Genomic DNA, 57671 nt, shown 5'->3' with positions numbered 1-57671 from the left:
AAGACATTTCCATTTCGTCGTGGTGGGCGCCGATAGCGTTCACGATGGCGGGGTGTTCGCCGTATTTCTCAGCGAGTTTGGCGCCGAGGAGGGCGTGGCTCAGTTCGGATTCTTCATCGGGAACTTTACCGATATCATGGAGGAGACCGGCGCGTTTGGCGAGTTTGGGGTTGAGGCCCAGTTCGGCTGCCATCACGGCGCAGAGGTTAGCGGTTTCCTTGGAGTGCATGAGGAGGTTCTGGCCGTAGGAAGAGCGGAAACGCATTTTACCTACCATGCGAACGAGTTCTTTGTGAAGGCCGTGGACACCCAGTTCGATCACGGTGCGCTCGCCGATTTCCATTACCTGTTCTTCCAGCTGGCGCTTGGTTTTTTCCACCACTTCCTCGATGCGGGCGGGGTGGATACGGCCATCCTGCACGAGGCGCTGGAGGCTGAGGCGGGCGATTTCGCGGCGGAGCGGGTCGAAGGAGGAGAGTACGATGGCCTCGGGGGTATCGTCCACAATCAGGTCTACACCGGTAGCTGCTTCAATGGCGCGGATGTTACGGCCTTCACGACCGATGATCTGCCCTTTGATTTCGTCGCTTTCCAGGTTGAACACGGTAATGGCGTTCTCGATGGTTTGCTCGGCGGCGGTACGCTGGATCGACTGGATAATGATTTTCTTGGCTTCTTTATTGGCTTTCGTCTTCGCGTCTTCGATGATTTCCTGGATGTGGCTCAGGGCTTGTGTGCGGGCTTCTTCTTTCAGAGATTCCACCAGCTGGTTGCGGGCTTCTTCCGCGGTGAGGCCGGCTACTTTCTCGAGACGGCGGATATGTTCTTCCTGGTGTTTCTCCAGCTCTGAGCGTTTAATGTTAACCAATTCGATCTGGCGGGCGAGATTTTCCTTGATAGCTTCGTTTTCGGTCACCTGCTTCTGCATCTGCTCATTCTTCTGGTTCAGGCTCTGCTCTTTCTGTTTGATGCGGTTTTCGGATTCGGAGATTTTCTGGTTGCGTTGCATGACTTCTTTCTCATGCTCCGACTTCATTTGCAGGTATTTTTCCTTGGCTTCGAGTAATTTGTCTTTCTTGATGTTCTCGGCAGTCAGTTTTCCTTCTTCTACGATTCGGTTGGCTTTCTCTTCTGCTTCCTGGATCTTTATGTGGGTGTTTTTTGCGAAAATCAGTTTTCCTAGTATTATTCCAATAGCCAGAGCGACAACGCCGACTACTATCACCATTATGGATTCCATATTCTGTTTTGTTTAATAAAAGTATTGTTTAGGCATATTAAAATACGGTTAAGGCCCGTTATTTCCAAACGGCCCCACCCGACCCGCGAAAATAAGTAAAAATTGTCAGGAAAGCATCATCGGGCGTGATAATGAATAATTTGCGCCTGCGCCGTGGTGGCGGTTCTTATTTCAGCTGTTCATCCAGCAGATTGTCAAGATGTTGCAGTTTCTCTCGTAAAAAGGGAGTGATATTGGCCTGGGCTTTCCCGCCGGTAGTGGCCGGATGGGTGGCATACATAATGAGCGCCATGGCGATATAGTCCTGGATGTCTTTCCCGGCGTAGGCCGCCTTGAACTCCACGATCTTCTCGTTTACTTCCTTCATGACCCTTCTCACATCCTCTTCCTCGTCTTTCCGGATTTTAATGCGATAGGTGCGGTCGGCTACTACTATATTGACAGGTATCAGTTGCGGTTCCATGGTTCGTGTTTCGACAAAAATAGCAAAAGCGGGGAGACCGCACCCATTTTGAGAATTTCCGTTTCAATATTACGCCTGAAAATCCGCCCGAATAATTTTCCGTATCCCGTGAATGATTATTATGAGTGAAAATATTCATAATTGGTTCACGGGAATATCATATTGATATCAATGTTTTCAGTTTGACGCATTCATTTTCAATATTTTGTCCCTGAGTGAATTAATTCAGTTGTAAAGTATTTTATCAACATTTTTCACTTATCTTCGAATGGACAATACACCAGAAAAGCGTCGGCGCGGCAGGCCGCGGAAAACGGAAAGGCCGGAAGGCGCGGCGCATGAAGTGGAATTGCAGCTGATGACGTATGAGGACGTGCTGGAGTTGCGGTCAGTGCTTTTTACGAAGAAGATCGACCTGGGAAAGCATGGGATTACGAAAGAGCAGCTGACGCGGCTGAAAGAGGTTTTTGAGCTCGACTACGATACGTTAAGCGCTATGTTGGCGGTAACCAACCGGGCGCTGCACCTGAAAAAAGGGCGGGATTTGCTGAACCGGGGTATCAGTGAGCGGTTGATCGCGATTGCGGACGTATTTAGCCTGGGTTATCATATTTTCCGTGAACGGGAAGCGTTCCACGCCTGGCTGCGCGCACCCCGGCGAAGCCTGGGCGGCCTCGTGCCGCTGCAATTGATGGAATCGCTGGCCGGCGTGGAATCCGTAAAGCTGGAGTTGCTTCGGCTGGACAATTTCATGATATAAAATATTACGAAGTATGTGGTTGTACACATTGAGCCGGTCCCCCGGCTCCAGGAAACTTTTGCAATCAACCGGCATCTCCGCCCGGTGGAACCAGGGAGAAGTTCCCTGCCGCTACCTGGCCGCCCACCCGGGCATGCTCGTCGCGGAATCCGGCGTTCTGGCCGATCCTCCGGGCCTGCCGGATCATTATTACGTGGTGCCACTGGAAGTGCCCGACGACAGCATCCGCTATTTCGAAGATCACGAGCTCCCGGAACTATGGACCCAGTTTCCCATCCCGGTTGCTACACAAGACTTCGGTTCGGCGCACCTTAAAGTGGCGGATAAACTGGTGCTGGCGTACCCCAGCCTCGCGGTGAACCTGGAATGGATCTACGTGCTGAATCTCGCACATCCATTGCTGAAAGCCGTAAAATTCGGGAGAAGTTACCCGCTGCGCAGGCCGGGCGGCCGCTTCAGCGATCCGATTATGAATTGAGGAGGGCGATGCAACGGTCGATCTCACGGATGTAATCGTTGATCTTCCCGCGGACCTCCCGGCGGAAGGCGTCCTCATCTTCGGACAAGCCATTGCCCTGCGTGGCGGTGGCGATTTTGGACAGCTTGAGCTTTTCGTCCAGGGCGGTAATGGTGGACTGCTGCTGCAGCAGCTCTTCCTGCTGTGCCTGCAGCTGCTCCCGGAGCGTGGCATTATCTGCCTGCGCCAGTTGCAGTTTGCGGAACAGCTGCTGCAGCTTGTCCTCAATGCTTTGTATGTACTGTTCGATCTCCATGCTTTATTTGCGGATTTCCGCCTGTAACTGGGTTTCGAAGGCTTTTACGAGTTTGTTCACGATGGCGTCCGTTTCCTGGTCGGTCAGGGTTTTCTGCTTGTCCTGGAAGGTGAAGCTCACGGCGTAGGATTTTTTGCCGGCGCCGAGTTTGTCACTTTCAAAAACGTCGAACAGGTTGATTTGTTGCAACAGGTTCGTTTTCACCGATTTCGCAGTGGTTTCCACGGCGGAGAAAGGCACGCCTTTATCGAGTACCAGCGCCAGGTCGCGGCGCACGGCGGGGAATCGGGGGATCTCTTCGTAGAAGGCGTCTTTGGTCGGCAACAATTGCAGGATTATATCCCAGTTGAAGTCGGCATACCAAACGGGTTGTTTGATGTCGAAAGCTTTCAGCTGTGCGGGCGCCACGCTGCCGGCCACGGCGATCACTTTGCCGGCGGAGCTGATCTCGAACGCGGGCTGGAGGCCGTGAGCGGTGGCAACCGTCATCTGCGGGGCCTGGAGGCCGAGCATATGCAGGATATTGCCGATGTAGCCTTTCAGATCGTAGAAATCCACCGGTTTTTCCTTGTGCATCCAGTTCTCGGGGAGCTTCCGGCCGGTGAGGTACAGGCTGAGGTGGGCTTTTTCGTCGTATTGGCCTACGGCTTCCTGGCGGTATGTTTTGCCGAATTCGAAAAACAGGAGGTCTTCGTTCCGGCGGTTCAGGTTAAAGGCGATGCGCTCCAGGCCGGTTTCCAGCATGGAAGGGCGCAGCACGTCGAGGTCGGCGCTGAGGCTGTTGAGCATGGTCACCAGCGTGTCCGTATCGAGGTGCTTGTAATATTGGCTGTTGGTGATGGAATTGGTGAAAATCTCCGAAAATCCGTTCCCCGCCAGGTAATCGGCGATCCTTTCCTTCACGCGCTCCTTGTCGGGCTGCGCCTGAACGGAAGGGGTCATGCTCACGAGGGCCGGGATGGGAATATTGTCGAGGCCGTCGATCCGCATTACTTCTTCCACAATATCTGCCGGGATGGTGATATCAGGTTTGTGCAGTGGGGCCGACACGCGCAGGCGGTTGCCGCTTTCTTCATGGATCGTGAAGCCGAGGCTGCAGAGAATGTTCTTGATCTGCGCTTCAGGGTATTGATGGCCGCTGAGCGTGCGGATATAGTCATATGTCACATCAATCTGCCAGGGCTGCTTCGGAGAAGGGTACACGTCGGTAACCGCGGATGCGGGCGCTCCGTGCGCCAGCTCGCTGATGAGCGCCACGGCTCTTTCCAGGGCGAAGGGAGCCAGGGAGATGTCGAGCCCTTTTTCGAAACGAACGGCCGCGTCGGTACGAAGACCATGGCGTACCGAAGTTTTACGGATGCTGGTGGCGTCGAAGTAAGCGCTTTCCAGGAAGATGTTGGTGGTGTCGTCTTTTACGCCCGACTCCAGCCCGCCGAATACCCCGGCGATGCAAAGGCCGTTGTCTTCCCCGTCGCAGATCATGAGGTCGCCGGCGTCGAGCTTGCGTTCTTTACCGTCGAGCGAGATGAAAGGTGTGCCGGCCGGGAGGTTTTCCACGACGATCTTGCCGCCCCTGATGCGGGAAGCGTCGAACGCGTGCAGCGGCTGCCCGGTTTCGTGGAGCACGTAGTTGGTGATGTCCACGATATTATTGATGGGCCTTACGCCGATGGCCAGCAGTCGGTGCTGCATCCAGGCGGGCGAGGGCCCCACTTTTACGCCGGTGATGCTCTGTCCGCAGTAACGGGGGCAGGATTCGGTGTTTTTTACTTCCACGGCGATGGGAAGCGGTTTGTCGGCATGCGTGGCTGCGTGGATGCCGGGCTTTTTCACCTGGTACACCTGCGTGTTTTCGCGGTTGTTCAGGTAGGCGCACACGTCGCGGGCCACGCCCATATGGCTCATGGCGTCCATGTGGTTGGGGGTGAGGCCGATTTCGTATACCCAATCCTGGTACGGCTGGAACACGTCCCTGGCCGGTGTGCCGGGAGTGAGGGAGGCGTCGAGCACGAGGATGCCGTCGTGGCCGGAGCCGAGGCCTATTTCATCTTCCGCGCAGATCATGCCGAAACTGTCTTCTCCGCGGATTTTGGCTTTTTTCATGGTGAGGGGCTCGCCAGTGGCGGGATAGATGGTGGTGCCCACGGGTGCTACAACCACTTTCTGGCCGGCGGCCACATTGGGAGCGCCGCACACGATGGCGAGGGGCTCGCCGTTGCCGGTGTTCACGGTCGTAAGGCGGAGCTTGTCAGCATTGGGGTGCTTTTCAACGGTCAGCACTTCCCCGATCACCAGTCCTTCGAGACTGCCCTTTACGCTTTCAAAACGTTCCAGGCTTTCTACTTCCAGGCCGATGGCGGTTAAAATAACGGAAAGTTCCTCCGGTGCGGGTTTTACCGGCAAATAATCACATAACCAGTTGTACGAAATTGTCATTGGATGCTCCTTGTATTATGCTGTCCGATATACGTCGGATCGATTTAATATTGTGTGTATCAATAATTTGCAGGACATTTGCCTCCCCGCCGGAGGCAATGCCGCGCCGCGTAAAGTTAACAACTTCTGCTGTACGTGACAGTGGAATTTTGCGCAAGGAAAATGTGGAAAATCTTTTTGCACAATAATTGTGAATAATCGGACATTTGTCGTGTGTTATTTGCTGGATTTGTGGATAAAGTATTTCAAAACGGTGGATAACTGCCTGGAGGATGTGCCTGAACAGGTGGAATTGTGTCGGATAAATATAATTCTGCCGTGCGGGATGGAAATGGATAAAGTCCGTTACCTTAGGTCTTCCGGCCAATAAAAAATTTTACAATTTGTTAAAGATGGGTGAATGGAAACCGGCAGGAATTGTAAGACAAAGCTATGCCCGGACCCGTTCGGTAACCATATTTTTAACTTTCATAACGTATTGCACTTATAATGGATCTCACGAAGAAAGACGTTAAGGCACGCCGTAAGCCCGGCGTGGACCTGTCGACGATGGTGTATGGAAAGGTGCCCCCCAGGCCAAGGAGCTTGAAGAAGCGGTTCTGGGCGCACTGATGCTGGAAAAAGGAGCTTTCGATACCGTAATTGAGATCCTGAAACCCGAGTGTTTTTACGTGGACGCCCACCAGAAACTCTTTTCCGCCATGCAGCGGCTCGCCGGTAAATCCATGCCGGTAGATATTCTCACCGTAGTAGAGGAGCTTAAATCCGGCGGCGATCTCGAAGCTGTTGGCGGCCCCTTTTTTGTTTCGCGGCTCACCAACATGGTGGTTTCTTCCGCCAACATCGAAGCCCACGCCCGTATCGTTCTCCAGAAATTCATCCAGCGCGAGCTGATCCGCATCTCCGGAGAAATCATTTCTGAAGCCTACGAAGACACGGCCGACGTGTTCGACCTCCTCGACGCCGCCGAATCCAAACTCTTCGAGGTTACCAACAACCACCTCCGCAAAAACTACGATTCCATCGACAGGATCCTCGTTAATACCATCAAACGTATCGAGGATCTGCGTAATAAAGGGGACGAAATCACCGGGGTGCCCTCCGGCTTCCCGTCCCTCGACCAGATCACGTACGGCTGGCAACCTTCCGACCTGATCATCCTGGCTGCCCGTCCTGCCGTGGGTAAAACGGCCTTCGCGCTCAACCTCGCGCGTAACGCTGCCCTCCACCCGAAATTCGCCAGGGGCGCAGCGGTGTTCAGCCTTGAGATGTCGAGCGGGCAGATCGTTCAGCGTATCCTTTCAGCCGAGTCCGAAATCCGGCTGGAGAAGATCACCCGTGGTAAGCTGGAAGAGCACGAAATGCGCAAACTGATGACCCACGGTATCGAGCGGCTCGCAAAAGCGCCGATCTTCATCGACGATACTCCCGGTCTCAACATCTTCGAGCTTCGCGCCAAATGCCGCCGCCTGGTGCACAACCACGGCGTGGGCATCATCATCATCGACTACCTCCAGCTGATGTCTGGCCCGAACGACGGCCGCAATACCAACCGTGAACAGGAGATTTCCAAGATCTCCCGCGACCTGAAGGGGCTTGCAAAAGAACTGCATGTGCCGGTACTGGCGCTCTCCCAGCTCTCCCGAGACGTGGAAAAACGGAAAGACGGTAATAAAATGCCCCAGCTGTCCGACCTTCGTGAATCCGGTGCGATCGAGCAGGATGCAGACATGGTAATGTTCATTTACCGTCCGGAATACTACGATATCACCACCAATGAAATGGGCGAATCCAACAAAGGGGAAACGCACGTACGTATCGCGAAACACCGTAACGGTCAGCTCGATACCGTAAAACTCCGCGCGATCCTGGAGTTCCAGCGTTTTGAAGACGACGGTTTCGTGGACGGCCCGCCCGCACCTGTGGGCGGCGGACCGGGCTTCCCCGGAAAACCAGGCGGCCCCGGCGGTTTCGACGAAGCGAAAGTGTTCATCCAGAAGGGATCGAAGATGAACGACATGGATTTTGACGACGACGCATTCGGTGATGCTCCGTTCTAAAAACGAAGCATCGTAACATATCGGGAGCCGGTTCGTTCAAATAAACGGACCGGCTTTTTTAATGAAAGACAATGAAGCGGATTTACAAAAAGTACCAACATCATTACAAGGATAATTTCCACCTCGCCTATCCCGTCGTGATTTCACAACTGGGGCATACCCTCGTGGGGTTGAGCGACAGTATCATCATTGGTCATACGGGCAAGGTGCCCCTGGCGGCGGTATCGCTGGGCGTGAGCCTGTTCACGATTTTCATGGTCACGGGCATCGGCATTTCTTACGGGCTGACGCCGCTCATCGCGCAGGAAAACGGGCGTGGGAACCGGCCGTATTGCGGGCGGTTGCTGGCGCACAGTCTCATCATCAACATGATCACGGGACTGGTGATGTTCGGGTTGATCATCCTTGTGGGCTTTAACCTGCACCGCATGGGCCAGCCGCCCGAAGTGGCGGAAGAAGCGCGGGTGTTCCTGGGGTACCTGGCGTTTTCATACCTGCCGCTCATGGTGTTTCTTACTTTCAAGCAGTTCGCGGAAGGATTGGGGTTCACGCGACAGGCGATGAACATCAGCATCATCGGGAATATTCTCAATATCGTGCTCGGTGTTACGCTCGTGTATGGGTTTTTAGGGTTTCCGAAGATGGGGATCGCGGGTGTGGGGATCGCCACATTTACCGACCGGTTGCTGATGGGCATTACCATGGCGTGGTACGTGCTGAAGGCGCCGCGGTTTAGAGAATATCTGCAGGATTTTCATTTCAGGGATATTTCGGCCGTTGTGCTGAAGAAGATTTCCGGGCTGGGCGCGCCGGTGGCGTTGCAATATATTTTTGAAGTGAGCGCTTTCAGCGGAGCGGTGATCATGGCGGGATGGCTGGGTTCGGAAGAACAGGCCGCGCACCAGATCGCCATATCCCTCGCAGCGATGACGTACATGATGGCCAGTGGTATTTCCGCGGCTGCGGGCATTCGCAGCGGCAATAATTTTGGGGCGGGCAACTGGGCGGACCTTCGCCGGTCGGCCATCGCCAGTTATCACATGGTGCTCGTGATGATGGGGATCGCGGCGTTGGTATTCGTATTGGGAAGCAGCCTGCTGCCCGCGTTGTACATCAGCGATCCGGCAGTGATCGCCATGGCGTCAGGGCTTTTGCTCATTGCGGCGTTCTTCCAGCTGTTCGATGGTACGCAGGTGGTGGGACTGGGCGTATTGCGCGGACTGGGCGATGTGAAAATCCCCACGATCATCACGATGATCGCTTATTGGGTGATCGGCCTCCCCGTCGGGTATCTCCTCGGCTTCCCGCTGGGGCTCGGGATACAGGGGATCTGGTGGGGATTGTCGCTGGGATTGTTCGTGGCATCGGGCCTGTTATTTTTCAGATTTCAGAACATTACCCGTTACCTGGAACGGAAAGCGGGAAATAGCTAATTTTGCCGGATGGAACTGCCCGTTTTTTATGCCGGTGATATGATATCCGGCGCCGCCGCCTACACGATGGATGAGCCTACTTCCAAGTATTGCGTCACCGTATTGCGCAAAGCGAAAGGCGATAAGATACTGCTGGCCGACGGCCGCGGTGGCAAATACACCGCCGAAATCACGGACGACCATCGCAAGAAGTGTGTGTCGGCCATCCTGGAAACGGAGCGCGTTCCTGCGCCTGCACCGCGCCTGCGCATAGGGATTGCCTTCACCAAGAACGCTTCCCGCATGGAGTGGTTCCTTGAAAAGGCCACGGAAATCGGCATGTCGGAAATCATTCCCCTCATCACCCGCCGCACCGAAAAAGAAAACCTCAAAATGGAACGGCTGGAAAGCATCCTCGTGTCGGCGATGCTCCAATCCCGGCAGTGGCATCTTCCCAAACTGCACACGCCCCAGCCTTTCGAATCGCTGATGGCCGCGGAAGGACAGCGGTTCATCGCGCATTGTCTTCCCGGAGAAAAAAATCCCTTTTACAGATCGCCCGCCCGGGAGAAGATGCGCTATTGCTGATTGGTCCTGAAGGCGATTTCACTTCAGAAGAGGTGGAGCTGGCGCTGCAATACGGCTATCACGCTGTTACGCTGGGCAACACCCGTCTGCGCACGGAAACGGCGGGCCTGGTGGGCTGTACGCTGCTGGCGGCGGTGAATAACGGTATGTGAGTTTATGCTGTCTGTAGTTCGGCGGACTGCACCCTGATAATAACATTGCTTCATAAAAAAGGAGCTGAACCATATGCCGGTCAGCTCCTTTTTTTGTTTTATACAGGAAGAATTATTTCTTCCCTTCGATATCGGTTTCTTTCGGGCCACGCAGTTCCACGGGTTTGGCGGGTTTCTGCTTGCGTACGCGCATGTTCAGCAACTCCACCGCGAAAGAGAACGCCATGGCGAAATACACGTAGTTCTTCAGGTGAAGGTCGTGCACGGCTTCGGGGTTCCAGCCTTCGATGATGAGGATGCCGCCCACCATGATGAGGAACGACAGCGCCAGCATTTTCAGCGTGGGGTGCTTGTGGATGAACGCGCTGATGCGCGGCGCGAACGAGAACATGATGAACATGGCGATAATCACCGCGATGATCATGATCTCCACATGCTTGGCCAGGCCTACGGCCGTGATGATGCTGTCGAACGAGAACACCATGTCGATGAGGATGATCTGCCCTACGACGTTGGCGAGGGTTGCGCCTGCTTTTCCGCCGCCGGCATGCGTTTCTTCTTCCTCGCCTTCCAGTTTGTGGTGGATTTCCAGCGTGGTTTTGATGAGCAGGAAGAGGCCGCCGGCCAGCATGATGAGGTCGCGCAGGCTGATGGCGTTGCCGAAAATGGTGAACAGCGGTTGCGTGGCGCGGATGATGTAGCCGATGCATAGCAGCAGTGCGATACGCACGGCGATGCCGGTGAACATCCAGAGGCGCCGCGCCTTCAGCCGTTTTTCTTCCGGCAGCCGGTTCATGACGATGGAAACGAAGATCACGTTGTCGATCCCCAGCACCACTTCCATGAGGGTGAGGGTGAGCAGACTGATAAGGGAATCAACGGTTAGTAATTCTTGAAGTGCTAACATTTGCTATGGTTGAGTAGATAATCCCTGACAGATTTTCTTCACGATGGTAGGCCCTTCGTATATGAATCCGGTGTACACCTGCACGAGGCTGGCGCCGGCGTCGAGTTTTTCCTGGGCGTCGGCGGCGGTGAAGATACCGCCCACGGCGATAATGGGAATGGTGCCGCCGGATTTTTGCGAGATGTAACGGATGACTTCCGTGGCGCGCTCCCGCATGGGGCGCCCGCTCAGCCCGCCCATGCCGATCCGGTCCAGTTCGCTTTGCGGGGTCGTTAATCCTTCGCGGCTGATAGTGGTATTGGTGGCTACCAATCCTGCCAGCTCCGTTTCCCGGACGATCTCGATGATATCGTCGAGTTGTTCGGTGGTGAGGTCTGGTGCTATTTTCAGGAGGATGGGCTTGGGTTTTGATTGCTGGTTATTCAGCATCTGCAAATGGTGCAGCAGCTGTTTGAGGGGCTCCTTTTCCTGGAGGGCGCGGAGGCCGGGTGTATTGGGGGAGCTGACGTTCACCACGAAATAATCCACCACGTCGAACAGCGCATGGAAGCATTTTTCGTAATCGCTCACGGCTTCTTCGTTGGGCGTCAGTTTGTTTTTACCGATGTTACCGCCAACGATGATATTGGATTTGCGTTTTTGCAGCCTTTTCGCCGCGGCGCGCACGCCTTCGTTATTGAAACCCATGCGGTTGATCAGGGCTTCGTCCTGCGGGAGGCGGAACAGCCGGGGCTGGTCGTTGCCGGGTTGGGGCAGGGGTGTTACGGTGCCGATTTCCACGAAACCGAACCCGAGATGGGCCAGTTCGTCGATGAACCTGGCGTCTTTATCGAAACCGGCGGCGAGGCCCACGGGATTGGCGAAAGTGAGGCCCCAGAGCTTGCGTTCCAGGCCGTTATTTTTCGGACGGCAGATGCCATCGAGCACATTTTTGCCGAAAGGCAGCGCATTCACGACTTTCAGCCCGTGCATCACACCGTAGTGTATGCGCTCAGGGGGAAGCCGAAGAGTATTTTTTTGATAAAACCGTACATGTCGCGCAAAGATATAAAATTGCCCAGACCAACACCTATTTGGTTTATGTATCCCGGCCGCCTAATTTTGCCGCAACGATCATGTTGGACCTCGCTGCATTTGAAAGGCTCTTCCGGGAGCATCACAGCCACTGTCTTGCCTTTGCCGTGCACTACACCGGCGACCCCTGGGAGGCGGAGGAAGTGGTGCAGCTCGTCTTCTCCCAGTTATGGGAAAAGCGGGAGCAGATCCGTATTTCCGGGTCGGAACGGTCGTATCTGTTCACTTCCATCCGGAATATGGCCATCAGCCAATGGCGGAAGCAGCAGGTGCGGACCGAAAAAGAGACTTCCTTCGGGAGGATGCAGGAGGATTCGGTTCAGCTGTCCGTCCAGGCGCGGGAGCTGGAAGGCCGCCTGGAGCAGGCCCTGGGGAAGCTGCCCGAGCGCTGCCGGGAGGTGTTTGTCCTGAGCCGGAAGGAGCAATTGAAATATGCCGAGATCGCCACCGTGATGAATATTTCCGTTAAAACTGTTGAGAACCAGATGGGAAAGGCCCTGAAGATCCTCCATGAGGAGCTGCGGGATTACCTGCACCTGTTTTTTTGATATGGGATGGGGGATGGGCGCTTTGGCGCGCGTCATCTATCCGTCTAGTTAATTTTACAACTGTTCATGAGCCATCTGCAGCCCGATGAGGCATTATATTCCCTGTTGTGCAAGTACCTGCTGAACGAGGCGGAAGCCCCGGAACGCGCATGGGTGGATGCATGGCGGAAGGAAGGGCCGGCCAACGAGGCCGCGCTTGCCGCCATCCAACGGCTGCTGGAGGCCCCCGCCCCGGCGATTCGTGATTTCGGCATCAGTACCGGCAGCAGTTGGGACCGCCTCCGCGCCACCGTTACCGCTCAGCCGGCAACGGCAGCCCCGGAAGCGGATATCGTGCCCCTCCGCCGGAAAAACACCTGGTGGATAGCCGCGGCAACAGTTGCCGTGCTGCTGATGGCGGGCTTCTGGGGACTGAAGCGCCTCGGTGCAGGCGAACAATCGTTCTCCGGCGGCCAAACCGCCGCCCTGAACGACGGCAGCCGCGTCCAGCTCGCCGGCAACAGCACGCTGACGGTGGATGATGACTTCGGGGAAGCGGAACGCCGTGTTCGCATGTCGGGCAAAGCCGATTTCGATATCGCCCCCGCCGCCGGGAAGCCGTTCATCGTGGAAGCGGGCGGTACAGAAATCAAAGTACTGGGCACCCGGTTCTCCGTATCTTTCGACACCACCCTGTTCATCCAGGTGGAAAGCGGTAAAATACAGGTGACGGACCCCTCGCTCGGCGAACCCGTGGTGATGACACAGGGCATGAGCCTCAGAAGAAACGGTGCGGATGGCGGATTCGAAGTGTCGTCGGGCCAGTCAGATCACCCGATGGTGTTCAGGGACGTTCCTTTCGGCCTTGTCCTGGAAACAGTGGAAAAGAGGTATCATGTCAACATCTCCGTCGCCGACCCCGCGATGCTGGAAAAACGGATCACCGTCCACTTTTCCGGAGAGTCAGTTGAAGAAGTGATAGACGCCCTGGCATATATGGTATCCGCATCCGTGGAATCACCGACGCCGGGAAGCTATATGCTGCAACCTTTGTAACCGTTATTTGTCATAGTTAATTGCTTGCAAAATGAAGAAAGTCCTGCCGGGATTATTGCTGCTGGCAATGCTCCCCCTGCAGGTGTTCGCATGGAACTGGCGCACCCGGATCTCGGTCTCCCTTGAAGATCAGCCCCTTTACGTGTATTGTGACCATCTGGAAAAAACATACGGTATTCCATTCAGCTACAGCCGCGACGTGGTAAACCTCAACCGCCGCGTGACGCTTAGCGTCCGTGATATGCCCCTGTGGCAGGTGCTCGACCAGCTCTTCGGCGACAACGGCATCCAATACCGCCGCATCGGCGGGCAACTGGTGCTCGCCGCGCAGTCTTCGTTCCAACGGACCATCAGCGGATATGTGGAAGACGCATCCACCGGCGAAAAACTCATCGGGGCCACCGTCTACGCCCCGCATCTCAAAGCCGGCACCGTCACCAACGCATACGGATTCTACAGTTTCACTTCCCTCCGCGACACGCTGTCGCTCTTCGTTTCCTACACAGGATACAATGCCATGCAGATGCCCGTTCCGGGGCGCGACAACCGGCAGCTGAACTTCAAACTCAGCCCTTCCAACACCCTGAAAGAAGTGGAAGTGACCGAAGCGCTCCCCCGGCTGCAGGACCAAACGCAGATGAGCAAGGTCAACATCAACATGGCGCAGACCAAAACCATGCCCCGCGTTCTCGGCGAAGCCGATGTGCTCAAATCCATCCAGGCCATGCCCGGCGTGAGCGGGGGGATGGAAGGCACGAGCGGGATTCACGTCAGGGGCGGAAGCCCGGACCAGAATCTCATCCTGCTCGATGGCACGCCTGTTTACAATTCCAGCCATCTGTTCGGGGTTTTTTCCGTCTTCAACCCGGATGTAATTAAAAATGTAGACCTCTACAAAGGCGCTTTCCCGGCGCGTTACGGCGGGCGTTTATCTTCGGTGGTGGATATTTCGATGAAGGATGGCGATATGTACAATGATCATTACGAAATCACTCTCGGGCTGCTTGCGTCGCGCGTGGCGGTGGAAGGCCCGATCGTCAAGGGGAAAACATCTTACATGTTCACCGGCCGTCGTACTTATGCCGATCTGATTATGCAGGAAATCGCCAATAAGGAATTGAAGCTAGGGGAAGAAGGCGAATTCTGGGCCTATTTCTACGACGCAAATTTCAAGATCAATCATATCTTTTCGCCAAAGGATCGCATCTACCTCAGCGGGTACGGCGGGAAAGATAATCTCACCATGCATCGCAACGAAACTTTCGATTCGATGCAGGGATCGGCGAAGAAATATCATGAGGAAATGCGCTTCCGGATGGGCTGGGGCAACCAGGCGTATGCCATCCGCTGGAACCACATCTTCAATCCCCGCCTGTTTTCCAACGTAACGGTCAATTACTCGCAGTTTTACTTCAATACGGATTACCGCTACAAATACATGGCGCTCGATACGCCGCAGGTCCGGGAAAACGACAACGCTTTCGGCCGGTATTATTCCAAGGTCGACAACCTGGGCGCCAAGATCGATTTCGACTACCGCCCCAACCCGCAACATGTGATCCGCTTCGGCGGGCAGGGCACCTGGCATGTGTTCAGGCCAGGCATTGCGGCGTTCAATAACGTATCTGACGACATGCAACTGACAGACACTACCTACAACGATCAGACGCATGGCGGCGTGGAATTGTCTTTGTATTTCGAAAACGACTGGAAAATCCGAGACTCCATGCACCTGAACCTCGGTGTGCACGGGTCGGCTTTCCTGGTCGAGGGAAGGGCGTATACCTCCATCCAGCCGCGCCTCGGCTTCCGCTATATGCTGCCGCGGCGGTGGGCGCTGAAAATGTCTTACACGGTCATGACCCAATACATTCACCTGCTCACCAACCACGCGGCTACTTTTTTACCGACCGACCTCTGGGTGGCGGCTACAAACAAAGTGCCGCCCATGCATTCGCAGCAACTGGCGCTGGGACTGGCCAAAACCACGAACGGCAACCGATACGAGATGTCGGTGGAAGGGTATTACAAGCGGATGGAAAATGTGATCCAGTACCAGGAGCAGACGGCGGATTTCAGTGCGGCCACCAAAAGCTGGGAAGACCTGGTGGTGGTAGGCCGCGGCTGGAGTTATGGCATGGAAGCGCTTATTCAGAAAAAGCAGGATCGCTTCAAAGGCTGGATCGGTTACACGCTGGCATGGAGCCGCCGCTCGTTCCCGAACATCAACCAGGGCCGCGTTTTTCCATACAAATACGATCGCCGCCACGAGCTGGAAGTAATGCTGTCGCAGCAGATTGGGAAACGATGGGAGGTGTCGGCGCAATGGCAATTTGCGAGCGGCCTGCCGCTGACTTTGCCGGTGTCGAGCTACGAAATGATCACAGAGCCTTCGCCGAACGCACCGCTGCCGCCGGATGTTTTGGACCCGGTGGACGTCTATCGGGATCAATACACCGTTCGCATGCAGGACGTGCACCGCCTGGATCTGAACGCAACGTACGTAAAGCAACGGAAGGTGGCGCGGTACACGCTGACGTTCGGATTATACAACATCTATAACCAGAAGAACCCGTTTTTGTATTACTATAAGCACAACCCGGAACTGCAGCGGCGCCAGCTAACGATGATGAGCATCCTGCCGGTGCTGCCGAGCGTATCGTGGTCGGTAAAATTCTGATATGAAAAAGATATTTCTATTCATCGCCATAGCCGCACTGGCTGCTTGTGAGAGGTCGGCAGATATATCGGTGGAATACGAAGGCGACCGCATCGTGGTGAACAGCCTGATGCAGGAAGATAGCGTGGTGTATTTGCGCCTGACCCGTTCGCAGCCGCCTGGGGCCACTACTTTCCCGGAAATCAGGAATGCAGCCATCAGGTTGATGGCCGGTGATGCGCCAATGGATTTGCAATACCAGGAGATCGGTGGGAAAGGGTATTATGTGTCTGCAACGAAAGTGGCGGCGGGCGTAAAGTACCAGCTGGAAGTAAGTGCTGCCGGGTTGCCTGCTGTGACGGCGGAAGATACGCTGCCGCGGCGGCCGTTGCTGCGCGAGCCTTTTGCCCAGGAGGGCGGCAACCGCGTGAAGGTGTATTTGTCGGACATGCCGGGGCCCGACCGCTACAGGATTCGCCTGTACAAGGCGAAAAAGCTCGGCGACGGCCGCTATGTGCCCGCAGAACGCAGGGGTTACCGTTTCGATCCTTCCTACAACAACAGTTTTACCGACATGATCACCGAAACGTACCACGAATCCAGCCTTATCCCCGATGAGCGGTTCGACGGGCGGGAAATCCTTGTGGTATTCCAGACGCGGCAGGTGTTGGTAAAAGACGAAGTGCTGCTGCTGGAGGTGACCGGCCTCACGTCCGCCAGCTGGCAATACCTGAAATCGCTGGAGCTCCAGGAAACCGTCAATGGCAACTTCCTCGGGGAGCCGGCAAGCGTCTACACCAATGTGGGTAAGGGTTACGGCATATTTGCCGGCGTTTCCGTGACATACCTGGAGATACCGGTCAAATAAGGCTGGAATTCCTTAAATTTGGAGAATACCAAACAAAAGGAGATAACCATGCAAGACGCATATATCGTAGCAGGATACAGAACGGCGGTGACGAAATCGAAGAAAGGCGGGTTCAGGTTTTACCGGCCCGACGATCTGGCTGTAGACGTGATCAAAGGGTTGCTGGGCGCCGTTCCGCAGCTCGATCCCAACCGGGTTGATGATCTGATTGTAGGTAATGCGGTGCCGGAAGCCGAACAGGGCCTCCAGATCGGCCGGATGATCAGCGTGCGCGCGCTGGGGATCGATGTGCCGGGTATGACCGTCAACCGGTATTGCGCTTCCGGCCTCGAAACCATCGCCATCGCCACCGCGAAGATCCGCAGCGGACAGGCCGATTGCATCATCGCCGGAGGGACCGAAAGCATGAGCCTCGTACCCACCGCCGGCTGGAAGACCGTTCCCGCCTACAGCGTGGCTACCACCACCCCCGATTATTACCTCAGCATGGGCCTCACCGCGGAAGCGGTGGCCAAAGAATATAACGTCAGCCGCGAAGAACAGGATCAATTCAGCCTGCAGTCGCACCTGAAAGCCATCAACGCCATCAAGAGCGGCTTTTTCAAACCCGGCATCCTGCCCATTACGGTGGAGGATGTGTTCGTGAACGAAAAAGGCAAGAAACAGTCGAAATCCTGGGTGGTAGATACGGATGAAGGTCCGCGCGGCGATACTTCCATCGATGCGCTCGGCAAGCTGAAACCGGTGTTTGCCGCCGGTGGTTCGGTGACGGCGGGCAACTCTTCCCAAACGAGCGACGGCGCGGCCTTCGTGATCGTCATGGGTGAGAAAATGGTGAAAGAACTGAACCTCCAACCCATCGGCCGGCTGGTAGCCTGCGCTTCGGCGGGCGTTCATCCACGGATCATGGGCATAGGCCCGGTGGCCGCGGTGCCCAAAGTGCTGCGCCAGGCGGGTAAATCGCTCGGCGACATCGAGCTGATCGAACTGAACGAGGCGTTCGCTTCGCAGTCGATCGCCGTGATCCGTGAGCTGGGCCTCGATCCGGAGATCGTGAACATCAACGGGGGCGCCATTGCGCTGGGGCATCCGCTCGGCTGCACCGGTACCAAGCTCACCATCCAGCTGCTCAACGATATGCAGCGCCTCAAGAAAAAATACGGCATCGTAACCGCCTGCGTAGGCGGCGGCCAGGGAATCGCGGGCATTATCGAAAACCTCGCCTGATCCCGCCGGAATGATTTTTTAATATCCAGCTTGTCATCAACTAACAGCCGCCGTTGTGTCACTCACTTCGGCGGCTTTTTCATTTTTCATCTTCGGCTTCCGGCAGGTTAACCGCTTTTTTGCCGTCAGATTCATATAAAATAATACAATTGAATTAAAGTTTTTACTAATTTGGATGCAGAATTGGCTGCTGTGGTTGTTTTTCCGGCAGTTTCATATGCAACATTTGACCGCTTTTTAACCGTATCCCCGATGGACCGCAGATCGTTTCTGACACTCAACTCCTCCCGCAAAGCCGCTCCTGTCAAAGCTGCCCGGACTTTCACCGGCATATCGCCTTATACGGGCACCTGGGGCACCGCGCAGGTCGTTCACCTGCTGAAGCGCGCCATGTTCGGCGCAGCGCCGGCAGACGTGAGCCATTTCGCAGGCATGAGCATGAACCAGGCGGTAGACGCCCTTCTCGTTCCCATTGCCGCCACACCCGCACCGCCCGTCAACAGCTACCAGACCGGCGGCTATGTAGACCCCACCGGCGTTGTGCCGGGCGCTACCTGGGTTACGGCCCCCGAAGGAGACGAAGACCTTAACGACCATCGCAGGTACAGCTACAAAGCCTGGTGGACGGGCCTCATGCTCAATCAAAGCCGCTCCATCCACGAAAAGATGGTGCTTTTCTGGCATAACCATTTCGCCACCGAAACCAATATCGTACAAGATGCCCGCTTCATGTACGCGCACAATGCCATGTTGCGGTCGCATGCACTGGGCAATTTCAAAGCCCTCACCAAAGCGGTGACCATCGACCCGGCCATGCTCGTCTACCTCAACGGTTATCTCAACGAGAAAACCGCCGCCGACGAAAACTACGCCCGCGAACTACTCGAACTTTTCACCTGCGGCAAAGGCCCCGATTCACTTTACCAGGAAGAAGACGTTCGCGCCGCGGCGCATGTGCTCACTGGGTACAAAGTGGACAAGGTCAACATCAGCAGCTATTTCGATCCCACCAAACACGACGTAGAAAACAAACAGTTCTCCAACTGGTTCTCCAATAAAGTCATCACCGGCAAAACCGGTATGGCGGGTACCACCGAGCTGGACGATATGCTCAATATCATCTTCGCGCAACAGGAAGTCGCGAAGTTCATCTGCCGCAAACTGTACCAGTTCTTCATTTATTACGAAGTGGATTCCACCGCGGAAGCCGACGTGATCACGCCGCTGGCGGATATTTTCAGGCAGGCGAATTATGATATCCGCCCCGTGTTATCCGCGCTTTTCAAAAGCGAGCATTTTTACGATCCCGCGAATATGTCGTGCCTGATTAAAAGTCCCGTCGATTATACGGTGGGCATGTGCCGGGAGTTCGGCGTGAAGTTCGCGCCGGCAACGGATTACATGAATGCATACGCGCAGTGGCGTTCCCTGCAATCCGCCGCAGGCAGCCAGCAGCAAAATATCGGCGATCCGCCGGGCGTTTCCGGGTGGGATGCGTACTACCTCGCGCCCCAGTTCCACGAACTTTGGATCAATACCGACACGCTGCCGAAAAGGAATTTCCTGGCCGACCAGATGATCACCACGGGTTACAATTCCATGGGCCAGCGCCTGCAGATCGACCCGCTGGTGTTCACCCAGCAACTTCCGGACCCCGGCAACCCCGTGCACCTTATCAACGACGCACTGGCCATCCTCTACCGGATGGATCTGTCCGGCGCCATGAAAACATATCTGAAAGATAAAATCCTGCTCAAGGACCAGGAACAGGATTACTACTGGACGCAAGCCTGGGATCAATACATTTCCAACCCGGGCGATACGATGCAAAAGGCGCTCGTAACAGACATGCTAAAAGCGCTTTACAAAACCATCATGAACCTGTCGGAATACCACCTGGCCTGATCACGTTGAAAACCTAATTATGAAACGCAGAGATTTCCTCAGATATACCGCCCCGGCATCTATCCTGCCTACCTTTATCAACGGCTTTTCCATCAAAGCTTTTGCCGCTTCACCTTTCCTCGCCGCGCTTGAAAAAACCGCGCTCGACAACGATCATGTGCTGGTAATGATCCAGCTGAACGGCGGCAACGACGGGCTGAACATGGTGATCCCGCTCGACCAGTACAGCAAGTATGAAACGGCGCGCAGGAATATCGCGATCCCGGAAGGGCGTGTGCTGCGGCTGGCAGGCAATACCAAAACGGGCATCCACCCGGCGATGACCGGCATTAAGCAAATGTACGACGAAGGGCATGTGTCCATCGTTCAGTCGGTCGGTTATCCTTCCCCGAACTTCTCCCACTTCCGCGCGACTGATATCTGGCTCACCGGCTCCGATGCCAACCAGGTACTGGAAACCGGTTGGGGCGGGCGTTTCCTCGATACGGAATATCCCGGTTACCCGAAAGATTTCCCAAATGCAGAAATGCCCGATCCGCCCGCGATCCAGATCGGATCCATCGTATCGCCGGCTTTTGTGGGAGGTGGCGGCAACTTCGGCATGGCAGTGACCAGTCCTACCGATTTCTACAACCTCCTTGACAATATCGAAGAAAATGTGCCGAACACGCGCGCTGGCAAAGAGCTGAAATACATCCGGCAAATCCAGCGGCAAACCAACAAGTATGCCGACGTGATCAAGGCTGCGGCCGCGAAAGTGATGTCACAAGGGCCTTATCCCGACAACTCCCTCGCCGCACAATTGAAAATCGTGGCCAGGCTGGTGGCTGGCGGTTTAAAGACCCGGCTCTACATGGTGAGCATCGGCGGTTTCGATACCCACGCCAACCAGACCAACAGCGGCGATACCACCACTGGCGAACATGCGCGGCTGCTGGGGAATATCTCCTCAGCCGTTAAGGCCTTTATGGACGACCTCACCATGCAGAAGAAATCGCAGCGGGTGGTAGGGATGACTTTCTCCGAATTCGGGAGAAGAATCATGTCCAACGGCAGCATGGGCACCGACCACGGCAACTCCGCGCCCATGATCATTTTCGGGGATTACGTGAACCAGCAGGTGCTGGGCAACAACCCCACGATGCCGGATGCAGCGGGTCCGGTAGACAACGTGCCCATGCAATATGACTTCCGTTCCGTTTACGCCTCGCTGCTGGAACAATGGTTCTGCGTGCCTTCGCAAGACCTTAACAGGATCATGCTGAACAACTACCAGAGCCTGCCGCTCATCAACGGGCTGGCATGCAGCGTGGTAACGGGGATTCCCGGCGTGGGCGACAACGAAACGCTCATCTCCAACTACCCCAATCCTTTTACGGCAAAAACGGTATTGCAATACAAAACCCGGGGCGGCCATACACTTATCCAGGTGTTCGACACCATGGGCAGGCTGATAGCCAAACCGGTTGACCGCCAGCATGCCGCGGGCACTTACACCCACACCCTTGACGCGGAACACCTGCCTTCAGGGATGTATTATGTGCGGTTCCAGAACGGCGCGGCCCAGCAGGTACGCACAATGATGAAGGTCCGGTAGGCCTGCAACCTTGTTGCAATTCCGGGAAAAAGGCTATCTTTGTCGCCATAAACAGGTGTGTTGAGACAGCGTTTGCTACAAATAAGCGTTTTTTCCTCCTGGGCGTCTTCGGTATTTACACGACGCCCCGCGAGTACCTGCACCATTTTTCCGGCCATGAAGACACGGTAGACGAGCCTGCCTGCAGCGCTTCGTATTCCCACGGTCCGGCCATTTCCACCGAACACACGCACTGCGACTGGCTGCATGGCGCCATGGAGATGTTCCTCCCGGAGCATACCGTCCGCCTGGCAGCGGTGCCTTTTGTATATGCCGAACTGCTTTCCGCGCAGCCGGTTCCCGTGCCGGTAGCCCCGGTACTTTACTGCTCACTCAGGGCGCCTCCGGCCACATAAGCCCCATCATCCCCCCCAACTCATTTATCACTGGCAGCAAGTACCGGCTGCCTACGACGCATTGTAACCAGATGAGACATTTGATATTACGCGCACTGCTGTGCGGCCTCCCCGCATTGGCTTGGGCGGCTCCCGCAGCGGCGCAGTGCACCATCCGTATCGGCGGATCGGTGACCGACAGCGAAACCCAGCAACCACTGGCTGGCGCTACCATTTTAGTGAAAGAAACCCGGCAGGCCGTTAAAAGCGACGATAAAGGACGATACCAGATCGATGGGCTTTGTCCGGGTACATATACCCTGCACGTCAGCCACATCGGCTGCCTGCCCGTGGAGCTGTCGTGGCCCGTGGGCGGCGACGAGCGGCGGAACATTTCCCTCCCGCACAGCGTGACCCAGCTCCAGGAAGTGGCCGTAACCGGTCATGCTGCGAAGGAAGTGACGACCTCGGCTGTGGAATCCATCAGCGGCAGGGAACTCGACAAAACCCGGGGGCTCAGCCTGGGCGATGCATTAAAGCGCATCAACGGGGTAACGACGATGACCACCGGGCCCAACGTTTCCAAGCCTGTTATCAACGGCCTTCACAGCAACCGCATCCTGATCCTCAACAACGGCATCCGCCAGGAGGGCCAGCAATGGGGATCGGAGCATGCGCCCGAAGTGGACCCTTACCTTGCCAATAAACTGGTAGTGGTGAAGGGCGCCGGCGCGCTCCGTTATGGCGGTGATGCGATCGGTGGCGTGGTGCTCGTGGAACCGAGGGCACTTCCGGTGCGGCCGGGTTTGGCAGGGGAAGTGAATATGTCCGCCTTTTCCAATAACCGCCTGGGCGCGCTCAGTGCTATTCTTGAACAGCAAGTGCCCCAGGTGCCGGGGCTCAGCTGGCGGCTGCAAGGTACCCTCCGCAAAGGGGGCAACACCCGCACGCCCGACTACTGGCTCGATAACACCGGCGTGGAAGAATTCAATTTCTCCGCCGCCGCAGGTTATAAAAAGAAAAATTATGGAGTAGAACTGTTCTATTCCCAGTTCAATACCAACCTCGCGGTGTTCGAAGGGTCGCACATCGGCAATAGCACGGACCTCGACCTGGCCATCAAAAACGGCCGCCCATTGCCGGAATACACGGAAGGGTTTTCGTATAAAATCGACAGGCCATACCAGCGCATCGAACACGAACTGTTCAAAGTGAAAGGTTTCGTGAACACCGGCAACGCCGGCAAGCTGAACCTCGTGCTGGCGCGGCAGTTCAACTACCGGGAGGAGCTGGATTACAACTCCGCCCTGGCGGTAAACCGGATGAATCTGAACCTCACCACCTGGACCGGCGAGCTGCTCTGGGACCACCGTTCCTGGAAAGGTCTGCGCGGTACCATCGGCGCTAGCGGCATGTTCCAACGGAACAGCTACGAGCGCAGGCTTTTCATTCCTAATTACGAAAGCCGGCAGTGGGGCTTGTTCTGGACCGAAAAGTGGGAAAGCGCCGACAACAAATGGCTCCTCGAAGGCGGTATCCGCTACGATAACAGGAGCTATTACGACATCAGCGACAATACCCACGATATCCGTTACGCCGAGCGCGATTACAGCAACTTCTCCGGTTCGGTGGGCGCACAGTTCCGCCTCACCGACAACTTCCACGCGACGATCAATGCGGCGCATGCCTGGAGAGCGGCGGCCGTGAACGAGTTGTACGCCACCGGTATCCACCACGGCGCCGCGCGGTACGAGCTGGGAGCGGGGAACCTGGAAGCCGAAGCCGCCAATAAAATCAACCTGGCGCTGCACTACGATCTGAACGACAAGCTGGAAGCCGATGTGAACCTGTATTACAACAAGTTCGACAACTTCATTTTTCTGCAACCGACAGACAGTACCGTGGTGACTATCCGCGGGGCATTCCCGTTCTGGTACTACACCAGCGCCGACGCCACTACTAAAGGTTTCGACGCGCAGGTGCGTTATCGCTTTCTTCCCAAATGGCAATTCACCACCAAAGCCTCCGTGCTCCGTGCCTGGAACGAAAGTATCAACGACTGGCTGATCAGCATGCCGTCCGACAGGTTCGAACATGAAATCAGTTACTTCCCGGGTAGCACGAAAAAATTCACGGACAACTACATCGCTGTGAGCATGCAGAACGTAACGAAGCAGACGCGTACGCCGGCCAATATCGAAGATCCGACAGATCCCCGCGGCCAGGATTACATGGCTGCTCCCGACGCGTACAACCTGCTGAGTATAGAAACCGGCAGCACGCTGCATTTCGGCAGGCAACCCCTGTCCGTTATCCTTGGTGCCACCAACGTCCTCAACACCCGCTACCGCGATTACCTGAACGGTTTGCGGTATTATGCGGATGAGCCAGGCGCGAACATTTACCTTAAACTCAAACTGCCGCTCATTTTCGGCAAAAAATCCTCCTGAACATGACAAAGAAAATTTTCACTGTTAATAAGTCCATCGCATTTTTGGCCGCAGCCGCCGTGCTCACATTTTCCGCCTGCAAAAAGGAAAAGCATGACGATCACGACCATGATCATGAAAATGAAAACGAAGAAATCACGACCGTGAAACTCACTTTCACCAATGCCGCCACGCCTGCGGAGAAAGTGATCGCGACGTGGAAAGACATGGACGGCGCCGGTGGCAACGCGCCCCAGATAACGCCCATCAACCTGAAAGCCAATACCACTTATCTTTTGGCTACCGAATTGCTGGATGAACGTAAAAATCCCGCCGACACCGTGACGCATGAAATCGCAGAGGAAGCTGATGAACATCGCCTCTTCCATCTGTTTTTCGTGAATGCCAACGCCCCCGTAACCGATTCGGTGACAACCGCGGCTACTGTTAGGCCGCTGGATAAAGACACGAAGAACTTACCCATTGGTCTGGATGTGCAGGTAGCCACCAAGGCTGCTTTCAAAGGCTATTTACGCATGGTGGTGCGTCACCAGCCGACCGGCAAAGACGGTTCCTACGCACCCGGCAGCAGCGATGCGCAGGCAGAATTCCCGGTTGAAATCAAGTAACGATAGCTGTAACAGGCAAAAGGAAAGGGGAACCGGCAATCGCTGGTTCCCCTTTTTGTTGTGTATTGGCTGGCTTTAGTGTTCGTCTGCCTCGAGGCCTTCCTGGTCGCCGGTGACCAGTACTTTGAAAGGCTTGCCGCCTACGTTGATGGAAGCCGTTTGCTGAAGATCCGGCAGGTTGAGGCTGCGGATGGCGCCTGCTGCCTGATCGGTGATATATAGCGCCCTGCGCGATACGGCGAAATAAGGTTTCTGCGCGGCCGTGGCGCCCGCGGGTATGGGCGGTGCAATCTTCGCTTCCTTCGTTTGCTGGCCGGTGGCGGCGTTGAAGACTTTCAGCGTGCCGTCGGTGAGAAGTACGTAAAAATGCTTGCCCTCGCCGTCGAGCAGGTATTGATGGATGTTGTTGTTATTTTTCAGCACTTCGGTGATTTGTTTGGTGGCGGGATCGATTTTAAAAAGCCCGAGGCTAGTGGAACCGAAGAAGTGCGGGAGGGCATTATGGCCGTAGATGGTCCCGAGCCAGGCGTCGCCGAAGTTGGAAGGATAAGGTACGAGGAATTGTTCGCCGTTCCGGGAAACGATGAGCACGCCATCCGGGCTGCCGAAGGCCGCCATTTTGCCGTTGCCCGCATCGCCGTGGATGCCTTTGGTGGCAATCCCGGTTTCGTGGAGTGTTTTACCGAAACGGTCGATGATTTTTACTTTTTCGGGAAGCGTACCGGAAATGGAGCCATCTTTCTGCGTAACGGCAAGGGTATGATCGTCGAAGATCACCATGGCGCCGTGGTGGGGTTGGGCAACCGGTAGGATGGCGCCGGGACCGTCTTCCAGGTCGCCGTCTTTAAACAGGCTGATCGTACCCGTTCCGTCATTGAAAATAGCGTTGAGGCCGGCATGTGCGTAAAAGTGCGTGGGGCCCGCTTCGGCAAAGGTGACGGGCGACATTCCGGGTTCATGCACGTGGAAATGTCCGCCGTGTTTTTCGATGCCGGTGTTGAAGAATTCCACGGTGTTGTCGGCGCGGCTGATGATGGCGGCGAACTGGCCGGTGCTGGTGGCATACAGCGAAGGCTGGGCGGCTTTAATGTTGAAGGGAGCGGTGGTGCTTTTCAAGGGATCTACGACGGAGATACGCGCCTGGTCCGCATCGCTGACGATCAGCCGTAGGTAGGCGGCTTCTTTTTCAACGGGCGCCGGGTCGGCGGGTTTGTCATCTTTACGGCAGGCAGCCAGGAACAATCCGGCGAAAACCGCCGGGAGCAAGAGCTTTTTCATGATAGTATGTTTAATGTGCAACAAAGTTGCAAATCTAGTAAAATGCATCTATGTTGCAAATAATAAGCGCTTATTTCTGGAAATGAATGTTGGCGTGGCAAGTAAGTCGCGCTGGGATTGCGTTACACGACGGTCTTCCCAGAAAAATTAAGGAGTAATGAAAATGATAAGATATATTTGAGCATGGATGCGCCTGCATCTTCCTTCCCTTCGAACTACATCATGTAACGATACTAAAGATGATCTGACATACTGCTCAGATTTTGGATGAAAAGCAAAAAAGGGCCGTTTTCACGGCCCTTCAGTATGAATAATTCATTCGTAATTAATGGGAATGATCGAGCGGGTGTTCCGGATCGGGGAGCTGCGCGGTATCTTCGTCGTAGTACACGAAGAAGTATAGATAGATCACGCGGGAAATGCGCATCAGCCAGGGTTGCAGCACCAGGAGGATGATCCCGTTGACGCCGAGCCACCAGTAGATGCTATCATCTTTCCAGCTCATTCCGAAGAAAAACCAGTACCAGACGAGGTTAAAAACCGACAGGGCGATGCCAAGGGCGTAGCTCACGTAACCGGTCCCGAACCAAAACCCGGTTTCCAGTTCATATTTCTGGTTGCAAACCGGGCATCTTTCGTACATCGCGAAAATCTTCGAGAAGCGCAGGTGGAAAGGGTTTTTATCCTTGAACATATCGCCTCTCCGGCAATGCGGGCACTTCATTTTCAGTATGCTCAGAAAGTAATTCTGTTTGTTGCTCATGGTGCGTAAAAGTACAATATAAATCCGGCTGCAGGTAGTATGATCGTGTTTATGCGGTAGTTTGTCCGGTGGATTTCCTTTCCCCGATCTGCTGGCGCCACATGGCGTAGTACAGGCCTTTTTCCTCCAGCAGGGCATGGTGAGCGCCGGTTTCCACGATACGGCCTTTTTCGAGGACGTAGATGCGGTCGGCGTGCATGATGGTGGAAAGACGGTGGGCGATCATCACCGTGATGTGTTCTTTGCTGGAGGTGACCTGTCTTACCGTTTGGGTGATTTCTTCTTCCGTGATGGAATCGAGGGCGGAAGTGGCTTCGTCGAACACCAGGAGCCGTGGTTGCCGCAGCAGGGCCCTGGCGATGGAGAGGCGCTGCTTCTCACCGCCGGAAATTTTGATCCCGCCTTCGCCGATCACGGTGTCGATACCGTGTTCTGCACGGGCCAGCAGGCTATAGGCCGACGCCCTTTGCAGCGCGCTCATCAGTTCTTCTTCCGTGGCGCGGGGATTGACAAACAGGAGGTTCTCACGGATGGTGCCGGAAAACAGCTGCGTGTCCTGCGTCACGAAGCCTAGCTGGTGGCGCAGCTCTTCGATGTCCAGCGCGCCGGAATCGATGCCGTTGTATTCAATATTCCCTTCCCCGGGTTTGTACAATCCCACCAGCAGCTTCACCAGCGTGGTTTTGCCGCTGCCTGAAGGGCCCACGAACGCAATGGTTTCGCCGGTTTTTACCGTGAAATTGATCGCGTCGAGGGCTTTGTTTTTGGCGGTGATATGCTGGAAGCCCACATTCCGGAATGCCAGCTCATTCACCAGCGATAGCTTGGCCGGCGATGCGGGTGTTATTTCCACGGGTGTATTGAGTATCCGCTGGAAGTTATCCAGCGAAACCTGCGCTTCGCGGTAGGCCAGGATGATGTTGCCCAATTCCTGGAGCGGGCCGAAAAGGAAGAAGGAATATAGCTGCAGGGAAATGAGCTGGCCCACGGATACCTGGTCGCCATAAATAAGGTACAGCAGCAGGAACAGGATGGTGGAGCGCAGGAGGTTGACGAACGTTCCCTGAACGAATGCGATACTGCGTACGCGTTTCACCTTGGTGAGCTCCAGTAGCAGGATCTTCATGGTATTGGCGTTCAGCCGGCGGATCTCCTGGTTGGTAAGGCCGAGGCTTTTCACCAGCTCGATATTGCGGAGCGATTCGGTAGTGGCGCCGGCCAGCACGGTCGTTTCTTTCACGATATTTTTCTGTATCGATTTGATGCGCTTGCTCAGCACGTTCATGAGCCATCCCAGCAGTACGGAGCCGCCGAAATACACGAACACGAGCGACCAGTGCACCCGGAAGGCGAAAACCATCACAAATACCACACCCACGAGCGTGGTGAAGAGGATATTGATAAACTGGGAGATGAACTTTTCCGTATCGAGGCGCACTTTCTGGAGTATGGCGAGCGTTTCGCCGGAGCGCTGGTCTTCGAACTCCTGGTAAGGCAGGCGCATCGAATGCCGGAGGCCGTCGGTATACATCCGGGCGCCCAGCCTTTGGGTGATGGCGCTCACGAAATAATCCTGGAATGCTTTGGCAATGCGCGAGATCATGGCTACGCCGATGGATGCCAGCAGCAGGAGCAGCACGCCGTACAGGTATTGATTTTCCGTCCGCGGTTCGGGCGCAGCGGCATTGGCGGCCGTGAACGTATGGGGATGGGACGCGAAGCGGTCCACGATTTCTCCGAATATCCAGGGATCTAACAGGGAAAACACCTGGTTAACGGTCGCCAGCAGCAGCGCGGCCATTACCAGCCATTTATAGTTTTTGAGGTACCGTAATAATAATTTCATGGGGCAAAGGTAAAGTTATTTGGCACCCTAACGGTGTTGTGACATCGATTTTAAACTGGACTTATCACGGTATTTACCCTAAAAATTGCGTAATTTAATATACGGCCGGGAAGGTCATCCTACAGCATGTTATGAGCCTCGCAACCTGATTCTTTCTCCTGGAACGGCAAACCCACTCGCCCCGGCGCGCTTCACCCGCAAAACTATTGCCGTATGAAAACGTATGACGAAAAACACATTAAAAATGTTGTGCTCATTGGCGCTGCCAAGAGCGGCAAAACGACGCTGGCCGAGGACATGCTGTTCGAGGCCGGCATTATCCCAAAACGCGGCTCCGTGGAGGAGCGAAACACGGTGTCGGACTACCATGAGGTAGAACACGCCCGGGGTAACTCCGTATACGCCACCACGCTGCACACCGAGTGGCGCGATTACAAAATCAATATCATCGACACTCCCGGCCTGGAAGATTTCATAGGCGAAGTCGCCTCTTCTATCCGGGTATGCGACACCGCCGTGATGGTGCTCCACGCCTACAACGGCGTGGAAGTAGGCACCGAACAAATCTGGGATTACGTAGACCGCTACGCGAAGCCCACCATCCTCGCGGTTAACCAGCTCGACCACGAAAACGCCAATTACCAGCAGGTGCTCGACCAGGCCCGCCGCTTCTTCGGTGCAGCCGTCACCGTCATGCAGTACCCCGTGAACCAGGGCCCCGGCTTCAATGCCATTATCGACCTGCTGAAAATGACCATGTACCGCTTTCCCGAAGGTGGCGGCAAACCTGAAAAACTCCCCATCCCCGATGATGAAAAGGCGCAGGCCGAAGCGTGGCACAACACCCTCGTCGAAAAAGCCGCCGAAAACGATGATGCTCTCATGGAATTGTACTTCGAAAAAGGCAGTCTCGACGAAGACGAGCTCCGGCAAGGCCTTAAAATCGGGATGATGAAACACCAGGTGTTTCCCCTGTTCTGCCTCAGCGCCCTCCGGAATATGGGCAGCGGCAGGCTGATGGGGTTCATCGACAATGTGGCACCTTCCGCCGTGGAAATGCCCCCGGAACGCACGGAAGACGGCCGCGAAGTGCCCTGCGACCCCGCCGGGTCCACCTGCCTCTTCGTGTTTAAAACCCTGCTGGAGCCCCATATAGGCAAACTCTCCTTCTTCAAAGTGATGAGCGGGGAGCTGAAAGCCGGGCAGGAACTGTACAACGAAAAAGGCAATACCTCCGAACGCCTGAACCAGCTCTTCATTGCCGACGGTAAAAACCGCCAGCAGGTAGACCGCCTCCGTTCCGGCGATATCGGCTGCACCCTCAAACTGAAAAATACCTTCACCAATCATACCCTCAACGATCCCAAATTCAACAGCCAGATCGATCCCATCCACTTCCCGCCGCCACGGGTACGGACGGCCATCATCGCAAAAAACAAAGCCGACGACGAAAAGCTGGGTGAAGTCCTCAACGAAATCCACATGGAAGACCCCACGCTGGAAGTGGAGTACAATCGCGAACTGAAACAGGTGATCCTGCACGGGCAGGGCGAGTTGCACCTGGCCATCACGAAATGGCGGCTGGAACATGTGTACAATATGCAGGTGGATTACCTTCCCGCCCGCATTCCCTACCGCGAAACCATCCAGAAAGCCGCGCAGGCCAATTACCGGCATAAAAAACAGTCGGGCGGCGCGGGGCAGTTCGGCGAAGTGTTCATGAAGATTGAGCCCTGGTTCGAAGGGATGCCCGCCAGCAAGGAATTTCCGGTTCGTGATACGGAAGAAATCGTCCTCAGCTGGGGCGGCAAGCTCGTTTTCAACAACTGCATCGTCGGCGGCGCCATCGATACGCGCTTCCTGCCGTCGATCCTCAAAGGCGTGATGGAAAAGATGCAGGAAGGGCCGCTCACCGGATCATACGTGCGCGACGTGCAGGTAAGCGTGTACGACGGCAAAATGCACCCGGTCGACAGTAACGATATCTCCTTCAAAATCGCCGGTATGATGGCGTTCCGCGAAGCCTTCCACCAGGCCGCGCCCCAGCTACTGGAGCCGGTCTACGACCTGGAAGCTTCCGCGCCCGACGTCATGATGGGCGATATCATGAGCGAGTTGCAGAGCCACCGCAGCATCATTACCGGCATGGATTCCGGCGATGCCAAACAGGTTATCAAAGCCCGGACGCCGCAGGCCGAATTGGATCATCTCTTCGCCGCGCTGCGCAACGTGACGCAGGGTAAGGCCAAAGTGAAGGCGATCTTCGCGGAATATGCGCCCGTGCCGGCCGATGTGCAAAGGAAACTCAGCGAAGATTACAGGAAAATCGAACAGCAGAACGGTCAACACTGACCCGGTTCCTATACGGAAGCCTGCGTAGCTATTGCCGCGCAGGCTTTTTTATTTCCGTGGCTTTTTCACATCTGGCCCCAGCTGGCGCGGTCCAGCGTTCGGTATTGAATGGCGCCGGCAATGTGATGCGATGCTATTTGCGGGGAAGCGTCGAGATCGGCGATGGTGCGCGCTACTTTTAAAATCCGGTCGTATGCCCGGGCGCTCAGTTGCAACCTGTTCATCGCCGCGGATAGCAGCTGCCGCGCTTCCGGCCCCAGTATGCAGAATTTTTCCAGCTGCCCGCTGTTCATTTGCGCGTTGCAATACGCGTCGGGTTGTTTTTTGCGCTCGGTATGCGTGGGCGTGCCGAAGCGCATTGATTGCCGTTCCCGCGCCGCCATCACCCGTTCCCGGATGGATGCGCTGGCTTCCGGGACTGGCGAATCCGCCAATGCGCCGGGGCTCACGGGCGTCACTTCCACATGCAGGTCGATGCGGTCGAGCAGCGGGCCGGAGATGCGGTTGAGGTATTTGCGGACAACGCCCGGATGGCAGGTGCAGGGTTTTTCGGGGTGGTTGAAATACCCGCAGGGGCAGGGGTTCATGCTCGCCACGAGCTGGAAGGTGGCGGGGAACTCCAGCGCCTGGCGCGCTCTTGAAATACTGACGCAACGTTCTTCCATGGGTTGTCGCAGGACTTCCAGCACTGAGCGGCGATATTCGGGCAGTTCGTCGAGGAAGAGGATGCCGTGCTGCGCCAGGGAGATTTCCCCTGGCTGGGGAATGCTGCCGCCGCCTACCATGGCCATTTCGCTGATAGTGTGATGGGGCGACCGGAAGGGCCGGGAACTGAGGACGCCGTCCGCCGCGTTCAGCTTGCCCGCCACGGAATGGATGCGCGTGGTCTCGAGGGCCTCTGGTAACGTGAGCGGCGGAAGAATGGTGGGCAACCGCCGGGCCAGCATCGTTTTACCCGCGCCGGGCGGCCCCACGAGCAAAATGTTATGCCCGCCCGCCGCCGCGATTTCCATCGCCCGTTTAATCGTTTCCTGCCCTTTCACTTCCGCAAAATCCAACCCTTCCGGAAAGCCGGGCTGGTAAGCCGTTGGGGGTTCCGGGCTGCGCTCTTCCCTTCCTTCCAGGAAAGCCAGTACTTCGTTCAGGTGCGCCATGCCGTACACGCTGATCCCTTCCACCATGGCGGCTTCCAATGCATTTTGCCGGGGCAGGATCATGCCGGAGAAACCCTCCTGCCGGGCGCGCATCGCCATGGCCAGGGCGCCGCGGACAGGGCGCAACGTTCCATCCAGCCCCAGTTCCCCCATAATTACGAACGTTTCGATCGCATGCCGGAAAACCGCCTGCTCCGACGCGGCCAGAATCCCCAACGCAATCGGCAGATCATACGCTGCTCCCGCCTTCCGGATATCTGCCGGCGCCATGTTTACCACCGTCCGCAAACGGGGCATGCGGTAACCAATGTTCTTGATCACCGTTTCGATCCGGTATTCACTTTCCTTTACGGCATTGTCCGGCAGGCCCACCAGACAAAAACGCGTGCCCTGGCCTACATTGACTTCTATTGTAATGGTAATGGCATCCACGCCGTGAATGGCGCTGCCGAAAACGCTGACAAGCATGGGTACAAACAATGTTGGTGAAACATGAAGATAGGGATTAATCCATCTTCATGTTGTTCAGCAACTCAATTACTTTTTCCTTGCGCAGGATCAGGTACCCGATTTTTTCTTTCGCAATCCCGTCACGCAATTCGTAAGTGAAATGCAGGTTGTCGTCGATCACTTCCGACTGGAAATATTTGAAAATGATCTTCGGCTCGCGCTGCAATTCTTCCGCGATTTCATACAGGTGTGTGGATAGAATGTAGAGACAGCGCCGGTTCTGCAGCAATCCGCGGATCACCGCAAGGGAACAGTTTTTCGCATCTTCCACGTTCGTGCCTTTAAACATTTCATCGATCAGGATGAGCCAGTTTTTACCGTCGCTGATTTTGATGATGGTGTTTTTGATGCGCTGCACTTCGTTGTAGAAATAACTTTCGCCTTTGAAGATGTTGTCTTTAACATCGATGTTGGAAAGGATGCCGTGGAAGAAACTCAGCTGCATGGATTGCGCCGGTACCCCCATGCCCAGGTGCGCCAGGAACACGGAAATCCCCACCGCCTTGATGAAGGTGGTCTTGCCCGCCATATTAGCCCCCGTGAGGAATATAAACCCTCTGTCCGGGTCCATCGAAACGTCGTAGGCTACCGGTTGTGGGAGGATCAGGTGATAGAGTTGTTTGATGGAGATATGCGGTTTCACTTCTTCCGTAAACTCCGGGAAGTTCAGCCGGAAGCGGAGGATCGCCTGCGCCATGCTCTGGTATGCGTCCAGCTGGGTGTATATTTCGGTGAGCTCCCAAAGCACTTTCTTGTATTTCTTGCGGATGGCGCGATCGTACCGGAGGATCTCGCGGGAGTTGAGCGCACCGTCGTTGTCGAGCTCAACGATCGTATGGAATTCGTCTTTGTTGATGAGCACGCGCGCCCGTTCCAGCAACATCCGGAGGTTGGTGGGCGCCGATTCGATGTCTATGTCTTCCGTCAGCGACTGGAATCCGCGGATGAGGTTGATGAGCTGCTCGAAGGAAAATTTGATGAAACCAAAGTCAGGCGCGTAGATCGTTTTGGTGACGATGGTGTTGATATACAACGCCAGCCCGCCGCTGCTCGAAATCGGTTCTATATCCGCATTCAGGTAATTCTCCACCACCACGATAGTGCCGTTGCTGATGGCTTTGGGCCAGGCTTTTCCGTTTTCCAGCAGGTAGCGGAGCATCTGCTGGCGGTTGTGGATGAAAGCGATGTCTTTCAACGGCTGGCCGAAAAGCTTGCGCAGGTATTCCCGCCCACCGGCGGTGGTGGTGAAATCCATTTTGTGAAACAGGGAATATTCGTCTTCACGGTTGAAGATCGAGAGGTCGAGGTACGTTGTTTTGTCCAGCTCCATGCACAGGCGTTTTCGTGAAATTACAATGAATCAATCTAACGGGAAAGATGCCGGGCAGGTAATTTTCCATAAAAAAAGAAGCGCCCCGGCAATGAAGTGCCCCCAAAAGTGTCCAACTTTTTGGGGGCAGTACACAACGGGGCGCTTCGTATATCAGTCGCGTTTCGATGCTCAGGCGTTGAATAACAACCGTTGGCCGCATTGCTGTTCGTTGAATACGCCGTTGTCATAAGCGAGGTGTCCGCTTACGAAAGTATGGGTCACGGCGGCGGGGAAAGTATGTCCTTCGAAGGGGCTCCAGCCGCATTTGTAGTAAATATTGTTTTTGGAGACGGGGGATGCTGCGTCCAGGTCCACGATCACGGCGTCTGCCCAATATCCTTCGCGCAGAAAGCCGCGTTCCCGGATGCGGAAACATTCCGCCGGTGCGTGGCTCATTTTGCGGACCAGCTGTTCGATCGTGAAACGGCCGGCCTTTACCTGTTCCAGCATCATAAGCAGGCTATGCTGCACGAGCGGAACGCCGGAGGGCGCCTGGAGGTACGGCTGCTGCTTTTCGTCCCAGGTGTGGGGCGCGTGGTCGGTGGCGATAATGTCCAGCCGGTCGTCGAGCAGGCCCTTCCAGAGTGCTTCGCGGTGGTGGGGAGCCTTGATGGCGGGATTGCATTTGATGAGGTTGCCGTATTGTGCATAATCATCGGCGGTGAACCAGAGATGGTGCACGCAAACTTCGGCGGTAATGCGCTTTTCGGACAGGGGCAGCATGTTGCTGAAGAGCTGCAGTTCCTTCTCGGTGGAGATGTGCAGGATGTGCAGGCGGGAATTATGTTTCTTGGCGAACTGGATAGCCACGAGCGAAGATTCGAAGCAGGCTTCTTCGTTGCGGATCAGCGGATGGTCAGCCGCGGTGAGCTGGTCGCCTTTTGCTTTTTTGAATTCCTCCATGTTGTGGCGGATGATCTTTTCGTCTTCGCAGTGCGTGGCGATGAGGAGCTCCGTTTGCCCGAAAATTTTCTCCAGCGTGAGGTAATTATCGACGAGCATGTTGCCGGTGGAAGATCCCATGAAGATCTTCACGCCGCAGACGCGGTCTTTTTTCGCATTCGTTTTCAGGACTTCATCCGGGTTGTCGTTGGCCACGCCCATGAAGAAGCTGTAGTTGGCCAGGGATGTCTGCGCGGCGATATCGTATTTCTCTTCGAGGCGTTCCTGGGTTACGGCTTCGGGTTTGGTGTTGGGCATTTCCATGAAGGAGGTGGTGCCCCCGGCAACGGCGGCCCTGGCTTCGTGGCGGATGTCGGCCTTGTGGGTGAGGCCCGGTTCGCGGAAATGCACCTGGTCGTCGATCACGCCAGGGAGGAGGTGTTTGCCGGTGCCATCGATCTCGCGGCCGGTTTCCCCGATCTGCGGCGCGATTTTTTCGATACGGCCGTTGCGGATGAGGACGTCGGCCACCGTGGTGGTGCCCTCGTTAACGATGGATATATTCTTGATAATGGTGTTTTGCATGCCGCAAAGGTAAATATTTTACCCTTGCAGGTGGATGGAAAACACGATGGTGCGGGTGTTGAGCTGGTCGATGACGCGGGAATACCGGAGATTGGGATCTTTAACGTGCACGTCGTTCAAGCCGTTGCTGATTTTGAATTCCGGGGTGAAGATGAAGGAAGGGAAGTAGATTTCGAACCCTGCGCCGAGTTCGTATCCGTAGGCGGTTTTGTTGATTTTTACGAGGTCTTCCGCGCGGCGGAGCCCTTTATTGGAAGCGAGGTCGTAATCCAGTTTCATGCCGGCGATCGTGTATACGCGGAGGTTGCCGATGCGGTCGGATTTGAATTTGATCTGGAGGGGGAAAGAGGCGGTGATGGATTCCACTTTCTTTTCGGTCACCCGTTCGGGGTAATTCTCTTTGTAGGATAGGTTTTTATTGGCAAAGAACAGCTGCGGGTTGAAGCGGAGGTCGAACCGGTGGTTGAACCGCAGGTTGGCCAGCAGGCCTACGTTGAAACCAATGGTTTTAAGCGGTTCGGCAACCATGATGGAATCCTGATGCAGGAAGATATCGCTGTGCGTGAGGCGCAGGTGGCTCTGGTTGACGGCCAGGGTGATTCCGAAATAATAGGGTTTGCTGTCGTGCTCCTCCATATTGAGCTGCGCCCTTGCCGGGAGGGTTCCCAGGAGGAAGACGGCCAGCGCTAGCGGGTGGCGCAGTAAACGGAACAAATCCCGAAAGTAAGCGTTTTGCATGTAACGTCTTGAAAACCAACTTTTTTAAGGATATCACACATCTCCTGGCCTTGCGGCATCTCTTTCACTGAACTGGGCAGATAGGAATAGGCCGCTTTGTTGCGGGCCACCAATTTGCCGATCGCAGGCGTAATATAACGAAAATAAAAATTATATAATTGTTTGACGGGAAAAGCTGTCGGGTTGGAGAATTCGAGGATAACGGCCATGCCGCCGGGTTTTAGCACCCGGCACATTTCGCCGAGGCCTTTTTCCAGGTTCTCGAAGTTCCGGACGCCGAAAGCCGCCGTTATGGCATCAAACGTTGCATCGGGAAAACTTATTGTTTCGGAGTCGCCGGTCTGAAGCGTGATTTTATCGCTGAATCCGGCTTTCGCTACTTTTTCCCGGCCGATTTCGAGCATGCCTTCGGAGATGTCGATACCGGTGATTTGGTCAGGATGAAGCATCTTTTGGGCCATAATGGCCACGTCGCCGGTGCCCGTGGCTACGTCGAGCAAAGTTTTGGGAGCCAGGGGCTTCAGTTTCCGGAGGGCCACTTTCCGCCACCAGACGTCGATCCCGAGGCTCATAAAATGGTTCATGAAATCGTAGCGGCCTGCAATATCATTGAACATGCTGGCCATCTGCTCCTTCTTGCTTAATTTTGACCCTTCAAAAGGAACCACTTTCTGTACGTCTTTGCTCGTCATAATGGGGCAAAGGTAACAGAGGGGCCGCAAATGGAAAAATTATGGTGATCAAATCTGCAGAATACCTCATCAGCAACGTCGACTGGCAAAAATGCCCCGTGGCCGACAAACCGGAATATGCTTTTATCGGCCGTTCCAACGTCGGGAAGTCGAGCCTGATCAACTTGCTGACCAGCAGGGAAAAACTCGCGAAAACCTCCGGTACGCCGGGTAAAACGCAGTTGATCAACCACTTCCTGATCAATAATCAATGGTATTTGGTGGATTTGCCGGGGTATGGCTTCGCGAAAGTGTCGCAGGGCCAGCGGAAAGCATGGGAGCGGATGATCGAGGATTATCTCCGCAAAAGGCCCAATCTCATGAATGTGTTTGTGCTGGTCGACAGCCGTCATACGCCGCAGAAACTCGATATTGATTTCATCAACCAGTTGGGGGAGTGGAACATCCCGTTCCAGATCGTGTTCACGAAGGCAGACAAAAATACGCAGCTGGAAACCAGCCGTAATACGAAAGCGTTCCTCAACAAGCTGCGCGAGACCTGGCAGTTCCTGCCCGCAAGCTATGTTACATCAACGGTTAAAAAGTCGGGCCGCGATCAGATCCTGGCGTTTATCGAGGAAATGAACGCCCGTTTCCAGGGCATCGCCTAATTCACGATCTTGTTGGCGCAGGAGCTGCTGGCGAACGCTTCAGGTTTGGCTTTGAAGGCAAAGCCCATCCCGAGGATGTAGCCCATGGCTTCGCGCAGGGCGAGGTTGCTCTTGAATTGCGGATTGGTGTTGATGTCCGCGTGTACTTCCATGTCCACATCATAATCGGTGAACAGGTCGCATAATTCGTAAGCGATCTCGATGCTGCGTGCTACTTCCACGAGCATCCGCTCCTTGATGGAGTAAACGTCCCGTGTTTTTTCGTTGTGAATGAACATGAATCCGCCGTGCCCTTCGCGCAGGAAAACGATGACGGTGGCGAATTCCGTTTCCAGGCCCTTGACCTGCGAATCGGTGCCGATGCAAACCTTTAACCGGTGCCCGCGCCCGGTTTCCCGGACGATGGCACGCCGCACTTCCTCCTTGATGGGCAGGTGAATAGGCTCACCATTGAATCTTCTCCATTTCATACAGGAATATTTTAACGGTAATGCGTAAACCAGATGCCTTGCTGATAGTCTTTGTGCCGGTCTTTGCGGGTTAACGGGATGTAATTGGAATTATCCGAATATACGAAAATTAACTGCAGCAGGAATTGCTCCGGCAGGGGGAGGTGTGGTTTGGGGAAATCGTGTGGATTGTGACAATCAGTACTGGCCGGTGCTGAGCAGCACGAGGGTGCAGGCTTGCTGGGGTATGATATTGTTTTCGCGCGCGAGGGTTTCCAGCTCCGGATTTTCGGTACCGGGGTTGAAGATGATCCGTTTGGGTTTCAGGCTGAGGATGTAGTCGTAATACTGCACCTGGTTCATCGGGTTGAGATAGAGCGTTACCGTGTCCACGTTCTCCAGCGCCGGATGTTCTTCGAGGATCGCAGTGTCACCGATTGTGCCGGCGCGCTTGCCGATGGCCGTCACGGGATGCCCATGGGCAAGGAGACGCGTCACGGCGAGGTATCCGTACCGCTGGGGATTGGGCGAAGCGCCCAGCACTACCGTATGTTTGGGTGTATTCATATCGCAAAGTTAAGCTTCTGCGGATGGGTGCGCAAAAGTTGTACCACCCTGCTTTAGGGAATGGAATCAAAGCGTCTACACGGTACATTCCCCCATCCCATCCCTTCCCGGTAAACCGGCGCCGCCGGTGATGACGATAACGTGTTCATTTAATAATTTAGAGAATGCTGAAAGTGTTGAAAGATCAAGGTATGAATTCACGCTATCGTGGAACGTCACAACAAAATTAACGGATCACTTTCATGAGGGTGCTGTAAAACCAGTTTTCCTCCGACTTGATGAACGCATTCAGCGCGGCATCCGTCTGGTGAGCGAACTTCTGGATATTTTGCATGGTTTCCCGGAAAGCGCGCACATGCTTGTCTTTCGGATCCCCGTCCACCTTACTGAGTTGCAGCAAGACCTTCAAAATCGGATCCAATTCGCGTTTTTTCCTTTCCCGGGCAATGGCGGTACCCACTTTCCAGATATCTTTCTCGGCAACGAAAAATTCCTTCCTTTCGCCGGGTACAAGTACTTTTTCCACGATCCCCCAGTTCATCAGTTCCCGCACGTTCATATTCACGTTTCCGCGCGAGATGTCGAGGCCCGACATAATGTCTTCGGCACTCATGGGTTCGGGAGCGATCAGCAGCAGCGCATGTATCTGGGCCATGGTCCGGTTCACGCCCCATTGGGCGCCCAACAATCCCCATGTCTGGATAAACTGCGCTTTGGCTTCTGGCAATTTCATAATTCAAATGTAGGGTAAGTTATTGAACTTTCAAAACTTTGTGAAAATTAATTCTGTTTACTCACCCAGTAAACGCATCATTCCGCCCGCCACGACCCATAGCGCCGCCCCTCCCGGGTGATTTGCCCGACGCACCACCGGAGAACACTCCGGACACTGAAACCGTACCTGCCCATGACCCGGAACGGTATGATACCCCCAAACCGTCCGAAAAAATGACTTCCAGGATAGTCCGAAAGCCCGGAGCGCCATACCGGACAGTACCGACCGTCTCCCCGGGAGATGCAGCGGCTACACCCGGCAGGCATGCAGGGGCGTCACACGGACCCTCATCGCCTTAACAAGACTTACTCCAGGCATACCTGTATGATAAAGCATATATATAATAAGTGTACTGTAGGGATGAAAAGCGCCAAAGAAGGGCTTTCCCCTTCGCTTTTATTTACATTCGATATACATTTACCCCTCCTTTACCCCTAAGTAAGCCTTTAGTAACCCATGCTTTACTGGAGGGTATTCCCATCCGCTTTTTGTCGCAAATCCACCTTGCCACGCCTCCTTCACCGGGCAGACCCGCTAAAAAAAAGCGCCTCCCGGTCGGGGAGGCGCTGTATGGCAGTGTTTTGTTTTCTGGTTATACCAGCATGTTCACCGGGTTCTCCAGGAAGTTCTTCACGGTAACGAGGAAGCGGGCCCCCACGGCGCCGTCCACCGTGCGGTGGTCGCAGCTGAGGGTAACTTTCATCACGTTGGTGGTTTTGAACTGTCCCTTGTCGGCTACCACGATCTCTTTAATCGCGCCCACCGCGAGGATGGCGGAGTCAGGGGCGTTGATGATAGCGGTGAACTCCTCGATACCCATCATACCCAGGTTGGAAACCGTGAAAGTATTGCCGGCGTAATCGTTGGGCTGGAGTTTCTTGTTCTTGGCTTTATCGGCCAGGGATTTGGCTTCCGCAGCGATCTGGGAGAAGCTCTTCTGGTCTGCGAAGCGGATCACCGGAACGATCAGCCCTTCTTCCACTGCCACGGCGGAGCCGATGTGGATGTGCTGGTTGTAACGGATCACGTCGCCCCTCCAGCTGCTGTTCACATCAGGATGCTGGCGGAGCGCCATCGCGCAGGCCTTGATGACCATATCGTTGAAGGAAACCTTGGCGGGAGAAATTTTATTGATGGCTTCGCGGGCGGCCATGGCGTTGTCCATGTTGATTTCCATGGTCAGGTAGAAGTGCGGCGCCTGGAACTTGGATTCGCTCAGGCGGCGGGCGATGGCTTTACGCATCTGGCTAACCGGCACTTCGTTGAAGCTTTCCTGCCCAACGGGAGCAAAGGCTGCCACCTGCGGAGCGGGGCGCCGGCGGCGGGTGCTGCCGGAGCTGCCGCGGGAGCGGATTTTCCGGGAACGAATGCGTCTACGTCGCGTTTTACGATGCGGCCGTTGTCGCCGGAACCCGTCACCTGGTTGATATCGATCCCTTTGTCCTCAGCCAGCTTGCGGGCCAGGGGGGATACTTTGATGCGGCCGTCGGCGGAAGCGGCTGGTGAGGCGGCCGCAGCAGGAGCCGCGGCTGCTGCTGGAGCGGCTTCGGGTTGGGCGGCTGCAGGAGCTGCGGATGTTCCACCACCTTGTTCGGCGGCGAGAATCGCGTCAACATTAGCGCCTTTCTTGCCTACGATGGCGATAATACCATTTACTTTAGCTACTTCACCGGCAGGAACCCCGATATGCAGCAGGGTGCCGTCGGCATATCCGATCACTTCCATGGTAGCCTTGTCGGTTTCCACTTCAGCGAGAACGTCATCAGATTTTACGGTGTCACCCACATTTTTGTTCCATACCACGATCTTTCCTTCGGTCATGGTGTCGCTCAGGAGCGGCATGCGGATAACGGTCGCGTCTTTCAAAGCTGCGTCCAGCGCGGCTTTGTCTACCGCAGGAGCGGCGGGGGCGGCTGCTTCGGCTTTGGGGGCGGGAGCGGCTGCTGCAGCCTGCGCACCACCATTACCCAAGAGGGATTTGAAATCTTCCCCGGGCTTACCAACAATGGCAATCACTTCATTCACCTTTGCGGCTTTCCCTTTTTCCACGCCAATATATAGCAGCGTACCGTCGACATACGGCATCACTTCCATAGTGGCCTTGTCGGTTTCCACTTCAGCAATTACATCGTCCGACTTTACGGTATCGCCTACCTTTTTATGCCATTCCGCAATCACCCCTTCTGTCATCGTATCACTTAAAAGGGGCATTCTGATAACTTCTGCCATAGTGTTTCTTCGAAATTTTGCCCAAACCTACAAGTTTTTGCGCAAAAACGCAAAGGATGCAGTGTGCGGGAGTTTAAAAATAGTCGTTCCCAAAGGAATGTTACGTTAAAAATCCAATTCCATGTTGAGCCGGTCTCTCAGTTCCTTTACCAGGGGGTATTTTTCCATCATCCGTGCAAATTGTTGCTTGCTGGACAGGGGCTCCGGTCCGGTATCTACTTCGGCCTGCCGTGATTCGTCGAGGTGAAGGGTCAGCACCAGGTCTTTATTCCGGAATTTCTGCTTGAAGAACTCGGAGATCTCCAGCTTTTCTTCTTCCATAAACCGGTACTGCACGATATTCCGGCTGGTAATGCTGATCTCTTCGGCGCTTACCAGCTCGGTTTGCGCCAGCTGGAGGTTGCCCACCACCGTCATTTTATTGGCCTGCCGGAACCGGTCGATAAATTCGTCCCAGTACACGGCCACCGCGCCTGCCGTTAAGGGGATGGACGCTTTAGGCGTATCCGCTTTTTGTTGCTGCTTGGCGGCCAGGGCTTCTTTCATAGCTGCCAGGCCGGTCAATTTGGGTGTTGCCGCGCTGCCAATGCCGGGCCCGGCGGGCCGGGGAGCGCTGGCTGCCGGAGGCGCCGCCGATACAGGCGCTGGTGCAGTTACAGGAGCCGGCTTCGGGGTCACCGGAGCCGGGGCGCTGGCTTGCGCGGGCTGCGCAGCGCCGGATTCTATGGTCAGCCGCGGTTCAGGCGGTGTGATCGTTTTGCTGGTAGCCGGTTTGCCGTAAACCGGGGTGGGGAGGGGAGCCCGCAGGCGCTGGTGAGTGCCTTCAGGAATCAAGTTTTTTTACCACTTCGCCCGTCTGCTCATTGCTGACAAGCGTTACGGCCTGCTGCAGGTAACAAAGCCGGATCAGGGCCATCTCCACATGAAGACGCTTGTTCCGCGCCATGCGGTAGCCGATCTCGGTGTCGTTCAGCAATTGCAGGGCCGTTACGATGTAAGGCGCGCTCAGGCGGCCGCTCATCTGGCGGTAACGGTCCTTCAGGTTGGCAGACACTTCCATGAGGTGAAGCACTTTATCGTCCTTGCAAACCAACAGGTTACGCAGGAACTCGGCCAGCCCGCCCAGGAAGTTGTCGCCTTCGAAACCCTTCTGCAGGATCTCGTCGAATATCAGCAGCGAGCCCGCGATATCCTGGACCAGCACCCCTTCCATGATCCGGAAAAAGTAGTCGTAATCGAGGATATTGAGGTGCTCAAGGGTATTTTGATAAGTCAGCTGCCCGCCCGTAAAGCTCACGATCTTATCGAGCGTGCTGAGGGAATCGCGCATGCAGCCATCGGTCTTCTGGGCGATGAGGTGCAGGGCGTCCGCCTCGGCGGAAAGCTGTTCTTTGGAAACGATATCCTGTAAATGGTCCACCGTGTCCTGTATCGTGATCCTTCTGAAATCGAAGATCTGGCAACGGGACAGAATAGTGGGGAGGATCTTGTGCTTTTCGGTGGTGGCAAGGATGAAGATGGCGTAGGACGGCGGCTCTTCCAGCGTTTTCAGGAACGCGTTGAAAGCCGACGAGCTGAGCATGTGCACCTCATCGATGATATATATCTTGTATTTGCCTGCCTGCGGCGCGAAGCGGACCTGGTCTACCAGGGTCCGGATATCGTCGACCGAGTTGTTGGAGGCGGCGTCGAGCTCGTGGATGTTGAAGGAAGCGCCGTCGTTGAACGTCCGGCAGGAGTCGCATTTGTCGCACGCTTCGCCGTCGGGCTGGAGGTTCTCGCAGTTGATGGTTTTAGCGAGGATCCTGGCGCAGGTGGTTTTACCCACGCCCCTGGGGCCGCAAAACAGGAAGGCATGCGCCAGCTGGTTATTGCGGATGGCATTCTTGAGTGTGGTAGTGATGTGGGCTTGCCCTACCACCGTAGAGAAGTTCTGCGGGCGGTACTTACGGGCCGATACAATAAAATTTTCCATGTGGGAGTCGCTCCTTTCCAAAAGCCGAAAGTAACGCAAAAAACAGGAAGTAAAAAGCAGGAAAACGAAAACCGGCCGCTATGGCCGGTTTCAGCAAATTTCTCCTTATTGGATGAGCGGGTGCCGGTGGAACTCCCGCTGCCGGTCGAACAGGTACCGGTAAGTGGTCAGCTTCCGGCTGTGGAACCCGCCCAGGCTTTCGGCCACATTGAGCATCTTGGGGTTCCAGTCGCCCACCCATTGCATTTCATATTCATCGTAGCGCTTCCGGGCCTGTATGATCTTCGCTCCTTCCACGATCATATATGAATCCACGCCCTTACCCTGGAATTCCGGGACCACGCCGAACACCAGCCCGGTAAACTTCCGGCAGGCGCCGGTCATCTTCAGCCAGAGGAACTGCAGCTTTTGCAACAGGCCGAATTTGCCGCCCATGTGCTTGAAATACTGGTTGAGGTCGGGCAGATTCAGCCAGCAGGCAACCGGCTCTTCATTATGATATACGAACCAGATCACTTCCTCGTCCATCACCGGTTTCATTTTCCGGAAAATCAGGATGGCCTGCTCCCGGCTCATCTCTTTATTGCCCCCGTGCCCGGCCCAGGCTTTGTTGTACACTGTCACGAAATCGGTAGCGAACTTATCCAGCTGGTCTTTTTTGAGGTGCCGGGCCGTAAAAGCCGGGTCGGCCGCGATGTTGGCGTGGCGGGAATGGAACTTGCTCTGCAGGGTGGTCTGCACATCCAGCCCGAAGCATATCTGGTGGAAGAACGGCTGAAACCCGTAGTTTTCGAACAATTGCTGGTAATACGGCGGATTGTAAGCCATCCCGAAGGGCGGATTTACATATCCTTCCACCTGCAGCCCCCACCAGCGGTCCCGGTCGCCGAAATTGATGGGCCCGTCCATCGCCTCCATGCCCCTTTCCGCCAGCCAGGCCTTCGCCGTGTCGAACAGGAGATTGGCGGCCTCCTGGTCGTCCACACAATCGAAAAATCCGGCGCCGCCCACGGGGAATTCGTCGCCGACAGACTTATATCGTTTGTTGACGAAGGCGGCGATCCTGCCCGTAAGCCTGCCCGATTCGTCGGTTATTACCCAGCGGACAGCCTCCCCGAAACGGAATGCCTTGTTCTTCTCCGGGTCGAAAATATCTTCAATGTCTTTATCCAGCGGTTGGATCCAACCTTCCTTGTCTTTATTCAACTGCACGTGAACGTCGAGGAATGCCCGCGCCGTTTTTTCATCTTTTACTGGTATTATTTTCATCTGGGCCATGGGTGCAAAAATAAAATATATTGGATTCCGTTATTCATCCGGGCAAATTTAGCTGCGTTATGTCGAAGATAATCCCGTCTGCCCCATATAAATCACGTTTGAAAATGCGATTCCCATCTTTCGAAACAATTAACTTTTCGTTTAGCTTTCCCCGGTTATTTTTATGGAATAACAGCACCCGTGCATCCCGATAAAGCCGCCAGGGGCGGAATACGCAAACTGATACCTAAACTATACACAGCATTATACCCTTGACTCATACCACACACGCTCCGCTATGTTAAAGAAAAAATGGTGGCTCCTCGCCGCTCTCCTGTTTGTTTGCGCCCTGGTTGGCTATTTCGTGTTCGGCAAGAAGGCTGAAGGCCCCGGCGCCCGCGCCACCGTCAAAAAGGATATGTTCCGCGACATCGTGGCCAGCCCCGGTGAGCTTATGGCCGAAAATACCGTCTACATCCAGGCCCCTCCGCTCCAGGCGAACCAGATTTATGAAGACGTGAAAATCCAGGATATGGTGGCCGAAGGCATCACCGTGAAGGAAGGGGATTACATTGCCACGCTCGATGCCGCCGTCGTTAATAAGAAGATCGGCGACGTGCGCATGGAGCTCGACCGCGCGCAAACCACCCTTTCCCAAACCGCGCTCGACACTACGCTGCAGCTCCGCGAATCGCGGGACGGCATCACCAATATGTACTTCACTCTCGAACAGAAACAGATTGCCCTGCAGCTGAGCAAATACGAGCCACCGGCCACTATACGCCAGGCCGAGCTCGATCTCGACAAGGCAAAGCGCGATCTCGAACAGCTGGAAGAAAAACACCGCATCAAGGAACGACAAAGCGTCGCGAAGATGGAACAAGCCAACCGCGACGTGGCCCGCCATCAGAATAACCTCAACAACCTCGAAGACCTGAAAAGCAAATTCACTATTAAAGCGCCTAAAAACGGTTTGCTCGTGTATGTGAACGACTGGTCGCAGGGCGGCAAAAAGAAATCCGGCTCCTCCATCCGCAGCTGGGACCCCAACCTCGCCATGCTGCCCGATCTCAGCAGCATGCTCTCCAAAACGTATATCAACGAAGTCGATATCAGCAAGATCAAAAAAGGGCAAAGCGTGACCATGGGGCTCGACGCTTTCCCGGAAGTGAAACTCTCCGGCACCGTGACCTCCGTGGCCAACATCGGCGAAAACCGCCCCGGCTCCAACGCAAAGGTTTTTGAAGTGATGATCAAACTCGAGAAAGTGGACTCCATCCTCAAACCCGGGATGACCACCTCCAACAATATCCTCATCAACGAAGTGCCCGACAAGCTGACCATCCCGCTGGAAAGCGTTTTCAGCGAAAAGTCCAAAAGCTATGTGTATATCCGCCGCGGCAACGCGATCGAAAAGCGGGAAGTGGCGCTGGGTAAGAGCAACGACGAAGTGGTGATCGTGGAAAAAGGGCTGGCCGCGGGAGATGAAGTCTTCATGTCGGAACCAGCTTCCGCAAAAGACAATACCATCCTCCCCATTCAATAACGCTCAAACCCGCCACACATGCAGCAATTATGGGGTACCCGCAATAGCAATAACCTGCGCATCGCGCTGGATTCCCTCGTGGCCAACCGGCTGCGATCGTTCCTGACCGCGCTGGGCATCATCTTCGGCGTTGGCGCCGTGATCGCCATGCTGGCCATCGGCCGGGGCGCCAAAGAAGAAATCATGAACCAGATGAAACTGGTCGGCGTCAATAACATCGTCATCAAACCCGTAACGGAAAAGAAAGAAAATGAGGAAAAAGAAGGGACAGACGATGCGGAAGAAAAGAAAACGAACGGACAGGAAAAGAAAGCCAAATTCTCCAAAGGCCTCACCCTGGCCGACGCGCATTCGATCCTGAAAATGGTGCCCACCGTGGAAGCCATCAGCGCGGAAATGATCCTCGACCAGGACATCATCTATAAAAGCAAAAGCAAAAAACTAAAAACCGTTGGCGTGGAACCGTCCTTCTTCCAGCTGAACAACATCGGGCTGTCGGAAGGCAGGATGTTCAACGCGGAACAATTGTCGAAAGGCGAAGGCGTTTGCATCATCGGCGCCGGCGTGAAGCGGAAGTTCTTTTTGTCGGAAGATCCCATCGGCAAAGACATCAAGTGCGGCCAGCAATGGCTCCGCGTGATCGGGGTGACCGACGAGAAGCTGATCAGCAGCGCCACGAAAGAAAACCTCGGCATCCGCGATTACAATATGGACGTGTACATTCCCATCCAGACGGCCGTGCTCCGCTACCGCAACCCCGCCTTCCGCATATCGGAGAACCGCTGGGAGCGGAATACCAATCCGCCGCCTGTGCACCAGCTCGACCAGCTGATCGTGAAGGTCCGCGACCCGGAGCAGCTTACGGAATCGGCAGGCATCATTTCCCGCATGCTGAAACGGCGGCATTCGGATGTGGAGGATTTCGAAGTCTCAATCCCGGAGCAGCTCCTGAAGCAGCAACAGAAAACGAAAGACGTGTTCAATATCGTATTGAGCGCCATCGCGGGCATCTCGCTGCTGGTAGGTGGTATCGGGATCATGAACATCATGCTGGCGTCTGTACTGGAACGGACCAAAGAGATCGGCATCCGGATGGCGCTGGGCGCGCAGAAGACCGACATCGTCATGCAGTTTTTGTTCGAAGCCGTGCTGATCAGTCTTTGCGGCGGCATCATCGGTATATTGCTTGGCGTAGCCGGCGCGTATTTCGTGGATAAGGTCGCCGATATCAAAACCATCATTTCCGCTATTTCCATCCTTTTATCCTTTGTGCTGGCATCCTCCGTGGGATTGATCTTCGGGATCTCCCCGGCACGGAAGGCCGCCAACCAGAACCCAATTGAATGTTTACGCCATGCTTAAAAAAGTGATCCTGTCCGCCATATCGGCGGCTTCCCTCATACCCGCCGCAAAGGCGCAACAGTCGCTGAAGCTGAAAGAGGTGATTTCGATGGCGCAGCGCAATTCGCCCTCTTATTACCGGGCTCAGAGCCGCGCGCTGAATTCGATGTATGCTTACCGGTATTTCAAATCGGGGCAGATGCCGCAGCTGGTATTGAACTTTAATAACAGCAGCAGCCCGTTCGGCGAAACAGTGGAAGTATTGCAGCCAGATGGTAAGATCGAATACATCCGGAGGAAGACATCCAACACCTCGCTGGGGCTGGGTTTGCGGCAAAACGTTCCCTGGACCGGGGGCTCTTTTTCCGTTCGCTCCGATCTCAGCCGGTTCGACGTGTTCGGCGATCTGTCGTCGCAGAATTACCTGGCCACGCCGTTTTCCATCAATTATAACCAGCCTTCGATCGTGTACAACCCGTTCCGCTGGGAGCGGATGATTGCGCCGATCGCGTATGATGAAAGTAAGCGGCAATATGTGGAAGACCTGGAGATCGTGGGGCTCGACGGGGCTTCTTACTTCTTTGCGGCGCTCACGGCGCAGGTGCAGGTAAGGATTTACCAGCAGAATGTGAACAACACCGATACGTTGTACAAAATATCCAAAGGCCGCTTCGACCTGGGGAAGATCGCGGAGAACGAATTGCTGCAGATCGAACTGAGTTTGCTCAACGCGCGCAACACCCTCGAGCAGTCGACCCTCCAGCTGGAAATGGCGTACCAGGAGCTGAAACGTTTCCTCAATATGCCGAAAGACGCGGACATTAAACTGGAGATGCCGGATGAGGTGCCGCAGTTCGACGTGCCGCTCGATAAAGCCGTGGCCGAGGCGGGGAGCAATCGCCAGAGCGTGCTGGAATTCCGCCGCCGCCGCCTGGAAGCCAGCCGGGACGTAGCCGCGGCGAAGGCTTATAACGGGTACGAATTCAACCTGCAGGCGCAGCTCGGGCAGCGGAACAGCGACGAGAAACTGCGGCAGGCGTACGCCGGCGGCGAAGTGCAGCAGAACCTCAGCGTAGGCGTGGGGATCCCGATCATGGACTGGGGGCGCGCGCGCAACAGGGTGCGCCAGGCGAAAGCCAACCGCGACCTGATCGAGATCGACGTACAGCAGGAAGAAAGGAAATTTGAGCAGGAAGTGTTCCTCCAAACGCAGCAGTTCAATATCCAGAAACGCGTGCTGGCCAGCGCCGCAAAGGCGGATACCATCGCCGGGCTGCGCTACGAAATCACCAAGCAACGCTATCTCATCGGGAAGATCAGCATCACCGACCTCAACCTGGCGCAGCAGGAAAAAGACCAGGCTTCGCAGTCGTTCATCAGCGCCCTGCGCAACTTCTGGAACAATTATTACACCCTCCGCCGGCTGACGCTGTATGATTTCGAGAAGAACGAAAAGATCCGGTACGAATTCGACGAAGACTAAAAACGGAGCCATATACCAGACGGTGCCGGGTTTTCTCCGTTGAAAATCCGGCATTATTTTTTCTATAGGGGGGATATGCGTCCAAATTGGATATTAATCGCCGCTTTATCCGTGGTAGCCCTGGCCCTGGGCATCAAATCCTGCCACGACCAAAACCGCGCCCGTACGCTGTTACGGGTGAATGCAGGGCTGATCCGGGAAAACCAGGAACTGAAAGACCGCCTCACCCTCAGCAACCGCACCACCCAGCAGATCGTGGACCGGAAAGACATGCAATCACAGATGCAGGCCACTTTCGTGGACCGCCGGGAATATTTCCGCCGCAACTGGAAACAATACATCACCCTGCATACCGGGGATTACAAAACCGGCTTCCTGGGCGGCATCCGCAACCTGGACATCACGCTGCGGAACCAAACGGAATATCCGCTGGACAATGCTGTAGTGGTAGTGGAATACCTTCGCGGGAACGGCAGCGTCTTCAAATCGGAACCTTATACCATCCATAATATCCCAGAAAAAGGCACCCGGACGATCCAGGCCAGCAATTCCCGGAAAGGGACGAAAGTGAATATCCGACTCGTGAGCGTCACCAGCCAGCCCATGAATTTCTGCTGGTCGGCGGACAAGCGGGTGATGCCAGGGGATGAAGACCCCTGGGCCTGCGTTCCCAAAGCCAAACCGGCGGACACGCTCAGATAAAGCAAACATCACCATATATAAAAAAGGGAAGCAACCTGCGAGGGCGCTTCCCTTTTTCATGGTATACCGGTTACCGTTTGCTTTTCAGGTCCACTTTCCCGAATTCGGAGCCATCGTCTTTCAGCATAACGAGCCGCAGGTCCTTATCCGTGGCTTTCACCTGGATGAGCGTGCGGTTGCCGTCTTTCGGTCCGCCGCCGATTACAATCGGGTAGGAGTGCTGCCCTTTGACCGGCTGGTGGATGCCCATTTTATGGGTGTGCCCGGCGATGAACAGGTCGACGCCGGCCTTTTCGAATATATCGGCGAACATTTCGCGGCAATGGGTAGGGCCATGCCAGTCGCCGGAGTAATAATGGGGGATGTGCATCATCACCACCCGGAATTTCGCTTTTTTGAAACCGGGGGAGGCGACGATCTTTTTCAGGTTTTCGGCCTGGAACCGGCGGTATTCATCGAAGTTGACGATGCCGGCGTATACGGGGTGGTCGTCGGGCTTGTCTTCCCCGGTATCGAGGACGGTGAAGTGAACGGGGCCCCAAACGCGGTCGAAAATATAGCTTCCGTCGAAGTAGTTGGCTAGTTCGCGGCGGTATTTGCCGCGGGTTTCGTGGTTGCCGCGGGTGAAGATGAAGGGTGTTTTGGAGGCGAAAGCCTTGCCGGCGGGGGCGAGGAGGTGGTCGATGATTTGTTTCTCATCTTCCTGGTAATCAAATACATCGCCGTTGAAGAAAACGAAATCGTATGGCTGTTTGGCCAGGCTGGTGAGGTGAGGGATGCTTTCCGGGCGGTCGTGGATGTCGTTGATGACAAGCCAGGAAACTTCCGTTGGTTTGAGGGCGGGTGTGGTGAAGGTGTGGATATCGGAGACGAGGGTATCGCCGTAGGTGAGTTTATAGGGCCGAAATTCGACAATCTCCTTTGAGTGCACCCGGTAATGGTAGGTAGTTCCGGGTTTGAGGTGGGAGAGGCGGATGCGGTGGAGGGTGTTGTAGGAGTCGACGATGCCGCCGCTGGCGTGGTGGGCGGTGGTGCCGAGGGCTTCGGATTCTCCGTATTCCACCCAGGAGTAGGTGGGTTTGTTGCTGAGCCACATGACCGTCATGCCATCGGGCATGGGGTGTTGGAGGTAAGGCTGGCAGAGGAAAGTGTGGGCGTCCGCGGCGGAGGCGGCCTCGGGGTCCGAAACGGCTGTAGCGGCTGCGCGGGCGCCGGGGGCCAGGGTGGCGGCGCCGAAGAGGCCGGCTTTCGTCAGGTTGCCGAGGAATTTGCGGCGTGGGAGTAAGGGCTTATCGTTTTGCATGATAAAGAGTGTTAAGCCTTAAAAATAATGCTGGCTGCCCGTAAAAGCCAACTTATTGAGTATAATTAGTATATATTTATCCTTCCGGGGGTAAAACCTGACGAAAATCACCCCAAATCAAATTCCCGGAATTTTGGGTTTTCTGGCTTCAATTGTTACCTTTGCGCGAAATTTTGCATTAGCACATTTTACTTGCGTACTATAAACAACTAACAAATATGCCTAATACAGGTAAGATCAAACAAATCATCGGTCCCGTTGTGGACGTGCATTTTGAAGGAAAATTGCCGGAAATTTATAACGCGCTCGAGCTCACCCGTGACAACGGCCAGAAGGTAATTCTGGAGGTGCAGCAGCACCTGGGCGAGGACAGCGTTCGCACCGTGGCTATGGACTCCACCGAGGGTCTGGTACGCGGTATGAATGTGACCGACAAGGGCGGTCCCATCAAAATGCCTACCGGTGATGCCATTAAAGGCCGTTTGTTCAACGTGGTGGGCGAGGCTATCGACGGTCTCGGCCAGCTGGACGCTACCAATGGCGCCCCGATCCACCGGATGCCTCCCCGCTTCGAGGACCTGGCAACCGACACCGAGGTGTTGTTTACCGGTATTAAGGTAATCGACCTCATCGAGCCTTACGCGAAAGGTGGTAAGATTGGTCTGTTCGGTGGTGCGGGTGTGGGTAAAACCGTGCTCATCCAGGAGCTGATCAACAACATCGCGAAAGGCCACGCCGGTCTGTCCGTATTCGCCGGTGTAGGTGAGCGTACCCGTGAGGGTAACGACCTGATGCGCGAGATGATCGAAGCGAACATCGTGCGTTATGGCGACAAGTTTAAAGAATCCATGGAACACGGCGGCTGGGATCTGTCCGCTGTAGACCAGAACGAACTGAAGAACTCCCAGGCTACATTCGTGTTCGGCCAGATGAACGAACCTCCCGGAGCCCGTGCCCGTGTGGCCCTCTCCGGCCTCACCATGGCGGAATACTTCCGTGATGGCGATGGCACTGCCGGCAGCGGTCGTGACATCCTGTTCTTCGTAGATAACATCTTCCGTTTCACCCAGGCAGGTTCCGAAGTATCCGCGCTGCTGGGCCGTATGCCCTCCGCCGTAGGTTACCAGCCCACTCTGGCTACTGAGATGGGTTTGATGCAGGAGCGTATCACATCCACCAAAAACGGTTCCATTACCTCCGTACAGGCGGTATACGTACCGGCGGATGACTTGACCGACCCTGCTCCGGCCACTACCTTCTCCCACCTTGACGCGACCACGGTACTTTCCCGTAAGATTGCGGATAAGGGTATCTATCCCGCTGTGGATCCCCTGGATTCCACCAGCCGTATCCTTACCCCCGCTATCGTGGGCGAATCTCACTACAACACCGCTCAGCGCGTGAAAATGATCCTCCAGCGTTACAAGGAGCTGCAGGACATCATCGCGATCCTGGGTATGGACGAGTTGAGCGACGAGGACAAACTGACTGTATCCCGCGCCCGTCGTGTGGAGCGTTTCCTCTCCCAGCCGTTCCACGTGGCAGAGCAGTTCACCGGTCTGAAAGGCGTACTGGTTCCCATTGAGGAAACCATCCGCGGCTTCAACATGATCATGGACGGCGAAGTGGACGAGTATCCGGAAGCAGCGTTCAACCTGGTAGGTACGATCGACGACGCTATCGAGAAAGGCAAGAAACTGCTTGCGGCTGCTACTAAATAAGCCCAGACATCACTAAACCGATTAACATGTTATTGGAAATATTAACACCGGAAAGAAAGCTGTACACAGGAGAAGTATACGGCATCCAGCTGCCGGGTGTAGACGGGTCCTTCGAAGTGTTGGACCGCCACGCTCCGCTGATTGCCGCCCTGGGTAAAGGCAAAATGAAGGTGCTGAAAGATAAGAGCCATGCGGAGCATTACTCCATCGAAGGAGGCTTCGTAGAGGTGCTGAATAACAAGGCGACGGTGCTGGTAGAAGGCGCCACCGCCCAGTAAGCTTCTCAAAGGCAATCATATGAAGGCCGGGCAGTGATGCCCGGCCTTTTTTTATTGAATAGGCTGGTATATATCGGGTAAATCCGCCGGCCCCCCCACCGGGAGGGATGCATTACGCGTTCTGAAAAGCTTTACAATTAAACCTGGTGTAAACCAATAGCAGGACTAGTCAGCAGTATAGGCTTAGTAGGGATACAGTAGGGATACCGTACTGAAACCGTACTAAGACCATACGATTGGGGTAAAATATCAATTGCAGCGGCTGGAAGCCAGGCTGCCGGCGGCCCGGTTTCTGCGTATAAATTGAAAATGAATTAGTTGAGGGACGGGTCGATAGGGAAGTTGGCCATCATGGCGAAGTTGTTGCCCAGTTTCTGCAGGGATTGCTTCCAGATTTCTTCTTCGTTGCCGTTGAAGAGGAGTGGTGGGTTGATGCCGGAGAGGATCCAGCTTTTTTCGTTGAATTCGCCTTCGAGCTGGCCGCTGGCCCATCCTGAGTAGCCGATGAAGAATTTGATTTTCTGCAGGTCCAGTTCCCCGCGGTTGATCAGCTCCACGACGGTGGCGAAGTCTCCGCCCCAATATAACCCGGGGATAACCTCGAATCCACCTTCGATGAGGTCGGGGATTTGGTGAATGAAGTGAATGGTGTCGAGCTGGACGGGGCCGCCGTAGAATACGGGGATGTTGGGGGTGAGAACGGCCGGGATGAGTTCATCCAGTTTATGGTCGAACGGGCGGTTTACCACGAAGCCAAAGCTGCCTTCTTCCTGGTGTTCACATAACAAGACCACAGTTCTGGCGAAATTCGGATCTTTCAGGAAAGGGTCCGCAATCAGCAATATTCCAGGCGCAAGTTGTTCCATACCTAATTTCCTTCTGCTCTGACCAAATTTAACCAACTCCGGCCAACTATCGGCAATGGAAAGGTACTTTTTTGCATTCGCGGATATTTTCCGACGCATTTCACCCTGTTTTTGTCGCTTTCGGCATGTTGATGTCCCGGAAGGTGGTGGTATTTTTGATTCACATAAAACCCGTTTACCCATGGCGAAAACTGATTTCAAATCCATCGACGAGTATATCTCCACATTTGACGCGGCAGCCCAGGCCGCGCTGGGAGAGATCCGGCAGGCGATCCGCAAGGCGGCTCCTGACGCGGAGGAAGTGATCAGCTACCAGATCCCGGCATATAAATCCGGAAAAACCTTTGTAATCTATTTTTCAGGATTCACGGAGCATTATTCCCTTGCTTTTCCGCCCCCGTTCACGGTTTTCACGGCTTTCGCGAAGGAGCTGGCGCCTTACAAGCAATCGAAGAGCGTGGTGCAGCTCCCCAAAAGTTCTCCTTTGCCCCTGGACCTCATCTCCCGGATGGTGAAATTCCGGCTGGAGGAGGCGCAGGCAAGTCAGGGCGCTAAGCCTGGGAGGCAAGCCGCTTCCAAGGGAAAAGCTGCCGCCAGGCCCGCAACCAAAACCGCGCCTAAGGGTAAGTCGCAGGCCAAGGCAGCGCCGGCTGCGAAATCCACCACTAAAGCCGTACCCGAAGGAAAAGCGCAGGCTAAAACCGCACCGGCTACGAAGGCTGCAACCAAAGGGAAGACCCCTGCTAAATAAAGGCTGGTAGTCCCGGTTTCCCCTTCTTCGAGGCGGTGACCCACGCAAACTTTCACGTACCGGCTTGCTCCTCTGCATCGTTCAGCAGCAAGTGTTGAATATTGGAATATTGCGGAAGAGAGTATCGTTAATAATGGGCATAGGTAGGTTAGGCATTTGGCGAAGGTTTCGTCTTCCCATTTGTGTTTGTCAGAAAAGAACAGCCAGCCAGCGCCGCATACGATGCCGCAAACTGCATTCGAAATCTGTCGTGGCCAGGTATGGCTGCGATGTAATGATGGATCTGGCGCAAACAAGGGAAGTTTTTATATGCGGCCGCTCACGCGCAATAAGTGGAATTTCATTTCTTCGATAATGATACACGCCTGCAGCAAAGATTCCTTCGAATTTTCTTTATGTACGTACAGCCAAACGGTATCTCCGGTGATCGGACCTTTCATTTTAAACCTGCTGTCTGGATGACGGTAAACTATCGCATCGTACCATGTAGAGAACATGAAAGAACGGAAAGCTACGAGTATGCCGATGGGCAGACTGTATACACCCGCCAGTAAAAATGAAATGACAAAGAGGTCAACAACAGTGATATTCATAGAAAGTTGGATTGAACAGCCGGCAATCTAAATGAATTATCCATCCGGAAATTCCGGGGAATCGAAAAGTGAGAAAGTTGTTTCAAAACTGATGACATAAATAATCCTGGAGTTCCCCGTGGGCCAGCGTCCCGCTATTTCCACCCATTTCCACAATCTCCGGAAAACCGAGAAATTCTCACCACAGCTAAGGCCGTATTTCCACACTCCCGTCCCCGCCGCGCCAGCCCCCGGACACAATACGCCCCCCGGTTCCCACGTTATCTGTGCCGGCCGGATCATCTCACCTGCCCGATGGAAAGGAATCCAAACTATTGTAATCCAATAAATTAGAATGAAAATTAGCGGCAATAAAAAAAGGGACCTAGAAAGATCCCTTACCATTTTATCAACCAAAATCTAAATCGCTTATGGAACGAATCCACGTCGATGTATGTAGAAAGTTTATTCGCTTATTTATTTCTGTTATCCAGTAGCAAATTTGGTACCAGATGACAGAACAAAGGTATGTAAAGTGCACATAATAACCACGTAATTTCTCCGTTAAAATTACGTTAAAGTGATGTTTTTTAACAGTACCCCCCCACTATCCACCACCCACCCCCATAATTTTGTATCATAGTTGCTGTAGCAATTACCGGTGTACGCCGCTTTTTTCGCTATATTTATCGTTTCATAGTCTTACAAAATGCTGCCGTTAAAAAAGATATTTCCCGTCATAATTGCGCTTATTACCCTTTCCTTGCTGGGAATCATTTATATACAGTTTAGCTGGATTCGTAATGCCGCCCATATCAAAAAAGAAGAGAAAGAGCAGAAAATGATCGAAGCCGTTTTCTCCGCCGGCAACGAACTCCTCAACCGCTCTATCACACCCGTCACCCGCATCCAGATCGACCGCAACAAACAGGAAGGCGCCCTCGGCAAATTCATGCTCGAACCCTTCCCCGGCAATACCATCAAACCACTCATTCCCATTTCCGCCCAAGTGGACGTGAAAGAGGTTTCCAACCTCCTCACCCACGCCATGAAACAAAGCAAGCTCGATACCGTCTTCGAATTCGGCATCGCCATGAACAGCGAATACGGCGGCACCACCACGCAACTGGCTTCCCGCAACTACGCGGAACGCCTTCGCCGCCGCGAAATGGACTCCGCACTGTACCAGGAAATTATCGTCCCCCTCGCCGAAAACCTCACCACGCCCAACCTCGAAGTACTCCACGTTTTCGTGCCGCAAAGCAGCCTTACCATCTTCAAATCCCTGGGCTGGATGATCTTCGGCTCCATCCTCTTCACCATGATCATCGTGACGGCCTTCGCCCTCACCATCCGCACCATGCTCGGACAAAAGAAACTCTCCGAAATCAAAAGCGATTTCATCAACAATATGACCCACGAACTGAAAACGCCGCTGGCTACCATCTCCCTCGCCATCGACGCCATCGGCAACGAACGCGTCATGGAAAACAAAGAGAAGATCCGCTACTTTTCAGGTATCATCAAGGAAGAAAATAAACGCATGAACAAGCAGGTGGAATCCATCCTGCAATCCGCCCTCATGGAAAAGGAAGAGCTCACCCTCAACCTGCAACCCATCGATGTGCACCAGCTCATCACCCACACGGTCGACAACCTCCGGCTGCAGCTCGACGGTAAGAACGGTCACGTCGATCTCCAGCTGAACGCCATCCAGCCTATCCTCAACGCGGATGAAGTGCATTTTTCCAACCTCATCTTCAACCTGCTGGATAACGCCATCAAGTATTCGAAAGACAACCTGGAGATTCGCATCGCCACCGCCAGCACGCGCAAAAACCTCGTGATCTCGATCACCGACAACGGCATCGGCATGAGCCGCGACACGGCGTCGCGCA

At 54.9% G+C, this 57671-nt stretch carries 48 protein-coding genes and 1 pseudogene (2 of these 49 cut by a window edge); 24 read left to right on the top strand and 25 right to left on the bottom strand.

Translation table 11 applies throughout. The features are described 5' to 3' along the window. Positions 1–1240, bottom strand: the 5' portion of a protein-coding gene (rny, locus tag WJU16_RS10035) for a ribonuclease Y (RefSeq protein ID WP_341838181.1). 323 nt of this gene lie to the left of the window's left edge; the window shows 1240 of its 1563 coding nt (coding positions 1–1240); the start codon lies at positions 1238–1240; its stop codon lies off the left edge, out of view. 166 nt (positions 1241–1406) lie between these two features. Continuing rightward, a complete protein-coding gene (locus tag WJU16_RS10030; protein WP_109694506.1) occupies positions 1407–1703 on the bottom strand; it encodes a cell division protein ZapA in 297 nt (98 codons plus the stop codon). Positions 1704–1971: 268 nt separating this feature from the next. On the opposite strand from WJU16_RS10030, the gene WJU16_RS10025 reads away from it, so the two are divergent. Further along, on the top strand, positions 1972–2463 hold the full coding sequence (locus WJU16_RS10025) for an MbcA/ParS/Xre antitoxin family protein (protein ID WP_341838180.1): 492 nt from the start codon (positions 1972–1974) through the stop codon (positions 2461–2463). A 13-nt stretch (positions 2464–2476) separates the two neighbouring features. Further along, complete coding sequence (locus WJU16_RS10020; protein WP_341838179.1) at positions 2477–2941, top strand: RES family NAD+ phosphorylase; 465 nt, start codon at positions 2477–2479, stop codon at positions 2939–2941. On the opposite strand, the gene WJU16_RS10015 is transcribed toward WJU16_RS10020, so the two are convergent. Further along, positions 2931–3236, bottom strand: coding sequence for a hypothetical protein (locus tag WJU16_RS10015; RefSeq protein WP_341838178.1), 306 nt, complete (start codon positions 3234–3236; stop codon positions 2931–2933). The two genes, WJU16_RS10020 and WJU16_RS10015, sit on opposite strands and share 11 nt — an antisense overlap. A gap of 3 nt (positions 3237–3239) precedes the next feature. Further along, positions 3240–5672, bottom strand: a complete 2433-nt coding sequence (gene pheT, locus WJU16_RS10010) for a phenylalanine--tRNA ligase subunit beta (protein ID WP_341838177.1) — start codon at positions 5670–5672, stop codon at positions 3240–3242. Between the two features lie 611 nt (positions 5673–6283). Here pheT and dnaB point away from each other — a divergent pair. From dnaB to WJU16_RS09995, 3 genes and pseudogenes are all read left to right on the top strand, one after another. Next, positions 6284–7732, top strand: a complete 1449-nt coding sequence (dnaB, locus tag WJU16_RS10005; protein ID WP_341838176.1) for a replicative DNA helicase — start codon at positions 6284–6286, stop codon at positions 7730–7732. A gap of 71 nt (positions 7733–7803) precedes the next feature. Beyond that, positions 7804–9165 (top strand): MATE family efflux transporter, encoded by a 1362-nt coding sequence (locus WJU16_RS10000; RefSeq protein WP_341838175.1) that lies wholly within the window; start codon positions 7804–7806, stop codon positions 9163–9165. A 9-nt stretch (positions 9166–9174) separates the two neighbouring features. After that, positions 9175–9884: pseudogene (locus tag WJU16_RS09995) on the top strand (RsmE family RNA methyltransferase). 112 nt (positions 9885–9996) lie between these two features. Here the strand turns inward: WJU16_RS09995 and WJU16_RS09985 are convergent. Beyond that, positions 9997–10791, bottom strand: coding sequence for a TerC family protein (locus WJU16_RS09985; protein WP_341838172.1), 795 nt, complete (start codon positions 10789–10791; stop codon positions 9997–9999). Positions 10792–10794: 3 nt separating this feature from the next. Next, on the bottom strand, positions 10795–11763 hold the full coding sequence (locus WJU16_RS09980) for a quinone-dependent dihydroorotate dehydrogenase (protein WP_341838171.1): 969 nt from the start codon (positions 11761–11763) through the stop codon (positions 10795–10797). A 143-nt stretch (positions 11764–11906) separates the two neighbouring features. Between WJU16_RS09980 and WJU16_RS09975 the strand changes: the two genes are divergently transcribed. From WJU16_RS09975 to WJU16_RS09935, 9 genes are all read left to right on the top strand, one after another. Next, positions 11907–12413: an RNA polymerase sigma-70 factor gene (locus tag WJU16_RS09975; RefSeq protein WP_341838170.1), complete on the top strand. Its 507-nt coding sequence runs from the start codon at positions 11907–11909 to the stop codon at positions 12411–12413. Positions 12414–12479: 66 nt separating this feature from the next. Then, entirely contained in the window at positions 12480–13448 is a 969-nt protein-coding gene (locus WJU16_RS09970) for a FecR domain-containing protein (RefSeq protein ID WP_341838169.1), read from the top strand. A gap of 31 nt (positions 13449–13479) precedes the next feature. Beyond that, positions 13480–16128 (top strand): TonB-dependent receptor, encoded by a 2649-nt coding sequence (locus WJU16_RS09965; protein WP_341838168.1) that lies wholly within the window; start codon positions 13480–13482, stop codon positions 16126–16128. 1 nt (position 16129) lies between these two features. Further along, positions 16130–16975, top strand: a complete 846-nt coding sequence (locus tag WJU16_RS09960; RefSeq protein WP_341838167.1) for a DUF4249 domain-containing protein — start codon at positions 16130–16132, stop codon at positions 16973–16975. 48 nt (positions 16976–17023) lie between these two features. After that, a complete protein-coding gene (locus WJU16_RS09955; RefSeq protein ID WP_341838166.1) occupies positions 17024–18202 on the top strand; it encodes an acetyl-CoA C-acyltransferase in 1179 nt (392 codons plus the stop codon). Positions 18203–18454: 252 nt separating this feature from the next. After that, positions 18455–20107 (top strand): DUF1800 domain-containing protein, encoded by a 1653-nt coding sequence (locus tag WJU16_RS09950; RefSeq protein WP_341838165.1) that lies wholly within the window; start codon positions 18455–18457, stop codon positions 20105–20107. A gap of 19 nt (positions 20108–20126) precedes the next feature. Then, positions 20127–21704: a DUF1501 domain-containing protein gene (locus tag WJU16_RS09945; RefSeq protein WP_341838164.1), complete on the top strand. Its 1578-nt coding sequence runs from the start codon at positions 20127–20129 to the stop codon at positions 21702–21704. A 475-nt stretch (positions 21705–22179) separates the two neighbouring features. Then, the gene (locus WJU16_RS09940) at positions 22180–24528 is read left to right on the top strand and encodes a TonB-dependent receptor domain-containing protein (protein ID WP_341838163.1); all 2349 of its coding nucleotides are present in this window, start codon (positions 22180–22182) and stop codon (positions 24526–24528) included. Between the two features lie 2 nt (positions 24529–24530). Then, positions 24531–25136 (top strand): hypothetical protein, encoded by a 606-nt coding sequence (locus tag WJU16_RS09935; RefSeq protein ID WP_341838162.1) that lies wholly within the window; start codon positions 24531–24533, stop codon positions 25134–25136. A gap of 75 nt (positions 25137–25211) precedes the next feature. Here the strand turns inward: WJU16_RS09935 and WJU16_RS09930 are convergent, their stop codons facing one another. From WJU16_RS09930 to WJU16_RS09920, 3 genes are all read right to left on the bottom strand, one after another. After that, positions 25212–26414, bottom strand: coding sequence for a hypothetical protein (locus WJU16_RS09930; protein WP_341838161.1), 1203 nt, complete (start codon positions 26412–26414; stop codon positions 25212–25214). A gap of 325 nt (positions 26415–26739) precedes the next feature. Then, positions 26740–27177 (bottom strand): DUF983 domain-containing protein, encoded by a 438-nt coding sequence (locus WJU16_RS09925; RefSeq protein ID WP_341838160.1) that lies wholly within the window; start codon positions 27175–27177, stop codon positions 26740–26742. 49 nt (positions 27178–27226) lie between these two features. After that, the gene (locus WJU16_RS09920; protein WP_341838159.1) at positions 27227–29023 is read right to left on the bottom strand and encodes an ABC transporter ATP-binding protein; all 1797 of its coding nucleotides are present in this window, start codon (positions 29021–29023) and stop codon (positions 27227–27229) included. 213 nt (positions 29024–29236) lie between these two features. On the opposite strand from WJU16_RS09920, the gene WJU16_RS09915 reads away from it, so the two are divergent. Then, positions 29237–31375, top strand: a complete 2139-nt coding sequence (locus WJU16_RS09915; protein ID WP_341838158.1) for an elongation factor G — start codon at positions 29237–29239, stop codon at positions 31373–31375. Positions 31376–31440: 65 nt separating this feature from the next. On the opposite strand, the gene WJU16_RS09910 is transcribed toward WJU16_RS09915, so the two are convergent. The 5 genes from WJU16_RS09910 to ubiE form a co-directional block, all read right to left on the bottom strand. Further along, positions 31441–32997 carry a YifB family Mg chelatase-like AAA ATPase gene (locus WJU16_RS09910; protein ID WP_341838157.1) on the bottom strand — a complete coding sequence of 519 codons (1557 nt, stop codon included), beginning with the start codon at positions 32995–32997 and terminating at the stop codon, positions 31441–31443. Between the two features lie 37 nt (positions 32998–33034). Beyond that, entirely contained in the window at positions 33035–34369 is a 1335-nt protein-coding gene (locus WJU16_RS09905; protein WP_341838156.1) for a MutS-related protein, read from the bottom strand. 171 nt (positions 34370–34540) lie between these two features. Next, complete coding sequence (locus WJU16_RS09900; protein WP_341838155.1) at positions 34541–35878, bottom strand: dihydroorotase; 1338 nt, start codon at positions 35876–35878, stop codon at positions 34541–34543. A gap of 18 nt (positions 35879–35896) precedes the next feature. Beyond that, on the bottom strand, positions 35897–36592 hold the full coding sequence (locus tag WJU16_RS09895) for a porin family protein (RefSeq protein ID WP_341838154.1): 696 nt from the start codon (positions 36590–36592) through the stop codon (positions 35897–35899). Beyond that, entirely contained in the window at positions 36565–37308 is a 744-nt protein-coding gene (ubiE, locus tag WJU16_RS09890) for a bifunctional demethylmenaquinone methyltransferase/2-methoxy-6-polyprenyl-1,4-benzoquinol methylase UbiE (protein WP_341838153.1), read from the bottom strand. Before ubiE ends, WJU16_RS09895 begins: the two co-directional genes overlap by 28 nt. A 41-nt stretch (positions 37309–37349) precedes the next feature. Here ubiE and yihA point away from each other — a divergent pair, with 41 nt between their 5' ends. After that, entirely contained in the window at positions 37350–37958 is a 609-nt protein-coding gene (yihA, locus tag WJU16_RS09885; RefSeq protein WP_341838152.1) for a ribosome biogenesis GTP-binding protein YihA/YsxC, read from the top strand. Here the strand turns inward: yihA and WJU16_RS09880 are convergent. The 8 genes from WJU16_RS09880 to WJU16_RS09845 all read right to left on the bottom strand — a co-directional run bounded on the left by WJU16_RS09880 (position 37955) and on the right by WJU16_RS09845 (position 45222). Next, the gene (locus tag WJU16_RS09880) at positions 37955–38428 is read right to left on the bottom strand and encodes a ribonuclease H-like YkuK family protein (RefSeq protein ID WP_298717924.1); all 474 of its coding nucleotides are present in this window, start codon (positions 38426–38428) and stop codon (positions 37955–37957) included. The two genes, yihA and WJU16_RS09880, sit on opposite strands and share 4 nt — an antisense overlap. A gap of 177 nt (positions 38429–38605) precedes the next feature. Beyond that, positions 38606–38974, bottom strand: coding sequence for a CoA-binding protein (locus WJU16_RS09875; protein ID WP_341838151.1), 369 nt, complete (start codon positions 38972–38974; stop codon positions 38606–38608). Positions 38975–39200: 226 nt separating this feature from the next. Next, positions 39201–39707 (bottom strand): GbsR/MarR family transcriptional regulator, encoded by a 507-nt coding sequence (locus WJU16_RS09870; RefSeq protein WP_298717929.1) that lies wholly within the window; start codon positions 39705–39707, stop codon positions 39201–39203. A 634-nt stretch (positions 39708–40341) separates the two neighbouring features. Beyond that, the gene (locus WJU16_RS09865; protein ID WP_341838150.1) at positions 40342–40992 is read right to left on the bottom strand and encodes a dihydrolipoamide acetyltransferase family protein; all 651 of its coding nucleotides are present in this window, start codon (positions 40990–40992) and stop codon (positions 40342–40344) included. Beyond that, positions 40965–41978, bottom strand: coding sequence for a biotin/lipoyl-containing protein (locus tag WJU16_RS09860; RefSeq protein WP_341838149.1), 1014 nt, complete (start codon positions 41976–41978; stop codon positions 40965–40967). Before WJU16_RS09860 ends, WJU16_RS09865 begins: the two co-directional genes overlap by 28 nt. A gap of 105 nt (positions 41979–42083) precedes the next feature. Then, positions 42084–42812 (bottom strand): hypothetical protein, encoded by a 729-nt coding sequence (locus WJU16_RS09855; RefSeq protein WP_341838148.1) that lies wholly within the window; start codon positions 42810–42812, stop codon positions 42084–42086. Continuing rightward, positions 42802–43953 (bottom strand): DNA polymerase III subunit gamma/tau, encoded by a 1152-nt coding sequence (dnaX, locus tag WJU16_RS09850; RefSeq protein ID WP_341838147.1) that lies wholly within the window; start codon positions 43951–43953, stop codon positions 42802–42804. The genes WJU16_RS09855 and dnaX overlap by 11 nt, the downstream gene beginning before the upstream one ends. A 105-nt stretch (positions 43954–44058) precedes the next feature. Then, positions 44059–45222, bottom strand: a complete 1164-nt coding sequence (locus WJU16_RS09845) for a hypothetical protein (protein ID WP_341838146.1) — start codon at positions 45220–45222, stop codon at positions 44059–44061. A 286-nt stretch (positions 45223–45508) separates the two neighbouring features. On the opposite strand from WJU16_RS09845, the gene WJU16_RS09840 reads away from it, so the two are divergent. From WJU16_RS09840 to WJU16_RS09825, 4 genes are all read left to right on the top strand, one after another. After that, positions 45509–46756, top strand: coding sequence for an HlyD family secretion protein (locus tag WJU16_RS09840; RefSeq protein WP_341838145.1), 1248 nt, complete (start codon positions 45509–45511; stop codon positions 46754–46756). Between the two features lie 18 nt (positions 46757–46774). Beyond that, positions 46775–48118: an ABC transporter permease gene (locus WJU16_RS09835; RefSeq protein WP_341838144.1), complete on the top strand. Its 1344-nt coding sequence runs from the start codon at positions 46775–46777 to the stop codon at positions 48116–48118. Beyond that, on the top strand, positions 48111–49580 hold the full coding sequence (locus WJU16_RS09830) for a TolC family protein (RefSeq protein ID WP_341838143.1): 1470 nt from the start codon (positions 48111–48113) through the stop codon (positions 49578–49580). The genes WJU16_RS09835 and WJU16_RS09830 overlap by 8 nt, the downstream gene beginning before the upstream one ends. 75 nt (positions 49581–49655) lie before the next feature. Then, positions 49656–50282 carry a hypothetical protein gene (locus WJU16_RS09825; protein ID WP_341838142.1) on the top strand — a complete coding sequence of 209 codons (627 nt, stop codon included), beginning with the start codon at positions 49656–49658 and terminating at the stop codon, positions 50280–50282. Positions 50283–50352: 70 nt separating this feature from the next. On the opposite strand, the gene WJU16_RS09820 is transcribed toward WJU16_RS09825, so the two are convergent. Further along, on the bottom strand, positions 50353–51585 hold the full coding sequence (locus WJU16_RS09820; RefSeq protein WP_341838141.1) for a metallophosphoesterase family protein: 1233 nt from the start codon (positions 51583–51585) through the stop codon (positions 50353–50355). Between the two features lie 218 nt (positions 51586–51803). Between WJU16_RS09820 and atpD the strand changes: the two genes are divergently transcribed. Both atpD and atpC read left to right on the top strand, forming a co-directional pair. After that, entirely contained in the window at positions 51804–53306 is a 1503-nt protein-coding gene (gene atpD / locus WJU16_RS09815) for a F0F1 ATP synthase subunit beta (protein WP_298717955.1), read from the top strand. 26 nt (positions 53307–53332) lie between these two features. Continuing rightward, positions 53333–53584: an ATP synthase F1 subunit epsilon gene (gene atpC / locus WJU16_RS09810; RefSeq protein ID WP_298717958.1), complete on the top strand. Its 252-nt coding sequence runs from the start codon at positions 53333–53335 to the stop codon at positions 53582–53584. Between the two features lie 314 nt (positions 53585–53898). On the opposite strand, the gene WJU16_RS09805 is transcribed toward atpC, so the two are convergent. Further along, positions 53899–54450: a YqgE/AlgH family protein gene (locus tag WJU16_RS09805; RefSeq protein WP_341838140.1), complete on the bottom strand. Its 552-nt coding sequence runs from the start codon at positions 54448–54450 to the stop codon at positions 53899–53901. 181 nt (positions 54451–54631) lie between these two features. On the opposite strand from WJU16_RS09805, the gene WJU16_RS09800 reads away from it, so the two are divergent. Continuing rightward, the gene (locus WJU16_RS09800) at positions 54632–55201 is read left to right on the top strand and encodes a DUF1801 domain-containing protein (protein ID WP_341838139.1); all 570 of its coding nucleotides are present in this window, start codon (positions 54632–54634) and stop codon (positions 55199–55201) included. Between the two features lie 305 nt (positions 55202–55506). Here the strand turns inward: WJU16_RS09800 and WJU16_RS09795 are convergent, their stop codons facing one another. Beyond that, positions 55507–55794, bottom strand: a complete 288-nt coding sequence (locus WJU16_RS09795) for a hypothetical protein (protein ID WP_341838138.1) — start codon at positions 55792–55794, stop codon at positions 55507–55509. A 742-nt stretch (positions 55795–56536) separates the two neighbouring features. Between WJU16_RS09795 and WJU16_RS09790 the strand changes: the two genes are divergently transcribed. Next, positions 56537–57671 carry the 5' portion of a HAMP domain-containing sensor histidine kinase gene (locus WJU16_RS09790; RefSeq protein ID WP_341838137.1) on the top strand. The gene runs 170 nt beyond the window's last position, so the window shows 1135 of its 1305 coding nt (coding positions 1–1135); it begins with the start codon at positions 56537–56539; its stop codon lies beyond the right edge, outside the window.

This window comes from Chitinophaga pollutisoli (assembly GCF_038396755.1).
GTDB lineage: Bacteria > Bacteroidota > Bacteroidia > Chitinophagales > Chitinophagaceae > Chitinophaga > Chitinophaga pollutisoli.
The sequence above is the reverse complement of the archived record's forward strand: the minus strand, read 5'-3'. Positions and strand labels throughout refer to the sequence as shown.

What these genes read in the sequence shown, in the direction of transcription:
- WJU16_RS10030 (WP_109694506.1), bottom strand. Translation starts at nt 1,703, where the DNA reads ATGGAACCGCAACTGATACCTGTCAATATAGTAGTAGCCGACCGCACC.
- WJU16_RS10025 (WP_341838180.1), top strand. Translation starts at nt 1,972, where the DNA reads ATGGACAATACACCAGAAAAGCGTCGGCGCGGCAGGCCGCGGAAAACG.
- WJU16_RS10020 (WP_341838179.1), top strand. Translation starts at nt 2,477, where the DNA reads ATGTGGTTGTACACATTGAGCCGGTCCCCCGGCTCCAGGAAACTTTTG.
- WJU16_RS10015 (WP_341838178.1), bottom strand. Translation starts at nt 3,236, where the DNA reads ATGGAGATCGAACAGTACATACAAAGCATTGAGGACAAGCTGCAGCAG.
- pheT (WP_341838177.1), bottom strand. Translation starts at nt 5,672, where the DNA reads ATGACAATTTCGTACAACTGGTTATGTGATTATTTGCCGGTAAAACCC.
- dnaB (WP_341838176.1), top strand. Translation starts at nt 6,284, where the DNA reads ATGCTGGAAAAAGGAGCTTTCGATACCGTAATTGAGATCCTGAAACCC.
- WJU16_RS10000 (WP_341838175.1), top strand. Translation starts at nt 7,804, where the DNA reads ATGAAGCGGATTTACAAAAAGTACCAACATCATTACAAGGATAATTTC.
- WJU16_RS09985 (WP_341838172.1), bottom strand. Translation starts at nt 10,791, where the DNA reads ATGTTAGCACTTCAAGAATTACTAACCGTTGATTCCCTTATCAGTCTG.
- WJU16_RS09980 (WP_341838171.1), bottom strand. Translation starts at nt 11,763, where the DNA reads ATGCACGGGCTGAAAGTCGTGAATGCGCTGCCTTTCGGCAAAAATGTG.
- WJU16_RS09975 (WP_341838170.1), top strand. Translation starts at nt 11,907, where the DNA reads ATGTTGGACCTCGCTGCATTTGAAAGGCTCTTCCGGGAGCATCACAGC.
- WJU16_RS09970 (WP_341838169.1), top strand. Translation starts at nt 12,480, where the DNA reads ATGAGCCATCTGCAGCCCGATGAGGCATTATATTCCCTGTTGTGCAAG.
- WJU16_RS09965 (WP_341838168.1), top strand. Translation starts at nt 13,480, where the DNA reads ATGAAGAAAGTCCTGCCGGGATTATTGCTGCTGGCAATGCTCCCCCTG.
- WJU16_RS09960 (WP_341838167.1), top strand. Translation starts at nt 16,130, where the DNA reads ATGAAAAAGATATTTCTATTCATCGCCATAGCCGCACTGGCTGCTTGT.
- WJU16_RS09955 (WP_341838166.1), top strand. Translation starts at nt 17,024, where the DNA reads ATGCAAGACGCATATATCGTAGCAGGATACAGAACGGCGGTGACGAAA.
- WJU16_RS09950 (WP_341838165.1), top strand. Translation starts at nt 18,455, where the DNA reads ATGGACCGCAGATCGTTTCTGACACTCAACTCCTCCCGCAAAGCCGCT.
- WJU16_RS09945 (WP_341838164.1), top strand. Translation starts at nt 20,127, where the DNA reads ATGAAACGCAGAGATTTCCTCAGATATACCGCCCCGGCATCTATCCTG.
- WJU16_RS09935 (WP_341838162.1), top strand. Translation starts at nt 24,531, where the DNA reads ATGACAAAGAAAATTTTCACTGTTAATAAGTCCATCGCATTTTTGGCC.
- WJU16_RS09930 (WP_341838161.1), bottom strand. Translation starts at nt 26,414, where the DNA reads ATGAAAAAGCTCTTGCTCCCGGCGGTTTTCGCCGGATTGTTCCTGGCT.
- WJU16_RS09925 (WP_341838160.1), bottom strand. Translation starts at nt 27,177, where the DNA reads ATGAGCAACAAACAGAATTACTTTCTGAGCATACTGAAAATGAAGTGC.
- WJU16_RS09920 (WP_341838159.1), bottom strand. Translation starts at nt 29,023, where the DNA reads ATGAAATTATTATTACGGTACCTCAAAAACTATAAATGGCTGGTAATG.
- WJU16_RS09915 (WP_341838158.1), top strand. Translation starts at nt 29,237, where the DNA reads ATGAAAACGTATGACGAAAAACACATTAAAAATGTTGTGCTCATTGGC.
- WJU16_RS09910 (WP_341838157.1), bottom strand. Translation starts at nt 32,997, where the DNA reads ATGCTTGTCAGCGTTTTCGGCAGCGCCATTCACGGCGTGGATGCCATT.
- WJU16_RS09905 (WP_341838156.1), bottom strand. Translation starts at nt 34,369, where the DNA reads ATGGAGCTGGACAAAACAACGTACCTCGACCTCTCGATCTTCAACCGT.
- WJU16_RS09900 (WP_341838155.1), bottom strand. Translation starts at nt 35,878, where the DNA reads ATGCAAAACACCATTATCAAGAATATATCCATCGTTAACGAGGGCACC.
- ubiE (WP_341838153.1), bottom strand. Translation starts at nt 37,308, where the DNA reads ATGACGAGCAAAGACGTACAGAAAGTGGTTCCTTTTGAAGGGTCAAAA.
- yihA (WP_341838152.1), top strand. Translation starts at nt 37,350, where the DNA reads ATGGTGATCAAATCTGCAGAATACCTCATCAGCAACGTCGACTGGCAA.
- WJU16_RS09880 (WP_298717924.1), bottom strand. Translation starts at nt 38,428, where the DNA reads ATGAAATGGAGAAGATTCAATGGTGAGCCTATTCACCTGCCCATCAAG.
- WJU16_RS09875 (WP_341838151.1), bottom strand. Translation starts at nt 38,974, where the DNA reads ATGAATACACCCAAACATACGGTAGTGCTGGGCGCTTCGCCCAATCCC.
- WJU16_RS09870 (WP_298717929.1), bottom strand. Translation starts at nt 39,707, where the DNA reads ATGAAATTGCCAGAAGCCAAAGCGCAGTTTATCCAGACATGGGGATTG.
- WJU16_RS09865 (WP_341838150.1), bottom strand. Translation starts at nt 40,992, where the DNA reads ATGCGTAAAGCCATCGCCCGCCGCCTGAGCGAATCCAAGTTCCAGGCG.
- WJU16_RS09860 (WP_341838149.1), bottom strand. Translation starts at nt 41,978, where the DNA reads ATGGCAGAAGTTATCAGAATGCCCCTTTTAAGTGATACGATGACAGAA.
- dnaX (WP_341838147.1), bottom strand. Translation starts at nt 43,953, where the DNA reads ATGGAAAATTTTATTGTATCGGCCCGTAAGTACCGCCCGCAGAACTTC.
- WJU16_RS09845 (WP_341838146.1), bottom strand. Translation starts at nt 45,222, where the DNA reads ATGAAAATAATACCAGTAAAAGATGAAAAAACGGCGCGGGCATTCCTC.
- WJU16_RS09840 (WP_341838145.1), top strand. Translation starts at nt 45,509, where the DNA reads ATGTTAAAGAAAAAATGGTGGCTCCTCGCCGCTCTCCTGTTTGTTTGC.
- WJU16_RS09835 (WP_341838144.1), top strand. Translation starts at nt 46,775, where the DNA reads ATGCAGCAATTATGGGGTACCCGCAATAGCAATAACCTGCGCATCGCG.
- WJU16_RS09830 (WP_341838143.1), top strand. Translation starts at nt 48,111, where the DNA reads ATGCTTAAAAAAGTGATCCTGTCCGCCATATCGGCGGCTTCCCTCATA.
- WJU16_RS09825 (WP_341838142.1), top strand. Translation starts at nt 49,656, where the DNA reads ATGCGTCCAAATTGGATATTAATCGCCGCTTTATCCGTGGTAGCCCTG.
- WJU16_RS09820 (WP_341838141.1), bottom strand. Translation starts at nt 51,585, where the DNA reads ATGCAAAACGATAAGCCCTTACTCCCACGCCGCAAATTCCTCGGCAAC.
- atpD (WP_298717955.1), top strand. Translation starts at nt 51,804, where the DNA reads ATGCCTAATACAGGTAAGATCAAACAAATCATCGGTCCCGTTGTGGAC.
- atpC (WP_298717958.1), top strand. Translation starts at nt 53,333, where the DNA reads ATGTTATTGGAAATATTAACACCGGAAAGAAAGCTGTACACAGGAGAA.
- WJU16_RS09805 (WP_341838140.1), bottom strand. Translation starts at nt 54,450, where the DNA reads ATGGAACAACTTGCGCCTGGAATATTGCTGATTGCGGACCCTTTCCTG.
- WJU16_RS09800 (WP_341838139.1), top strand. Translation starts at nt 54,632, where the DNA reads ATGGCGAAAACTGATTTCAAATCCATCGACGAGTATATCTCCACATTT.
- WJU16_RS09795 (WP_341838138.1), bottom strand. Translation starts at nt 55,794, where the DNA reads ATGAATATCACTGTTGTTGACCTCTTTGTCATTTCATTTTTACTGGCG.